Genomic DNA, 44,075 nt, shown 5'->3' on the forward strand with positions numbered 1-44,075 from the left:
TATATGCTCTCCTACTAAGACTTTTGACCATAATTCCAGATCTCTCAAACTCATATCAAAAAACACCATCAATATATAAAGAGCTACATATTGTGTAGGTGATAATTTAAATGATCTTCCTCTTGTGCTCTTTTTCTCAAATGGTTCTCCAATTTCATCAGCCAATTCTATAAGAAATTTTAATATTTTCTTAACATCAAAATCACTAAATTTTTTGTTATATTTCTTCCAATAACCTTCTTTCTTCATTTTCCCATCCCCTTTAATAGTAATCTAATTTGGGTACATTAATTTTTTGATTAATCGACAACCCCCTGAAGACAGAAAAAATTAAAAATTAGAAATATATTGCGAGTATGCCGACAATAATTGAAAAAATTTTTCAAAACCATACAGGAGATAGGGTAGAAGTTGGTGAAACAATATGGCTCGAAATTGACTTAAGAACCGCACGCGACTTTGCTGGGGCAAATGTTGTAAAAAATTTAATTGAAAATTATGGAGGAAATTATGTAAATAATGCTTCAAAAACATTTTTTACATTTGATTGCAATGCCCCAGCAAATACAATTGAATATGCAACAAATCACCAAATATGCAGAAAATTTGCAAGAGAAAATGGAATAAAAATTTATGATGTAGATAGTGGTATAGGAAGTCATGTTGTAATTGAGGAAGGGCTCGCATATCCAGGCGTAACCGCGGTTAGTACAGATAGTCACTTCAATCTTTTAGGGGCAGTGGGGGCATTCGGACAGGGAATGGGAGATGTGGATATTGCCTTTGCTTTTAAAACAGGAAAGATATGGTTTGAGGTTCCGCCAACAATAAAAGTTAATTTTCTTGGTATGCCATCTGACGCATGGAGTGCCAAGGATTTAGCCCTTCTCTGTGTAAAGGAATTGAAAAGGGTTGCACTAGGAAAAGCAATAGAATTTTATGGAGATATAATTGATTCCCTCTCACTCGATGGGAGAATAACTCTCTCTTCAATGGTTACTGAAATGGGGGGAATAGCTGGTTTTATTACTCCAGATAAAAGAATAATAAGTTTCTGTGAAAAAAATTCTGGAAAGAAAATAAAGCCAGTATATGCTGACGACGCAAACTATGAAAAGGAAATAGATATAGATGTAAGCACTCTTGAACCAATGGTTGCTCTTCCTCCTTCCCCAAGTAATGTTAGGAGGGTGAGGGATGTTGGAGATGTAAAGATTGATAGTGTTTTTATCGGCTCATGCACAAATGGAAGAATGGATGACATGCTTTCTGCATGGAAAATAATAAAAGGAAAAAAGATAAGCGAGGATGTAAAAATGAAGATAGTTCCAGCAACCAGGAGAATATGGAAGGAAATGCTTGATAAAGGCTTGATAAAAGATTTTTTTGAGGCGGGGGCTATAGTTAGCCATGCATGCTGCGCCGGATGCGCTTCGGGGCAGATAGGGATGACGGGCATTGATGAAAATCAGGCATCTACTTCAAACAGGAATTTCAAGGGAAAGCAGGGGGCGGGTAATACATATCTTGTGTCGCCAGCAACAGCGGCTGCGAGTGCTTTAAGTGGATATATTACGGGAGGTGATGAGATATGAAAATATGCGGGAGGGTTTGGAAATTAGAGAAGGATGGGAAATTGATTGATGATATAGATACAGATATGATTTATCATAACAAGTATTTACACATAACTGATAAAAAGGAGATGGGAAAATATGCTTTCAGCAATTTACAGGGATGGGAGGATTTCCCTAAAAAAGCAAAGAAGGGAGATATAATTTTTGCTGGAGAAAATTTTGGATGCGGATCATCTCGCCAGCAAGCGGTGGATTGCTTTATTCAGCTAGGTATAAATGCAATTGTTGCAAAATCTTTCGGGGCAATATATAGGAGAAATGCAATAAACAGCGGACTTGTGGTAATTGAATGCAAAGATATAGATAGAGTAGATATAAAAAATGGGGAAGAGATAGAGATAGATTTGATAAAAGGAGAAATAATTAAGAATGGAAAAATTTTAATAAAAGCAACACCAATGAGCGCCATTCAATATGCTATTTATAAAGCAGGAAATCTTTTTGAATACGCAAAGTCAATTCAATGAGTACATTCTATTACTTTATGAATTATTTCCTGCACACCATTTATTAATCTGTTGGACAACTCTATCAGGAGCATTTCCTCAAGGGTTTCTTCCTTTATTATTTCCATTTTAATCCCCTCCCGCGGGTAAAATGTAAAACAAAAAGGTATATAATATATTTTCTAAAAATTTTAATATTTCTTGACTTCTATTTTATCTTCCATATATATTCTCATCCCATCAAAAGCGGATATCGTTGGCACACCTGTTTTTTCAGATAACCAGTTTGCCTGCTCTGTTGCATGAGGTATTGTTTTCAATCCCATATGCGTAAGAACCGCAATTTCTGGTTTAACTCCTTCTATAAGGCCTGCGGCGTCTTCGGTGGATAGGTGAAAAGGTATTTTTCCATTAAGAGGGCGTGTTAGGCAAATTATAAGGATTCTGCTCCCTTTATGCGCTTTTATTAGTTCATCAAAGATTTGAGTGTCGCTTGTATATGATAACTTTCCATTTTCAAGATTTATTTGGAAGCCAACGGTTGTTTTATCAGAATGAATTGCAGGAGTAATAATCATTTCATACAATTCTTTTATTATTATTTTTTTTCCAGGTTTTGCAACCATGACATCTTTCACCAAATTTTTATGATAAAATGATATAGGGCGGTAGTTATTTATTCCTTCAATAACACTCTCACTTCCTATAAGCATTCCTCTCTTAATTTTACCACCCATTGTCATTGCCTCAATCAATATCTCCGCATCATTGTAGTGGTCTGGATGGGCGTGTGAAACAAAAATAACATCTGTTTGAGTTGGATTCAGATTAAGATTATACATTTCCACAAGAGCACCCGGCCCGGGATCAGCATGCATAAGCAAACCTTTTTCCGCTATGTATATACCTCCAGTTTTTCTACGCTGGAAGATAGTTGCAAATCTCCCTCCGCCGGTGCCAATGAATGTTATCTTGCTCATCACCCAGAAATACATTTAATCCTATAACTTTTTTGCAAAGGGAAAAAAATATATAAAAGTTATATATTCAGTGGAAAGATGGTAACAGTTGAGGAAAGTTTATGCAGGATTGAGATACTGAAGGAAGGAAGAGAATTTATTGCAAGGGCCAAAATGCAGGGGGGAACAAAAGAATACAGAAATACAATATTTGAAGACTTACTAAGAGAGCTATTCATCGACCTACAGGAAGAATTTGGAGAAATTTGATGGTTGTAAAAGATAAAGTTGGAAGACAGAGATACATATTATTTACTGCAGAGCATGAAAAAGTAAGATTAATTAAAGAATACAAAAATAAATTGAAATTAATATTTTACGATGGAAAATATGGGTTGGTTAAATGCTCGCATCTTGAAAAAGAAAAAGTTATAAATTTTTTAAATTCAATAGATTGTAAAACTTTATACACTTCTGGAACAATAAAGAAAATAAGAAAAATTCTCAATAATTTTTCGAAAGACGGAGCCAGCTAACGCTTTTTTCCCCACAAATAAGACATTTTTCTTCGCATTTTTCTTCCTCAACAGGAATACCAAGGCTTTTCATTGAAAATTTTTCCTCCGCCTTTTTTCCACACTCCTCTTTCCCACACCATGGAATTTCTAAAATTCCTTCTTCAATTTTCTCCTCTTTTATTCTATGTATATTTTCTTTTAAAAATTTTTCCGCATTTTTATAAAGTCTTTTATCATATTCTTTCAATTCATTTTTTATTCCTTCTATATCATCTCTTCCAATAGTTTTTTTGATTCCATCTCTTGAAACAATTGTAATAACATTTTTTTCAATATCCTTTGGTCCTATTTCAATTCTGATAGGGATACCTTTTAATTCCCAGTCAAAAAATTTACTTCCAGGTGTTTTATCCTCTCTAAAATCAATAAAACTTCTTATGTCATTTTTCTGAAGTTTTTCATTCAAATGATTACATTCCTCAATTATTTTTTCTTTCCATCCCTTGAAAAATATAGGTATGATTACAACCTGTATCGGCGCTATGGATGATGGTAACTTTATCCCTTTCTCATCTCCATGCAGTCCTACGATAGCTCCTAAAACTCTTTCAGACATCCCATATGTTGTCTGATGGCAGTAATAATGCTTCCCATCAAGCCCTTCATATTTTATCTCAAATGGACGGGAAAAATTCTCCTTATATTGATGTATTGAACCAACCTGCAAGCTTTTAGTGGATGGCATAAGCACATCTAGTCCGATTGAGTAATCCGCACCCGCAAACTTATCCCAGTCGGGGCGCCTGCTCGCAATGAAGGGAATGCAGAGGGCAGAAAAAAATGATTTGGCAATTTCCAGATCCTCCTTTATCTGTCTTTCCGCATCTTCAAAATCTTTGTGGCATGTGTGGGCTTCAAAAAAATGAATTTCTCTAACCCTTATAAATGCCTTTGTCATTTTTGTTTCATATCTGAATGTATTTACAATCTGAAATGTTTTTAGAGGCAGGTCAGCGTGTGAGCGAATCCATAGAGAAAAAATGGAATATAAAGCGGTTTCTGAAGTTGGACGCAGAAGCATTTTTTCATCAAGTTCATTATCGCCCGCATGAGTAACCCAGTATACTTCAGATGAAAAACCCTTTATATGCTCTTCTTCTTTTTTAAAAAGACTTTCTGGAATTAGAAGAGGGAAATAAACTTCCTGATGCCCTGTTTTTTCCATCTCTTCTCTTATAATTTTATCTATATTTTGCATTATTTTCCAACCATATGGTTTCCATATATTCATACCCTTTATAGGGTATCTTTTGTCACATAAATCTGCTTTTTCAACTATTTCATTATACCATTCATCAAACTTTTCTTTATCAATCATCCTAACAGAAAATATTTTCATATTAAAATAATTAATGCAAAACACAACAAATTTATAAGCACAAAAATACTTCATGGAAAATGAGTAGCTATAATCCATTTGAGGTTGAGAAAAAATGGCAGGAAAAATGGCAGGAAATGAAAATTTACAGATTTAAACCAGGAAAAAAGCCCGTCTATTCCATAGATAACCCTCCAAGATATGCTTCTGGAGCACTTCATATAGGGCATGCTGTTCATTACACCCATATAGATTTTGTTGCAAGATATAAAAGAATGCGGGGCTATAATGTATTTTTTCCTCTATGCTTTGATGTAAATGGAATACCAATTGAAGAAAGAGTTGAAAGGAAATATGGAATAACAAGAAAAAATATAGAGAGGCATAAATTCATCGAGCTATGTAAAAAGTTTGCTGATGAAAACATAGAAGAGATGATTCGTCAATTTATCATACTGGGACATTCAATGGATGATAGCATTTATTATAGAACAGATGCTGAATATTTTAGAAGGCTTACCCAGATTTCTTTTATAAGACTTTACAAAAAAGGGCTTATTTATAGAGGAAAATTTCCTGTAAATTGGTGCCCTAGATGCATGACCGCAATGGCAGATGCTGAAATAGAGCATGTTGAAAGAAAAACATTGCTAAATACAATAAAGTTTTATCTTGCAGAAAGTTGCAAGGGAAATGGAATAAAAAAAGATGAAAGAGGTAGCTATATTGAGATAGCAACAACCCGCCCCGAAATGCTTTCCACATGCCAGATTGTTGCTTTAAATCCAAATGACGAGAGAAAATTAAATTTGGTTGGAAAAGAAGTTATAGTTCCAGTATATGGAAAAAAAGTAAAGATTTTTGAAGATGAAAGAGTTGATCCAAATTTTGGGACAGGAATAGTAATGATATGCACAATCGGGGATAAAGATGATTTGGAATGGGCAATGAAATATTCCTTGCCAATTGAGATATGCATAAATGAAGATGGAACGATGAATGAACTTGCGGGAAGATATAAAGGGCTAAGAATAGAGGAAGCGAGGAGAAAAATAATAGAAGAGTTAAAGAAAGAAAATTATATCACTAGACAGGAGGAAATTGAGCAGAGCGTCGGCGTGTGCTGGCGGTGCAAAACACCGATAGAATTTATAAATGCGGAGCAGTGGTTTTTGAAAATGTTGCCTATAAAAGAGGAAATAATTGAAGTTGCTAAAAGAATGGAATGGTATCCAGATTATATGTTTAAGAGATTTGAGGAATGGGTGAATTCACTTGAATGGGATTGGGTAATTTCAAGGCAAAGATATTTTGCCACTCCCCTCCCCCTGTGGGAATGCAAAAATTGCAAGGAAGTGGTTCTTGCTGATGAAAAAGATTGCTATGTTGACCCAACAATAGATAAACCCCCTTTTGATAGCTGTCCAAAATGCGGTGGACCTCTGAAAGGATGTGAGGATGTTTTCGATACCTGGATGGATTCTTCTATAACTCCTCTATTCAACACTTTCTGGGAAAGAGATGAAAATCTTTTTAAAGAACTCTATCCAATGTCGCTCCGCCCGCAGGCGCATGATATTATAAGAACATGGGCTTTTTATACAGTTCTGAGATGCTACCTCCTTACAAATGAAAAACCCTTTGAGGAGATAATGATAGATGGGTTTATACTTGCCCCAGATGGAAAGCCGATGCATACTTCTCTTGGAAATGTCGTTGACCCGCTTGAAGTAATAGAAAAGAATGGAAGCGATGCTCTGCGATATTATGCTTCAACTTGCAAACTTGGTGAGGATAATCCATTCCGCCCAAAAGATGTTGTTAGAGGAATAAGATTGATGAACAAGTTATGGAATGTTGAAAATTTTATAGGGAATCTAATTAAAAGTAAGCCAGAAAAATGCGAGCTGAGGATAATTGATAGATGGATTCTTAGCATATACAGCAGGGTAATTAAAAAAGCAACTGAATATATGGATAAATTTGAATTTTCTAATGCAATGAAAGAAATTGAATATTTTCTCTGGCACGAATTTGCAGACCACTATATAGAAATGGTAAAACATAGAATTTATGAGCAAAAGGATGAAGCATCTTTATACACTCTTTATGTTATAGGACTTGGATTGCTCAAGGCATTTTCTCCATTTTTACCATTTATAACAGAGGAAATTTATGATAATTTTTATAAGAAATTTGAAGGCGATGAAAGCGTGCATACCTCAAAATGGCCTGAACCAATTTTAATAGATGAAGAAGCGGAAAGAGAAGGAGAGATAGTTAAAGAAGTAGTATCTGAAATAAGAGGATGGAAAAGCAAAAATGGAATACCATTGAATTCTTCGTTATCAAAAGTCATAATATATGGTAATGTAAAGGAGGAGGACATAATTTCTGGAACTCTCAAAATAAAGGAAATAGTTTATGAAGATAAGTTGAATATTGAGAAAATAGCTTTTCCAATTTATAGCAAAATTGGGCCATATTTCAAGGAAAAAAGCAAAATTGTTATAGAGGAAATTAACAAAAATGGAAAGAAAATTGCGAGGAAGATTGAAGAAGATGGATTTTATTCTTTCAACTTTAAAGGAGAAGAAATAAAGATAGATAAGGAATTTCTGGATATAAAAGAGGAAACAAAGGAAAATCTATTAAAGGCTGGAAATATATTCATCTTAGTAGAAAAATGATGAAAAAAACAATTGCCAAGATAATTGCAATAATTGTAATATTAATTATGATTTTATCAGGATTTATTGCAATTTTTTATAGGTAAGTTTTATTTCCTATAAATGCATTTTAATCATGCTCAAAATAAATTTGCTAAATATGAAAATGAAAAATCCTCTTATGCTTGCTTCTGGCGTACTTGATTTAACCAAGGAGAGCATGGAGAAATTTAAGGATGCTGGAGCGGTTGTTACAAAATCTGTTGGAAAGGAAGAAAGAAAGGGATATAAAAATCCTGTTTTTTTTGAAACAGAATGTGGAATATTAAATGCAATTGGGTTAGCAAATCCTGGAATAGATAATTATTTAAAAGAGATAAAGGACATAAAAATAGATAATCTTATTGGAAGTGTATTTGGAAAGGAAGCAGACGAATTTTTATTTGTAGCAAAAAAATTTTCAAGATATGTCAAGGCAATAGAAATGAACATGAGCTGTCCCCATGCAAAAAAATTGGGGGCGGAATTTCCAGATGAAGAGATAAAGAATGCTGTTGAAATGGTAAAAGAAGTGGGTAAGCCTGTTTTTGTGAAGATTAGCGCAGAAAATTCTTTAAAGAGAGCGGAGCTTGCCATCGAAGGCGGAGCCGATGCAATTGTTGCTATAAATAGCATAAAGGCGATGGCGATAAATATAGAAGTTAAAAAGCCAGTTTTAGGCAATATTTTTGGTGGATATTCAGGAAAAGCAATAAAGCCGATTGGGTTAAGATGTGTTTATGAAATTGCAAAAAATTTTGATTTGCCCGTTATAGGTGTCGGAGGAATATTGAATGCAAGAAATGTTATTGAATATATGATGGCGGGCGCGAGGGCGGTGCAAATTGGCGCAGGGTTATACTATAAAGGAGAAAAAATATTCAAAGAAATTTGCAAAGATTTGGAGAAGTGGTTAGAGAAAAATGGATATGAAAAAATAGAGGATATTGTAGGAATTGCAATTGAAAAATAAGTTTATTAACCGCTTATGTATTTTAAATAGTGGAGAAAGTTGATATTGTAATAGTTGGAGGAGGCATAGCTGGCTTAAGTTTAGGAAAATTTCTTGCAGAAAAAGGTGTGCCATTTGTAATATTTGAAGAGCATGATGAATTTTTTAAAAAAGCATGTGGGGAAGGAATAACTCAGAAAATTGCTGGATATGATTTTTTAGAGTTATATGGAAGTAAAAAAGGGGTGGAAAGGGAAATATGGGAAACAATTATATATACAAAATATGGAAAAATTCCTCTTGAAATGCCAATTCTTATGATAGATAAGAAAAAAGTTGAAGAAGAATTTGCAAAAAAAGCAGAAAAGCAGGGGGAAATAAGAAAGGGTGAAAAAGTTAAAAAAATAGAAGACGGGATTTTAATTCCACAGAATATAAAAGCAAAATTGATTGTTGGAGCAGATGGATTTTTTTCCATAACAAGAAAATATATAAATGTTAAGCCACCAAAAGAAGCTTTTGCAGTTGAAGGATACAAGGAAAATGTTGAAAAAGATGAAAGCAAATGCCATGTTATTTTGGAGGATAAAATGGTGAAACATGGTTATGCATGGTATTTTCCTAAAAAGAAAAGATGGAATATAGGAATTGGCTCTTTCAATAAAAAATATTTTAAAGAAGGATTTGAAAAATTCAAAAAGGAAAATTATTCAGTTGAGTGGAGAGGGGCATATATTCCAATGGGCAAGCCACTTCCTTCTTATGGAAAAAATGCTATTCTGGTGGGAGATGCCTGCGCCCATGTTTTTTCGAATGTGGGGGCGGGGAATATGCCCTCTATAATCTGCTCTTATATAGCTTCTGAATGCATTGAAAAATGGGTGAAAAATGATAGATATGAACTTGAAGAATATGAAAGAAGATGGAGGGATGTGCTTGGCAGGCAACTCAAGTATTCATATTATGCAGGAATTATATTTTTCAAGTTGATAGGAAGTGAATATATGAGGCATAGAATTTTAAAAAGAATTTGCAGTATTGTTTCAAAATTTTATAGAAAGATGTGCTAAAGATATATTATTCCATTTTCAGTTATTATTCCAGTTATATATTTTGAAGGAGTTATATCAAATGCTGGATTTCTTACATTTTTTGGTTTATAGGAATAAATTGAAGTAACTTCTTCTCTACTTCTTTCCTCAATTTTTATTTCCTTTCCATTTTTTGCTTTTTTATCAAAAGTGCTTTCAGGGGCAGCAACATAAAAAGGAATGTCATTTTCATAAGCAACAACCGCTTTTTCATATGTTCCTATCTTATTTACAACATCATAGTTTTTTGCTATCCTATCCGCTCCAACTATAACCATATCTACTTCTCCTTTTTCCATTAAATAGCCAGCGGAATTATCAACTATAACAGCATGCTCTATTCCTTCATTTTCAAGCTCCCAGGAAGTAAGCAAACCCTGCAATCTTGGTCTTGTTTCATCAACCCAGACAAAAATATTCTTATTCTTTGCCATCCTTAATGGGGCGAGAGCTGTTCCATAATCAACTGTTGCAAGCGCTCCCGCATTGCAGTGAGTTAATATTTTCGCATTTTTCTTTATTAATTTTTTTCCTTCCTCTCCTATTCTCCTGCATCTTTCAACAATTTTCCCAGTATATTCCTCCGCAACCATTAACGCATCTTCCCCATTCTCAATTTTTTTAATCACATAATCAATTGCATAAAATAAATCATGGGCGGTTGGTCTGCTTTTTTTAAGCAACCCCGCAGCTTTTTTTGCATTCTCAGCCATAGCAATGCCATAAGCGGCGGCGCAACCGATGGCGGGTGCCCCTCTTACCACCATTTCCCTTATTGCATATGCGACTTCTCTTTCATTTTTTGCTTCAAAAATTTCAAAATGAGAGGGAAGTTTTCTCTGGTCAATAATTCTGAGGCAATTTTTTTCAAACCATAGGCTCCTCATCTGCTTTCCTTTTACAAGCATTTTCCACCTCCTTCAGTGTTTTTCCAGTTATAATTTTTCCAAATCCTTCTATCTCCACTTCTTTTTCATTTCTCAATTTTTTCAATGCTTCCATCGCAACTTCAAATTTTGCCTTACCCTTTCTTCTGAAAATTGCTATTGCATTTATTTCTTCTTTACTGTAAAGCAGGCAGTGAATTGGTGCATCCTCGCACGGTTCTTTAATTCCTATAACCATTGCAACATCATTGGCTGGATTATAATCTACAATTTCAACAAAATCTGAATTTTTTAAATTACTGAAATCTACTTGCGAGGCATTTATTAAAATTCTTTTCCCGTATCTAACGCTTATACTGAATTTATCATCTTTTTTATGGCATATTTTTTTTAATTCCTCCACCAGCGGATTTTTTATCTCTTCATAAGAAAGGAAAAAAGTATTCATTTTAAAGGAATCATGCATAGAAAAATAAAATCCTCATTTCCTTTGTTTTTGAATTGATGCATTTCATTTGGCAAAACAAGGACAAAGTTTCCTGGCTTAAGTTCATGCTCCTTACCCTTTTCATCAATTATTGCTCCTTTTCCTTGCAAAACAAAAACTTCATGTTCCCAGTCATGCCTGTGAAGAGGTGTATGCCCATCTTTACCAACAACAAATCTCCTCATTGCAAAATTTGGGGCAATTTTTTCATCTATAAGCCATTGAATTCTAACATTTTTCGCTCCTTCTTCATTAACCTCTTTCTCATCTATTTCTGCATAATTTTTTACAATCATAAAACAAAAATATTTAAGGAATATAAATAATGCTCGAAATCATCTATGAAAACATGCAAATCTATATCCTTCCAAATCAATTGTAATAAATTTATATCCAAGCTCTTTTAGTCCCTTTATAATTTCCTCTCTTATCTCTTTTTGAAAAATTTTCTCAATTTCTTCCAGTTCTATTCTTGCAATAGGAAAGTGGTCTCTAAGCCTTACAACATTGAAGCCAAATTTTTTCAGCAATTTTTCTCCTTCCTCGATTCTTTTAAGGGAAGCAGTTGTTATGGGCACATCAATTGGAATTCTCGAAGCTAAACAAGCATTGGATGCTTTATTCCATATTGGAATTCCCATTTCCTTTGATATGTATCTTATCTCTTCTTTCCTCAGCCCTGCCTCTTTTAGCGGGCTTCTTACTCCTTCTTCAGCAAGAGCTATTTTCCCGTATCTTATATCTTCCTCATCTTCAGCATTTGTTCCATCTGCAATCCAATTAAAATTTCTTTCTTCAGCAATTTCTTTCAATTTTTTAATAAGAATTTTTTTGCAAAAATAACATCTGTTGAAAGGATTGGATGAAAAATTAATGTTTTCAAGCAATGAGTAGTTAATTACTTCATGGCTAACATCTAAAAGCTTGCAAATTTTTTTTGCATCTTCAATATCCTCTTTGCTTTCTACTTCTGTTTGAGCTGTTACAGCGAGTAAATTTTCTTTTCCAATAACTTTTCTTGAAACAGCAAGAAGAAATGTTGAATCAACTCCTCCAGAATATGCAATTATAAAGCGACCCATATCTTTTAAAATTTTCTCCAATTTTTCCAGCTTATCATTTAACATCATTTTTAAATTGTTTTTAAATATTTAATGATATTACCTCATGCTTTCAATAATAATACTTGCAATAGTTTTCATTCTAATAGCAATAAGGAGAATAGGAAAAATTAATCTCCAGATATGGCAGATAATGCTTTTCGGTGCAATAGCAGTATTGCTTACAGGACAAATTTCCCCTTTAAATGCTTTAAGAGCAATAGATGTTGATGTAATGCTTTTTCTTTTTGGAATGTTTGTTGTTGGCTCAGCTTTAGAAAAAAGTGGCTATCTGATGGAAATTTCAGATAAACTTTTCAGCAGAGTAAAATCTATTGACCAACTTCTATTACTTATATTATTTACAATGGGTTTTCTTTCAGCAATTCTTATGAATGATACAATTGCAATTATAGGCACACCACTGATGCTTATTTTATCAAAAAAATATAAGGTCGAGGCGAAGTTGCTTTTATTAACACTTGCATTCGCTGTAACAATAGGAAGCACTGCAAGCCCTATAGGAAATCCCCAAAACCTTTTAATTGCTGGAAAACTCCATGATCCTTTTTCAACCTTTTTTAAATATCTTTTTATTCCATCAATAATAAACATTTTCATAGCCTATATAATCCTGAAAATTTTCTGGAGAAAAAAATTAAAAATAGAGAAATGCCATCAGGAAGAAAAAATGGAAGGAGATGCAACCCTTTCCAAACTCTGCAAAATTTCTATTTTAATTATTTTAATTATGATATTTATGAGAATAATCGGAATAAACATAAAACTTGTATATATAGCAACATTTGCATGTTTGCCCATACTAATATTCAGCAGGATTAGAATTGAAATAATAAAAAAAGTTGATTGGCAAACCCTAATTTTCTTTGCATCGATGTTCATAGTTACAAAAAGTGCATGGGAAGGCGGTTTCTTCCAGAAAATGATGGGAAGCGCATCAATCGAGACAATTTTTCTTACAAGCACAATTTTCAGCCAGTTCATCTCAAATGTTCCACTTGTCGCTCTCTACCTCCCGATGCTCCCAGCAAGCTCAATAAAGGAGATGATGGCGCTCGCGGGCGGCTCCACGCTCGCTGGCAATCTCTCCATATTGGGGGCGGCGAGCAATGTGATAATAATTCAGAGTGCAGAGAAGAGGGGGACGACAATTACTTTATTTGAGTTTGCGAAGGTTGGAATTCCGCTCACGATTTTGAATGTTCTTGTTTGCTGGCTATTCATACTATTTATCTAATTATCAATGCTTCCGAGTGTAAAATATTTCCTTTTCTCCAAAATATCCTTTATTTTAATAATTTCATCTGATATTTCTTCCCTAAATTCTGGTATTTTTTTATTAATTCCTCTTTCAGTTACAAAAAATGATATAAATTTGTGTGGAGTAAAATCAAAATAAAAATTTCTTATTTTCAAATTTTTTATATTTGTTTTCCATATCTCTTCCCTATTTTCTTCTTTAATTGCGACAAAAGGAAATCTTTTATAAGAGGATGAGAGAACATAAAAAGGTTTTTTATTCATTTTTGCAAAAACAGCAAGTGGATATGTGCCCACTTTATTTACTATTCCGTCATCAAGAATTGCATCCGCCCCAACAATTACAGCATATACATCCTTAATAAAAGAATAAATTGCACAATCAGCAACAAGCGTTACTTTTTTCCCAGAGAGATTTTTTGCAAGAATTCTTCCTTCATATCTTGGCCGAGCTTCAGAGCATATAACTTCTGCTTCTTTTGAGAGAAAAAACTTTTCAACAGTAGAACTTCTGCTGTAAGTTAAAATTTTTGAAAAATTAAGTTTCATTGAATTTTTTAAAACTCCATCATTTGCCTTTTCAATCAATTCAAATTTTTTTATCGCATCCTCACCATAAATGAATGAAAAATTTGCTATATTCCATATCGAACCCATTGAAGGATAGAGAGAAAGGAAGGATAGGCATTCATCAAAAATATTCTTTTTTCCAAGAAATTTTTTTATTCTCCTTATAAATTTATTTTCTATCTCACTTGCCCCAGAAATTCTATCCTGCCTCATGCTATATAAAGTCCGCCATTTACATTTATTGTTTCGCCAGTAATATAATCTGAGAGATTGCTCGCAAGAAAGAGGCATACATTTGCAACATCATCTGGTAATCCAATTCTTTTAAGAGGTATTTCATTCACCCTGCGCCTCCTTTCCTCCTCGCTGTAGTTTGCTATGATATCTGTATCTATTATACCAGGAGCAATTGCATTCACATTTATATCTGGAGCAAGTTCTATTGCCAAGCTTCTCATAAGTCCCAAAAGCGCGGACTTTGAAGCAGCATAGTGCGCTCCATGAGAAGAGCCCCTTAATGCTAGCTGGGAGGAAATGAAGATTATTTTTCCTTTTTTCATATAAGGCAGGCAGCATTTGCACATGTTGAAAGATGATTTAAGATTAAATTTTATTGTTTCATCCCATTCTTCCTCGCTTAAATTATCAAATTTTTTTCTCTTATATATCCCTGCATTGTTTATTAAAATATCAACTCCTCCAAATTTCTTAACAAATTTTTCAACTAATCTTTTTGCTTCCTTAAAATCTGATACATTTCCTTTGAGCAAAATTCCATCTGAAAGTTTTTTTACTTCATTCAAAACCTTCTTTGCTTCTTCTTCACTTTTTAAATAATTTATCCCAACTTTTGCACCATTTTTTGCAAAAAGAATTGCGGTTGCCTTTCCTATCCCGCGGCTTGCTCCAGTTATTATTGCCCTCTTACCTTTCAGCATTTTAGCAATCTGCACATTTTAACTACTGCCTCAACCGCATCTTTTGCCCTGTCTATTCTTTCCTCCGCCTGCAATCTTGTTATTCCGTGTCCCGTTATTGCCAAGCCAACAGGCTTTCCATATTCTACCGATAAATCCATTATTTTCCTGCAGGCATTGTGCATAACAACTTCATCATGCTTTGTTTCTCCATGAATGACTGTTCCAATTGCAACAACACCATCAACATTCTTCATAATGCTTTTAACCCCAAGAGGTATTTCAAAAACACCAGGCACTTTTAATATTTTAACAACCTTTGCTCCAAGAAAATCTGCGTGCTCTTTCGCTCTTTCAAGCATCATCATTGTTATATCATAGTTGAACTCTGACACAACTATTCCTATTTTTATTTCTTCCTTCATTGCTGTTATATCTTTTACTATATTTATGTTTTTTCTGAAAAATATTTAAGTTCATCAAAATTTATTTGCATGGAAAAAATTTACAAAATGCCAAAAAAGTCATTTTATACAAAAAAAATTGCAAAAGGATGCAAGATTTGCCAGAAGGGAGCGAAGCTTGTTTTACTTATAACTGGATTGTGCTCCTCAGCCTGCTTTTATTGCCCCCTTTCAGAAAAGAAAAAGGGAAAGGATGTTATATACGCAAATGAAAAACTTGTTGAAAAAAAAGAGGATATAATTGAGGAAGCAGATCTCATAGATGCGGAAGGAACCGGCATAACGGGTGGCGACCCCCTGCTTGTAATTGATAGAACTGTTGATGCAATAAAAATGCTAAAGGATTATTTTGGCTCAGCCCATCATATTCATCTCTATACTTCAACATTTGATATTGAGAAAATTAAAGAGATTGAAAAAGCGGGCTTAGATGAAATAAGATTTCATCCACATACTGAGCATTGGAAAAATATAGAGGAAATAAATTTTGGGGAATTGATTAAAAATTGTGGAATTGATAAAGGGGTTGAAATTCCTCTCATACCTCATTTAAAAGATGAAACAATTAAACTTCTTGAAGATTTGCAGAAATATGATATTGATTTTGTAAATTTAAATGAGCTTGAATTTTCGGTAACAAATGTTGATGAGCTGAGTAAATATGGATATGTTGCAAAAAATGATATTTCATCGGCTGCAAAGGGAAGTGAGGAAATGGCCTATGAGCTTGTGGAGAGAAATTTTTCAATTCCTATTCATTACTGCTCCTCTTCTTTTAAAGATGCAATTCAGTTAAGGAAGAGAATAGAGAGAAGGGCGAGGAATGTTGCAAAAATTTATGAAATTATAACTGAAGATGGAACACTTCTTAAAGGAGTAATTTTTGCTGAAAAAGATAAGCTTGATGAAATAATTAAAAAATTTGAAATAGACGAAAAATTGATTGTATGGGATGAGAAAAAAAAGAGAATAGAAACATCTCCCTTTATTTTGGAAGAGATAGTTGATTACTTGCCATACAAATGCTGCATTATCGAGGAGTATCCAACCGCTGATAGACTTGAAGTGGAGATAACCCCTCTTAACTAAATTCCCGCCTCTTTGATAAAATTTCTGATAATATCTTTTATTTCTCCTTCCTCATTAAATCTCAATAAATTCATATTTTCTTTAACTATTTCTTCAACCTCTCCTATTTTTAATTTTTTAATTCCATCAGCTTTCATGAAAAGCAATTTTTCTATCAGAGAAAATGCGACTATTTCCCTCAAATTATAGACTTCTTTATTTGTAAAGAATATTATTCCAACTTTATCTTTTGCTCTAAATTTCATATCTGTTGCAACACCATAGAGCCCACCGGTATGCCCTATATAGGTTTCATTTCCTCTTTTCCATATCTGCCATCCCAAACCATATTGAAAATTATATTTTTTGCTTTCATATTGCACTTTATGCATTTCTTCAACACTCTCCTCGCCGAGTATTCTTACTCCTTCATATACTCCCCCATTCATATGTGCTATCAAAAATTTTGATAAACTAATTACATTTGTGCGAAGCCCGCCAGCTGGGTAATCAATTATGCTGTAATGGAGCAATGGATAATATTCACCTTCAAAAACATATGGAACTGCAACATTGCTTACATTTAAATTCCATAAAATGAAACTTGTATTTTCCATACCAATTGGATCAAAAATGTTTTTTCTGCAGTAATCTTCAAAGTTTTGCATAGAAACTATCTCCACAATATATCCAAGCAAGGAATAACCAACATTTGCATAATTCATCTCCTCTCCTGGCGCATAATCAGCCCATACCTGTGGCTTATAATTTATCCCTCCTGGTATCAAATATTCCTCAAGCCATGGATATGGATATCCAGAAAAATTCAGAGTTGCAGGAAAATGGCAATAGAAGGCAGGCGGGTCGCTCGCCAGGCTTGATTGATGGGCGAGTAGCATTCTTATTGTAATTGGTTTATCTGGATAATTTGGATTTCTTAAATTGAAGGGAAGATAATTATTAACATCATCATCCAAGCCCAATAAACCTTTTTCATATAATTGCATTATAGCGGTTGCTGTTATTGTTTTTGATATCGACGCAACTAAGTATATTACATTTTCATTCGCTTTTTTATTATTTTCTCTATCATAAATTCCATATCCCTTACTCCATACAACTTCATCGCCTTTAACTATGCATGCTGAAAGAGATGAAAAATGAGCGATTTCCATTATTTTTTCAATTTTATTATCGAAATCATTTGAATAAATTTTTGAATTTTTCAATATTTTCCCACTTGAAAATGTTATTAAAAGCAAAATTACCATGCAAAATACTGCTATTTTTTTCATAAAAATAATTTCATTGCGGGTATAAATATTTTGATTTTATTTGACTATTTCTTCCTTTTTTAAATCTTCCTCTATTATGGTTCTAAATGTTTCAAAGCCAACAGAGCGAGATATTATCTTTTTTGCTCCCGCTTCTATTAACTTTCTTGCTTTTTCTGTTCCATAAAAAGCAGTAAAACCGTAAATTTTTGCAGATGGATCAATGTTTAAAATTTCTTTAGTTGCCTCAATTCCATTTTTGAATGGTAACCCTATATCAACTATAACAATATCTGGCTTTTTTCCTTTTTCAATCAGATATTTATATTTTTCAATTCCTTCCTCACCATCATAAGCAGAAACTATTTCAACATTCAAGCTTGCTAAATATCTTTTTATCAGATCCTGTATCAACTCATCATCCTCTATTACGAGTATTAATCTCCTGTTTCCTAATTTTGATAGCATATTGCTAACAAAATAATTTCGGGTATTTAAACATTTCTATTATAAAATTTTAACATATTCCATTCCATCACTTGCATTATTTCTGGAGTAATCATATGCAAAAACTTCAAAATAAGATTTTTTAAATAATGAATGAGGCAGATTAAATGATAATGGCTCAATATATTGCTCTCCTAAAATTTTTCCATCTATCCTGTATTCAACAAGAAGTAAAGCATCTTCCTCTAACTCAATTTTTGCTTCAATTTTCCCTATAATAACCGTATTTTTTGATGGCATCAACTTTTTTCCAAAAGCATAAATAAAGCCTTTTTCAGGATAAATTATTTTTACAACCGGCTTCTCAAAGTCTTCTACATATTTTTTACCAGCTCCTATAATAAGCAATGGCTTCAATCCTTCAAAATTCAATTTTTCCCCTATCATAAAATTATGAATTGCATTTGCTGAAAGATTCAAAGAGGTTGCTTCAAGCAATAAATTCTGCCAGATTGCGCCCGCCTCATAAAACCATGCCCATGAGCTACCCGCCTTGCTTTCATTAAGATAAACAAAAATCAAATCAGCATTTCTCGCCCAAGATGGCTCGACCTCACTTCTCACATCTCCTTCAATTATTGTTTCAAGAGAATGATTTGCCGGCATATAATGGAAAAATCCAGATGAATTTGCAAAAAATATTTCAAGAGGATAAGTAGCATGCGAGCTCGGCACAGTGCGGTGGCGCCAACCCTGCGAGGCGTCGAAAAAGTAGGAGTAGCCATAGGAAGCCCATAGCAACTGAGATATTTCTCTTTCGTTAAGCCCTCCATATAAAAATGCTTCTATATTTTCTTCGGTCATTGCATCGACCAAACTTTTTCTGCCTCTTTCTGGAAATGGAAGGGAAGTGTTATAGGGAGAATAGGAAAAATTGTATGGTTTTAACGGATAGCCAACGGGCATAATTATAAGTGGCTTCTCATCAATTGGCAAGCCAATATAATAAAGTTCATATGCCTTTCCAGCTGTTGTTACGGTTCCCAGGCCAAGAGAATTTGAAATAAAATATATGTTCTGCCCGATGCTCCCCATTTGAAATGCTGAAAAATTCTCATTTTTTCCACGGCTTTTATTCCATGTCAGTCCTATTTTTATATAAGCAGAATCATAATCCCCTACCCATCTGAAATCTCCTTTTCTGAAAATTTTTAAGGAATGATTTAAAGGAATATATTTATACACCCCTTCTTTCATTATCACATAAATATTTACCGCATCCCTCCCATCTATGCTTGATATTTTTGAGGTTGCCCATAAAAGAGAGGAAATGTTTTCCATGGATATTTCTTTTTCAGAAAATTCTCTTATTGAAACTCTTCTTGAAATGGCATCTTCAAGAACAATTTCTGGTAGATATGGAGGTGGTAAAAAGATATAATCGCCGGATGAGGAAAATAAAAGCAAAATTGTTAGAAAAATTATTTTTTTCATTTTATCTCATTCATCTGAAAAGCTCTCCCAAAATATATTTCATGAGGAAGAATTATAGGAATTAAAAAACTTGTTACTGGAATTGGAGCAACATAAGATATGTTTCCATTGTAATAAACATCCGCCTTTACAAATCCACATGGAACTTCTTTTAAATTAACACTTGCCCCTAAGAAAGATATTCCCAAAACAAAAATGCTCGTCATAAATGCATAAATTTTTTTCATGTTTTTATATGTATAAAAATATATAAATTTATTGGATTTAAATGCATGCAAATCTGCGAAATAAAAGAAATTGTGGAAAACTCACCATACCATAAAACATTTTTCTTTTCATGTGATAAATTGAAAAAAGCCTTGCCAGGCCAGTTCATAATGCTATGGCTGCCAGGAATAGATGAAATACCAATGTCATTAAGCTATATAGGAAGCAGGCAGGCAATAACAGTGGAAAGAGTTGGAGAAGCAACAGAAAAACTTCATCGCATGAAAGAAGGAGATAAAGTTGGAATAAGGGGAGCATATGGAAATGGCTTCCGCGCAATCGGCAAAAAAGCCCTTTTTGTGGCTGGCGGCACGGGCGTTGCGCCGCTGATGCCACTAATAAGAAAATATAAAGGAGAGAAGCATGTTATTCTTGGTGCAAGGAATAAGGAATTGCTTCTTTTTTTGGATGAACTTGAGGAGATTGCTGAAATTTATATCTCAACAGATGATGGGAGTATTGGCTTCAAAGGATTTGCAAGCGATGTTGCAGAAAAGATTATGGAGGAGGAAAATTTTGATGTTGTATATACCTGCGGGCCAGAAATAATGATGAAGAAAATTCTTGATTTGTGCAAAAAAAATAAGATAAGAATGCAAGCGAGTTTGGAAAGATATATGAAATGCGGGGTTGGGATATGCGATTCATGCGCAATAGATGGATATCATGTTTGTAAGGATGGCCCTGTTTTCGACGATAAAATTTTAGAGAAAATTAAAGATTTTGGAAAATTCAAGAGAAATGAGGCGGGTAAAAGAATAAAGATATAGTTATTTCCATGTTTCAATAAATTTTTCAAAGCTTCTATCATAAGTTTTCTCAATTTCTGGAGGGAAAAAACAAGCTGGCATCTCTTTATTTCTTAAATGATATCTGAGGCATTCACAGCATATTCCCTTCCTGCTACATGGCTCATAGGTGCAAGGACATTCCTTTAAATTTCTCTCCTTTTTACATTCCATATTTCATCACCTCTTCTATTATTTTTTTATGATCAAAAGCAAGTTCTGGCAAATTATCTAAATCAAAAAATCTTGCATCAACCGCATCATCTCCAGCTTTTGGCTCATCCTCAGATTCAACTAAAAATACTATTGATATTACATGCCCTCTTGGATCTCTATCTGGATCGGAATAAACTCCAAATAATTTTTTAATTCTTACATTCATTCCAGTTTCTTCCTTTAATTCCCTGATTATTGCTTCCTCCACTCTTTCACCATACTCAACAAAGCCACCTGGTAAAGCCCATTTTTCCTTGAATGGCTCATTTTTCCTCTTTACCAAAAGAACCTTTCTATTTTTTATTAAAACCCCATCAACTGCTAAACTCGGCTTCATATTATCAACGAAAAAACATTTACTCTTTCCTCTGCAGCATTTCCAACTTCATCATATGCAACAATTTTTATTTCATGAAATCCAAATGCTGGCTCTTTCCATGTCCATGAAAATGGCCTTTCATAAGAAATATTTTTTATTTTTCCATCTATATAGAATTCAACCCACGATGCATCCGCATCCACTTCTATTTTTATCCTTCCGATTACTACAGCAAATTTTGCATTTATTTCAAATATTTCCTTTCCAAAAATGTATAGCTTTCCCTCTTTTGGTTTAATAACATTTATTGAAGGAGGAGAAAAATCAAAAATGCAGAAAGCATCTGAAATTGCTGGCTTATTCTCAGTATAATTTTCCCTTCTTAATATGCTATAAAACTCATAGTAACCTTCTTCCTCTGACATGAAATCGATTTCATATTTATTTTCCATAGTGCAGTAAATTTTCCATTTCCCTCCAAGCCCAATTTTTTTCCTGTAATATAAATCAATTGTTGAATTTTCTTCCGCTTCAACCCAAACTTTTATTGAGTTATTCGATTTTTCATCGCTTACATAAGCCCTTGAAGTTAGTGGCATAGTTAGAATTTCAATTGTGGGGTCACCAAGCAAATTATATTCATATAGGGTTAGATAATCATATTCATTTTTAAATGTAAGTGTAGTTATATAGTCTATTTTTGACCTCGAAAATATTTCGCCAACACTTTTGCATCCATCATAATACGCCCTGAAAAATGCCCTGTCAAGATAGCCCGCCAGCCCCGATTTTATTGCATTTCCCAGATATACATACGCCACCCTACTGCTGCCAGAATATGCAATTGCCCCGTAATTGCTCAAAACAAATTTTTCTCCAAAGCAATCGGTTGTGTCAAATTCATTTGTTGAGCATGCCATTGCAAAAACAACTGGGAAATATCTATTTCTAAGCAAGTTTAAATCATCAACCCAGAAGCCGCCACTCTCCCAACCCATACCATATGGATTTCCATGAGAAGCAAAATTCAAGAGTAATGCTCCTTCATTTATAAATTTTGCAATATTAAATGCATTTGCATCCCCGTTCTTTTTATAGTCATTAGTCTCATATAGTCTAATTACATCAAGGTTTATGTTCTTGTTTATTTCTTCCTTCAAATATTCTCCCTCCCTTTCAATTGTATCCCAGAAAAGCTCAACTCCAACTGCTATTGCCCTCATAGGAGGGGAGGAATAATTTATTATCTTTTCAACCACAATATTTAATTCATTTTCATCGCTAACAGGAAGGCGAGATAAATATACATCAGGAGCTAAATCTGGCTTATCTTCAATTCTCTCGCCATATTTTTTATCCCTATCATTATCCCATGAGGAAAAAGATCCATTTGCATAGTATATGTCTGCGTAATAAAGATCACAGGGAGCTTCATTTGGATCTTCTATAGCAAGGGAAGCATACCTAACAGGAAATATATCCGCATCCCCTACAAGCATAACATATTTTATTCCCCATTCCTCAATTGCATTTTTTATGAAATACTTCACTTTTTCAGCATCATCCCTGCCATTTCTCGCTACATTACTACTATAAATTTCATTAAGTCCTACTACTATTGTCTTTATTCCTTTGCTTTCCTTATGCTGTTTTAATGTTTCAAGCTCATTAAGCCATGCATCTGGTGAAATTATTAAGAAATCATATAGCGAGGCGCTTTCGGTTTTTTCTGGCAAAACATAATCAATTTTTACATCAAATTCTGCATGCAAAACTTCATTTCTCAAAGCATTATATCTGAAAGGATAAAGATATAAGGAAAGGAAAATTACTCTTTCGCCATTATTTATTCCTGCATGAATTTCATATTCATACCAACTTGAAGGATAAAACTCATCCCTGCTATATATCTCGCTTTCTTTTATTTCAAATTTTTTTGGATATGGAGCGGGAGCTGGCTTTATTTTTTCCTTTAATTTTATCTTTTCAACATTTTTCTCCTTTACTTTTACTTCCTTTATTTCAGTTCCAGATGGAAATACATATGTTTCATATTCATATGGCAAAACTGGATAGCCTTCTTTATAGATAAAATTTGTATAGCCAGAAAAGATATTTTCATTGCCTTCATAATTTACCGCTGGATAAAATGGCATTTGAAAAAGGAAAATAATTAATGCTATAATTAATTTCTTCATGCTTTGAATATTATTCTAGTTTAAAAATTTATCATTGATAATTTTTTAACAGATTGACCGCAATTGCTCCCTATTTCTATCTCCTCCTTTGTACCTATACTTAATATTACATCAAATCCCTCCTCAATAAGTTCATCAAAAATTTTTGGTTTTTCTGTTTTTTCATAAGAAATTAAAGTATGGAACCCGTGCTTTATGACATTTTCTGTTGGATTTAAAGGAGTAATTTTTATCAAAAATTTATCTGGATTGAAATATTTAGATATAATTTTAGCATCTACAGGAAATTCTTTTGCCATCGCAAAATTAAGATTTATTTTTCTATCTCCTTTTTTCCAGTAAATTTCTCCAAAATCTGCAATTTCTTCAAAGCTCATTTTTGGAATAGGCATAATTTCATCTCTTATTTTTTCATCAGTAGTATTTATCGAAAATTGCATCTGAAATTTCCCATTTTTATAAAATTCATCTTTAATATCTGCAATTTTGTAAAGAGTTTTCTTGCTTGATTTTGGTGCAACTGTTGCAATGCATGGAATCAGAGAATTGTCTTTTATCTCCTCTCTGAGTAAGACCAATGCATCTAAAACATTTGGATTTAAAAGTGGCTCCCCCATTCTTGCAAAATGGACTTTCAATTTTTCTGTTTTTAAATAATTTCTTGAGTTTAAAACAAATCTTATTTGCGAGAGAATTTCATTCGATGTAAGATTCCCCAAGAACTTCCCACCAGCATCACAAATCTTGCAATTTACAGGACATCCAAACTGAGTTGAAACTATGATGCACCATTTTTTCTCTCTATGAGTGCCGGGTTCTACAGCATCAACGAATTCAACAAGATGATTTTCTCTTAACATAGCGGTATATATAAAAGCATTTTCTTCATTACCTATTCTTGATACTATTTTCATTTTTCACCCCTTAAATATTTTATCACGCCCTGCGCCGCCATAATTCCTGTTGCTAATGCAATTGGTATATATCTTGTTTCTGGCATTGCAAAATCACCCGCAATAAATAATCCAGGATAAACTTCGGTTGAATTTTTCCTCACTCTAATATTTTTTGGAAGAATTGATTTATCCCTCCTTTTCCCATAACATATTAGTATTTTATCCACCTCAATTATCTTATCATTTGGTAAAATTTTAATTAATATTTTATCATTTTTCTTTATTATCTTAGCATTATTGCATTCAAAAATCTCAACATTCTTCATTTTCTTGACTTTTTTAACAATATCTTCAATTGCTTTTATCTTTCTCCCTATAAGATATATTCTCGATGCTGATGAAAATCTTAAAGCAGCATCAAAAGCAGCGTCCCCCAATCCAAGAATTGCAATAACTTTTTTATCATAATCATTCAAATCTCTTGCTCTTGTATAGATATTTTTGCTCTTTTTTCCTACATTTACTAATCCTATAGCCACAATTAAACTTCTTGATTTATATCTTTTTTCCTTACATATTACATTGAAGTTTTCTTCTCCAATTTTAATTTTTAGAACCTCATCGAAAATAAATTTTACCCCATTTTGCAATAAATGCTCTTCAAATTTTTTAGCAAGGATACAACCCCTTATTCCATCAGGAAAACCTGGAATATTTTCTATTATGTTTGCATCAATTAGTGAGCCACCTATTTTCTCCTTTTCAATCACCAGCACATCAAAACCACTTCTTTTAAGATGAATTGCTGCCGCGCATCCCGCTGGCCCGCCGCCCACAACTATGCAATCAAAAAGATTTTTCATTTTGCACTTCCTCAGTCGTAACAATTTTTGCGAAACCGTGCGAAAGATTCAGCAATGTTGCAAAATGATATTCCTCTTTATATGTGGCTGTTGCATCACAGATAAAATAAACATCGTAGTTATGGCAGAATGCATCTCTTGCTGTGCTCTCGCAACATAAATTTGTTAGAAGGCCTGAAATATAAACTCTTTCAATATTCCATTTTTTTAGGATATCATTTAAATTTGTATTCCAGAAAGCTGAATATCTGCTCTTTTCAACTATAATTCCTTCCCTAGTTATTCTCGGGTCTATTTCCGCAAAACTCTTATCTATCAATTTCCCCCACCACTTAAGCATGCAGTTATTCCTCTCTCTTGAATCAATATGCTTTGTTTTAACTATATTTTTACCGAATAAATCAGTCAAATTTATAACATTTTCAATAATTTCCTCGCCCGCCGGCACATATGCATGTGATTTTACATCCAAAAAATAGTTTTGCATATCTATTATAAGCAAAGCGGCTTTTTCTATATCAATATTTACATTCTTTCTTCCCCTTGTATTCCTTAATTTTTCAAGCCATGTTTTTTTATTTCCCATATATCTTTCTTTCATGGATAAGCTCTCCCCAAAAGGCGTGGAAATGGTGTTGCATCCCTTATATGCTCTAGCTTTGCAATCCAGCATAAAAGGCGCTCCAAACCCAAGCCAAACCCTGAATGGGGAACTGAGCCATATCTCCTCAAATCAAAATACCATTCATAATTTTCAATTTTTGCCCCATCTTTCTTTAGCCTTTCAATCATGCTTTCTATATTCTCCTCTCTTTCAGAGCCACCTATAATTTCCCCATATCCTTCAGGAGCAAGCATGTCGGAGCATTCAACTGTTTTTTTGTCTGGGGATACCTTCATATAAAATGCTTTTCCTTCTATTGGAAAATGGGTTACAAAAATTGGTTTTTCTTCGCCTTCAACAATTGCTCTTTCATGAACTGCTCCAAAATCATCCCCCCATTTTATATCAAAATCTTTATCTTGCAAAATTTTAATTGCATTTTCATATTTTATCCTTTTAAAAGGTGGTTCAATTTTTTTCAAATCTTCACTGTTTCTACCTAAAATTTCCAGCTCATTTTTACATTCCTTAGCAACTCTCTGACAAACATAGCTTATTAAATCTTCCTGCAATTTCATATTTCCCTCATTGTCTGTCCATGCCTCTTCCGCTTCAAGGTGCCAGAATTCTATCAAATGCTTTCTTGTCTTAGATTTTTCGGCTCTGAATGAAGGAGTTAAACTCCATACCCTTTCAAGTGAAAAAATCAATGCTTCAAGATACATCTGGGCGGTCTGGCTTAAATAAGCCTGCTCCCCAAAATAATCAAAAGAAAATACCGTTGCTCCCCCTTCGGCGGCGTTCATTGTTATTACGCTGGGAGTTACTTCATAAAAATCATTTTCATCAAACCACTGGCGAATGAATTTTAAAATTTTTGCCTTCAATTTCATAACTTCGGTGAGTTTTCTTGATCTCACCCATAGATGCCTTTTATCCATTAAAAATTCAACACTCTGATATTCTGTTATTGGAAATTCTTCAGCAAATCCTATTATTTTAACTTTTGTTGCATGGATTTCCTTTCCACCAATAGCTCGCTCATCAACATGAACAACTCCTTCAATTTCCAGAGATGATTCTATAAGCGATTTTTCCACTTTTTTAAATTCTTCTTCTCCTATTTTTTCCTTCTCAACAATTACTTGGATAATTCCGCTTGCATCTCTTAGAATAAGGAATACAATTTTTCCACTGCTTCTTTTGCGATATATCCATCCCCTTATGCATGCTTTTTCTCCCTCACTTTTTTCAAGCACTTCTTTTATTTTATCAAATTTCATTGCTTTAATACAATTTGAGAATAAAAAATTTTTTTGGTAAAAAAGATATAATATTTTGCTATTAGTTTCATGCAATTGAGAATAGCAACAAAACAGATGGAAGATAAAATAAAAAAGATTGCAAAGGAAATAAAAGAAAATCCTTCTAAGCTAATTCCTGAATGCAGAGGAAATTGCTCAAAATGCTATTTTAAAAAAATTGAGAAAAAAATTAAAAAAATCAGCGATGAGAAATTTTTAAGGAGAATGAGTAAAAAGAGGGGATTTGTTTCAGCAGTTGCCTTAACAATAATGCTTAATGAACAAAAAATACCCTATGTTGCGTTTATAAAAGCGGGAGATGAAAACATATACTATGCAAAAAGAGGAAAAGTTAAAGATGAGTTTCTTGCTGGCTTACAAAACTGGGATAAGCCCAATATAAGATTGCTTGCCTATGAAGAAATTGCAAGAAAGAATAAGATTTTTCTTTTTTCTCTTCCAGATAAATTGATTTGCTCAAAGGATATTCCAAGCGAATTTATTGATTTTATTTCAAAAAAATTTGGTTGCGAAGAAGGAATTTCAATTAAATGGAAAGAGAAGGAAATTAAGGTTTGCAATGATTTTAATTCTTTAAAGAAAATAAAAGAATATTTTTATTATCCTCCTTTTGAAAATGAAGTGGAAATAAAAATGGAGAATAAATTCATCAATTGTAAAAATAAATGCAAGGAATGCTATATAAAAGATATTAAAATAGATGATGGTAAATATAGAGAAGGGATTATTAGCGATAGAGAACTTATAGAAAATTCAAAAAGAGAAATTTTAAAAAGAATTGAGGAGAAGAAAATTTTTATGATAGGAGACGATTGCTATGGGGATAATGCAGATGCTTTTATTAACAAAATTAATCCAAAAGAATGGGAAAAAGAAGAGATAGAAAAAATTTTGAAAGAGGAAAAGAAAGCAACAATTATTTCCTCTCCTTCTTCGGCAAAATTGCTTGAAAAATATGGAATATCAACGCAAAAATTAAAGGAGGAATATGAAAAAGAGGAAAAAGAAAAAATAATTAAAAGTTTGCCAGAAATTGAAGAAAAAGAAATAGCAAATTTTATAGATAGTATTGCAAGAGCTTATAAATTGTATGGAAAAGAAGGATTGCTTAAAGAAATAAGAGCGAGGAAAATGAATGTAAAAGAAAAAGCAATTTCTTATGCATTTATTTTTTCTCTTGAGATAAAAAGTGAGGAATGGAAATACGGCAAGATGGAAAAAGATTTTGGAATTCATCTCTCCAAATATGCTAAAAGTTTAATGAATGCGGAAGGGGAAAATTATAAAAAAATTCTGGAGGAATTTGTAAGGGAGGTTGGTTGAATGGCTTTCGAGCTTTCTTGTGGGGGAATAATATTCAAGGATAAAAAATTTCTATTGCTGAAATATGGATGGGGGCACTGGGGCTTTGTAAAAGGAAAAATTGAGAAAGGAGAAAAATTAGAAGAAACATTTTTTAGAGAGGCAGAGGAGGAAGCGGGCTTAAAAAGGGAAAATTTGCAAATATTGGAAGGATTTAAGGAAAAGATAAATTATTTTTACAAAAAAGATGGAGAAACAATTTATAAAGAAGTAATTTATCTAATTGCTGAAAGCAATACATTTGATGTTAAACTTTCTTATGAGCATACTGATTTTGCATGGCTTGAATATGAAGATGCAATTGAGAGAATAACCTATGAAAACGATAGGAGAGTTCTTAAGAAAGCATATGAATTTCTTTGCCAAAATTTAAATAGTAAATGAGCTATGAATGAATATGAAGATTAAAAATATAGGTATAAAGGCAATAGAGGCGAGAAGATTTATTAAGGATTTTTCTCATCCAGTTAATGTAAGGATAGACCACAACAGCAATATAACCCTTTTTTCTGTTATACAAAAAAATGAAGCGCAGATTGAATTTGAATATGTTGCAAGTTATGGAGGAATAGGAGTAATAAGATTCGAAGGAGAGCTTTTATACGAAGGAGAGGATGTTGAAGAAATAGCTGATAGATGGAGCAGTAAAAAAAATATGCCAGATGAAATAGCTTCTCAAATTCACACCGCAATAATGCATTATTGCGTGCCGGAGGCGGTGGCGATTGCGCGGGAACTTCGCCTTCCTCCCCCGATACCCCTGCCGCAAATAAGATTTGATAGCAAGACCAAGAGGGCGAGCGGGCCTGAAGTGGCATAAAAAAATATTTTAATTGCTCTTTTATTTCCTCTGAGAATGAATTACCCAAAAATGGAAGAAGAAATACTAAAATACTGGAAAGAAAATGAGATATTTAGGAGAAGCATTGAAAAAAGAAAAGGGGCAAAAAAATTCGTTTTTCTTGAGGGACCGCCAACAGCAAATGGATTGCCCCATCCTGGACATGTTTTAACAAGAGCTGTTAAAGATGCAATTTTGAGATACAAAACAATGAAGGGCTATTATGTTGCTAGAAAAGCAGGGTGGGATACGCATGGCTTGCCTGTTGAAATAGAAGTTGAAAAAATATTGGGGCTAAAAAACAAGCAGGAAATAGAAAAATTTGGTATCGAAAAATTCAATCAGGAGTGCAAAAAAAATGTTTTTAAATATGAAGAAGCATGGAAAAAAATGACAGAAAGAGTTGGATTCTGGATAGATATGGAAAATCCCTACATAACTCTTGATAATTCTTATATAGAATCTGTCTGGTGGTCACTTAAGGAAGCATGGAAGAAGGGATTGCTATATCGTGGCTACAGGGTTACACCTTATTGTCCGAGATGCGGAACAACCCTATCTTCACATGAAGTTGCCCAAGGTTATAGAGAAGTGGAAGATATTTCAATTTTTGTTAAATTTAAGATAAAAGGGAGGGATGAATTTTTGCTTGCATGGACAACAACACCTTGGACTTTAATTTCAAATGTCGCCCTTGCAGTTCATCCAGATGAATTATATGTAAAAATAGAATATAATGGGGAAAAAATCATTATGGCTGAAGAAAGAGCTAAATCTTTATTAAAAGAATATAGGGTTATAGATGTATTTAAGGGAAAAGAATTATATGGAATAGAATATGAACCTCTCTATAAATTCATTGAACCAGATAAAAAATGCTGGTATGTTGTAACTGCTGATTTTGTTACAATGGATGAAGGAACAGGCATTGTGCATATTGCCCCAGCTTTTGGGGAAGAAGATTATGAAGTGGGAGTAAAACATGATTTGCCATTGATACAGCTTGTTGATGGAGAGGGAAAATTTAAGAAGGAAGTGGGATGGCTTTCTGGAAAATTTGTTAAAGATGCAGATGCTGAAATTATAGAAGATTTGAAAAAAAGGAAATTGCTTGAAGGAGAGCAAAGGTATTTGCATCAATATCCGTTTTGCTGGCGATGCGACTCACCACTGATATATTATGCAATTGAGTCATGGTTTATAGGGATGTCAAAGTTGAGGGAAAATCTTCTAAAAAATAATGAGGAAATAAACTGGTATCCCGAGAATTTGAAATATGGTAGATTTTACGATTTTATAAAAGAGGTAAGAGATTGGGCTTTATCAAGAAAAAGATACTGGGGAACACCTCTTCCAGTGTGGATATGCGAGAAATGTAAAAAAGAGATATGCATTGGAAGCATTGAAGAACTGAGGGATTTGGCGGGGAAGGCGCCGCCCGACCTGCATCGCCCATTCATAGATGAAATAACAATAAAATGCGAGTGCGGAGGGGAAATGAGAAGAAGTGAGGAAGTAATAGATGCATGGTATGATTCTGGATGCGCATTTTTTGCTCAGTGGCATTATCCATTTGAAAATGAAGAAGAATTTTTAGATAATTTTCCAGCGGATTTCATTTGCGAAGCTTTAGACCAGACAAGGGGATGGTTTTATTCTTTGCTTGCTGTTTCAACTTTCTTATTTGATAAACCATGCTATAAAAATGTTCTAACTCTTGGGTTAATACTTGATGAAGAAGGACAGAAAATGTCAAAAAAAGCAAGAAATTATATTGAACCAGATGAAATTTTTTCTAAATATGGAGCGGATGCGCTAAGATGGTATTTGCTTTCTTCTTCTCCCCCCTGGCAGCCCAAAAGATTTTATGAGAAGCCAATAAAAGATGCACTGAGTCAGTTTTTATTAACCCTCCTGAATGTTTATCATTTTTATAAAACATATTCAAGCTTGGATAGGTTTGATTATGAGAAAAATTCTGTGAAAGAAAGGAAGATAATTGATAGATGGATTATTTCAAGATTGCAAAAGGTTATAGTTGAAGTCGATGAAAAAATGGAGAAATTCGAGATACATAAGGTATGCAGAGCTATAGAAGATTTTGTTGTCGATGATTTAAGTAACTGGTACATAAGGCTTTGCAGAAAGAGGTTCTGGAGCGAGGAACAAACATTTGATAAATTATCTGGCTATTCTACACTATATGAAATTATTTCAACACTTGCCAAAATAATTGCCCCATTTGTTCCATTTATAGCAGAAAAGATATATTCAGAAATGAAAAATGAGAGTGTGCATCTGTGCAATTTTCCAATAGTTGATAAAAATTTAATAGATGAAGAGATAGAAAGGAAAATGATTTTGGCAAGAGAAATAACTGAAATTGTTAGGAGTTTAAGGGCAAAGAAAAATTTGAAGACAAGATATCCATTAAAAGAGGTAATTATAAGTTTAAATGAAAGCATAGATGAACTTTTTGAGCTTATTAAGGAAGAGACAAATGTTAAAAATATAATTTTTACAGATGATATCGAGCAATATATGGAAAAAAAGATTAAGGCAAATTTTTCATCTCTTGGAAAAAAGTATAAGAAAGAGACTGGCGTGGTTGCAAAATTGATAGAAAATTCTTCATTGGAAGATTTAAAGAAAGGAAAAATAATTTTTGATGGAAAGGAGTATGAGATAAGCGAAGAAGACTATAAAATTGAAATAAAGGAAAAGGAAGGATATGTTTTTGGTGAAAAGGATGGAATAAAAGTTTTACTGAATATAACAAAAACAGATGAACTAATTAGGGAAGGATTTGCAAGAGAAATAGTAAGAAGAATTCAACAGATGAGGAAGGAAATGAACCTGGAAATGGAAGAAAAAATAATTGTTGAAATAAATATAGGCAAGGATAGAATAGAGGGATGGGAAAACTATGTTAAAAATGAGACAAGAAGCGTTGAAATAAAATATTGCACGCCATCGCAGGGATATATTAAAGAATGGGATATAGATGATGAAAAAATAGTTATAGGAATAAATAAAATATAATGGCTTTTAATTACTTTTTGTGATTGCAAGAAAATCGGCACTGATTGTATTAATGCAACTTACAAACGCTTTTCTTGGTTATGTTGCTCTTAAATTCATTGCAATATATATGCAGCCATGGGAGTATGGAGTTATTGGCTTTGCATATGGTTTTATTTCAATTTTCTCAATTTTTGGAGATGCTGGCTTCAATTCAGCACATATAAAAAGAGTTTCTGAAGGAAAAGACACTGAGAAATGCCTTTCTACTTTTGCATTAACAAAATTATTTCTTGCTTTTTCAATGACATTTTTAGTTTTTTTAACCATCGAACTATGGAAACTTTCTGGAAGAGGATTTGAAAGCGATGCCCATGAAAAAGCTCTTTACATTATTCTCTCTTCCTTTATCTTAAGCATTTTAGCCCAGATATTTACAACAACATTTAATGCAAAAAAAGAAATTGCAAAACAGCAATTGCCAAATTTTGCTTCAACTCTTGCAAGATGCATAGCAACAATATTTATTGCTTATTACAATCTTGGAGTTTTGCTTCTTTCCTATACCTATCTCATTGGCTCAATATTTGAATTCTTTACTGCAATAATCTTATTTAATTATAAATTTGGAAAACCTTCTTTTAATTATTTTAAATCTTATTATTCCTTTGCAATTCCAGTCGCAATAGGAAGTGCATCATCGTTGATAGTAACAAATTTTGATAGAGTTGCAATTCAAATTTTTTATGGAGCGGAAGAAGTTGGGCAATATTTTGCTGTTTCAAATCTTTCTCGATTTCTCGTTCTTTTTATTTCAGCAGTTACAAGTCTTTTATTTCCAATTGTATCGGAGCTATATGCAAAAAATGATTTAGAAGAAATAAGGAGGGTTACAAAAATTTCTGAGAGATACCTAAGCATGATTGTTTTTCCAATAGTAGCCACAATGATTTCTCTTTCATATGCAGTAATTCATATTCTTATCAGCGATAAATATTTGCCAGCCATCTCAGTTTTGCAAATTTTCCCTATTTTTTTAATACTGGAAGCATTGAGCTCACCCTATTCAACAATGCTATCTGGAATGAATAGGCCAAAATATGAGAGGAATAGACTTGCAATAATAGCATTTTCAAATGTAATATTAAATCTAATTTTGCTCCCGAAAATTGGGCTGGCGGGAGGGGCAATGGCAATAGTTTTTTCTTATCTGGCAGGGCTGATTTACATAAGGATTGTTTCATTCAGGATTGCAAAAACTGGATTGAATTATAGGGTGGCGATGCATGCAATTTCTGCGATTATTTCATATTTTGCTATAATTTATGCAACTAAATTTTTTACAATAGCAAGATGGTATCATCTTATTGCATTTTCCGTGCTTTGCTTTTTAATCTATTTCTTTGTTCTATTTATTTTGGGAGAATTTAAGAAAGAAGATTTTGTTTTCTTTGCAGATGCATTAAATCCTTTTAAGATGATTGGATATGTAATGAATGAGATAAAGAATAAATAAATGTTAAAGATAACAATTGCAATGAAAAAGGTAACAGTTATAATACCAACGATGAACTGCGAGAAAGATTTAGAAGAATGCATGATTGCTCTTAAAAATCAAAAATTCAGAGATTTTGAAATTCTTGTTGTGGATGGGCACTCAAAGGATAATACGGTAAGCATAGCTAAAAAATACGGAGCAAAAGTTATTTTTGATGAAGGAGATACGAGGGCAAGCGCCTGCAATAGAGCCTTGGAAAATGTATCCACTCCATACATAGCTTTTACAGATGCAGATTGCCTGCCACCGCCAAACTGGCTTGAAAGGATAGTTGAGGATTTTGAGAGAAATGATGTTGCAAGTGTAGGAGGAGCAAATTTTTCGCCAGATAGCGATAATGACTTTGCTAAATGCGTTGATATTGTTTATTCATCGAGATTTGTTACTGGCACAGCAAGATATGGAAAAGTTTATAATGAAATTACTGAAATTGAGCACAATCCTGGATGCAATTCTGCATATAATATGAAATTTATTAAAGGAATAAAATTTGATGAAAGCTTGCCAACTGCTGAAGATGTTGTATTTGATTATGAAATAAGGAAAAGAGGAGGAAAAATTATTTTTGACCCAGATATTGGCATGCCTCATAAGAGGAGAAACAACTTAAAAGGATTTTGGAAGCAGATATATAGATATGGCTTAGGGAGGGCAATTGCAAATAAAAAATATAAAGAGCTTGCAAGCATTTTCCATTTTTTACCATCTATTGCAATAATTTTATTGCCAATTTATATAATTTTTTCAATAATTTTCTGGATTTTCTCTTCTCCAATATTCCTTTATTTACTCTTCGCCTTCATTCTGTGCTATTTCCTACTTTGCTTATATGGAACAGCAACTTCCTATTCAAAATATAAAAATGCAAAAAGAATAATAAAATCGGCTTTTCTTATCCCAATTGCCCATATTGCCTGGGGAATTGGATATATTAAGGGAATGAGAAAATGAAGGTTGGAAATAGTAATAGAGATACTAAATCCCCATCTGTTATTCTTATTAGAGGAAGATCTTTAGCAATAGACCCCACTCTATTAAAGGTTGCTGATGCACTTTCAGAAGGAGAATATGATGTAAATATGCTTGTATGGGATAGACTAAATTCAATGGAGGAAAAAGAATATAACAAGAATTCAAAGTATAAAATAACTATATTCCATTTTAGGGCACCTACTGATAAACCGACCGCAGTGTTTTTTCATCCCATCTGGTGGCTTTATATATTCGGATATCTTCTGAAAAAAAATTACGATATTATTCATGCGAATGATTGGGACACTCTCCCTCCTTGCGTCCTAATTAAATTCATAAAAAAGAAGCCACTGATTTATACAGTGTATGATTTTTATGCTCATAATTTACCAGATGGAAGATTTAACTTTTTAAGAAAAATTGTGAGAAAGTTTTTTTCATTAGCAGAAAAATTTGGAATAGGGTTTACGGATGCTTTATTTCTGGTAGATGAAAGTAGATATGAAGAGGTTGCAGGTGCTAAAATAAAAAAATTAGATTATATTTATAATTCCCCACCTGATTACTCACATATATATCCTCCCCAAAAGGATAAAAAAGAAATGATAGTATTTTATGCTGGGTTAATTACAAAATTTCGAGGAATTCAACATATGATAGATGCTATATCACAGATAGATGATGTTAAATTAATACTTGCTGGAAAAGTTAGTGATACAGAAATTTTAGAATATGCTTCAAAATTTCCAGATAAAGTAGAATATGTTGGTATTCTCCCTACCTATAAAGAAATTATAAAGAAAACATTTGATGCGGATGTTCTTTTCAGATTTAGTGATCCTACCTTACCAAAGACCAAGTATGAAAGCTCTAACAAGCTGTTTGAAGCAATGATGGCTGGTAAACCTATTATTGTCTCAGAAGGTAGCTCGATGGCTAAAATAGTGAAAGAAGAAAATTGTGGTATAGTTATCCCTTATGGAGACATTCAATCAATAAAAGATGCCTTAACTTTACTTAAAAATGATGCAAATCTACGGCTCAAAATGGGCAAAAATGGAAGAAAGGCATACGAAAATAAATACAGTTGGGAGATAATGAAAAGAAGGATTTTGAGAATGTATAAAGAGGCAATAGAATTTAGAAAAGATTAGATCTGTTTCTCTTCTATAATTTTGCTATTTGATTTTATGATATTTGCTTAAAAATATTTCAATTCGGATTTTCCGTTTGTTTAATAAAATAATTTATAACTCTAACTTCTTCTCCACTTCCATACAAATCATATGCAAAATAGTGATATGCGTCTCCTGTATAATTGGGGTTAGCTCCGAATTCACGAATATTGTTTTGTTTGCGTATGCCTTTAGCTTGCCACCGCTCTTGCCTGTGAGGGCTATGGTGTGTGCTCCTTTCTTGTTTGCTTCAATGATTGCTCTTACCACATTTTCAGAAGAGCCAGAAGTGCTTATCCCAAAAACAATATCGCCCTTATCTGCTAATGCTTCAATTTGGCGAGCAAAAGTATGTTCATATCCATAGTCATTTGCTATTGCAGTTAATATTGAAGTATTTGTATTGAGGGATATTGCTCTGTATGGCTTTCTCGTAAGCATAAACTTGCCAACAAGCTCTGCAACAAAGTGCTGGGCATCAGATGCTGAGCCACCATTACCAAAGGCAATAATTTTCTTCCCATCTCTTAATGCATCTGCCATTATCTTTGCTATTTCTTCTATCTCACTTACGCTTATGCTCTTTCTTGCCTTTATTCCTTCTTCAATGTATTCTTTTAGATTCATCCAATCCCCACACTTCAAGTCCATTTTTAACAAATTCAATATTCCTCACTTCATATCCAGCAAGAGATTTTATCAACTTATGCCTATGCTCCTCATCAGTAAATAGCAAAGCATATCCACCTCCACCAGCGCCGAGCAATTTATAGCCAAGTGCTCCATTTTTTTCACATTTTTCAAAAAAGGTATCTATTTGGGGATTTGATATTCCCTCACTCAACTGCTTTTTATGCCCCCATTCTTCTTTTAGCAAATCCCCAAAATCTTCAAAGCTTCCTTTATATATTCTATTTTTTATCTCAACAGCAAGCCTTTTAATTTCTTCATAATGCTCAAGCACTTCTGGGTCATGCATCGTCTTCTGCATCTGCTTATGAATTATACCAGAAAAGCGAGGAGTATGGAGATTTACTAATATAAGACGGAATTGCAATTCATTTATAACATCATTTTTTATTTTCATTCTATTAACTATCACATCATCCTTTTTGAACTCAATGAAGTTGAAGCCACCAAATGTGCTGGCATATTGATCTTGCATTCCTCCAGCAATGCCTAAATCTTCCCTTTCTATTTTATATGCCAATTCTGCTATTTCATATTCATTTAAGTTTATATTCAGCCATTTTTTAAATACTCCAACCAATGAAACCATCATTGCAGAAGAAGAGCCCAAGCCAGAGCCATATTCAGTGTCGAGATGGGATATAAGATAAAAACCCTTTTCTGGATTAAAATGCTTTATTATTGCATCAAAAAAAGAAGATTTTTCTCCCTTAATGTTTCCATTTTCCAAATTTATGCTATAATCAATGTTGAATGCTGGCTCTTTTATTATAACTAACTTATCATCCCTTAATTCAAGGCTACTATATGCATATACTCCAATTGTTGCTGAAATAACATTACCACCATACTTTTCAAAATAGGGTTTTATATCTGTTCCACCACCAGCAAATGAAATGCGCAATGGAGCGCGAGAGCGAAATTTATAACCCATGACTATAAATTCCGATAATTTTAAAACATTTTCCAAATTAATTTACAATGACCCCCGCCCTCTTCATAGACCGAGACGGCACAATAAACGCAAACGAGCCAGAATATCCTCACAAACCAGAGCATCTAAAAATATACGAAGATGCAGTTGAGCTAATGAGAGAGTATCAAAGCAAAGGCTATCTAATCATAATAATAACCAACCAATCGGGCATAGGCAGAGGCTACTTCACTCTCGAACAAATGCATCAGTTCAACAATCTCCTAATCAGCGAGCTTGCCAAAAGAGGAGTAAAGATAGACGCCATCTACTTCTGCCCCCACAAACCCGATGATGCCTGCAGCTGCCGCAAGCCCAACCTTGGCCTAATAGAGCAGGCAATGAAAGACTTCAGCATAGATTTAAAAAATTCAATAATTATTGGAGACAGAGAAGATATAGAGGGAGAAATGGCAAAAAAGTTAGGTATAAGATTTATAAAGATGAAAAGATGAATCTAGCTAAAATAATTGGAATGCAGTGAAATAAAAGATTGTAAAAATAATTTATTTCTTAATTTTCTCCTTAAACCAATTAATAGTTATTTTTAAACCTTCTTCTAAAGTAGTTTTCGGTTCCCATTTTAATATTTTTCTTGCTTTTGAGATATCTGGGCATCTTCTTCTACAATCTCCTTTTTTCTCTTTTTCATAAATTGGTTTTATCTTTATATCACATAAGTTTGCTATTAACTCGCTTAGCTCATTTATAGTTATTTCTTTGTCCATTCCTATATTTAAAACTTCTCCTACTGTCTTTTTGTTCTCCGCCGCCACTATCGTGGCATTTACTGTGTCGTCTATATAGGTAAAAGATCTTGTTTGATTTCCATCTCCATAAATTATTGGATTTTTTCCAGACAAAATTCTATTTATAAATATTGACACAACCTGTCCATAAGAAGTGCCTATAAGGCGTGGGCCGTAAGTATTAAAATATCTCAAAATAGTGATTGGCAAGCCATAATTCTTATAGTATGAGAGACAAATTAATTCTCCTATAAATTTGCTTCCTGAATAGGAATGACGGAAAGTTTCAACGGGATTATCAAGGTGGCAGACAGCATTTTCTGGCGTAGGAATTTCTTTGGCTTCCCCATATATCTCAGATGATGAAGCGAATACAACTCTTTTTATATCTCCATTCAGAGCACTCTCTAGAATATTTTCAGTTCCATAGATGTTTGTTTTCATAACAAGCAAAGGTTGTTCATAAAAATATTTTGTTCCATTTATGGCTGCCAGATGATATATTATGTCTGTATCCTCTAACAAGCTTCTTAAAATCTTTTTGTCATTTATATCTCCTTTAACTAATTTGAAGTTTTTATTACCTAATAAGTGTTTTATATTTTCTTTTTTACCTCTCCAAAAGTTGTCAAGACATATTACTTCTTGGTGCTTTTCTAAAAGAGCCTCACAAAGATGGCTGCCAATAAATCCAGCTCCGCCAGTTACTAAAGCTCTCATTCTCTACCCTCTATTAACTTGAAATATTTACTCGGTCTGCCAATTCCCTCATAAATAAAACCATTCTTTATTGCTTTATGTGGATCTATAACATGTCTTCCATCTACAATGCAGCGATTACGCATTATCTTTTTTAATTTTAGCAAATCAATATCATAAAAGAGTTTATGGTCTGTCATTATTACAATACAATCGGATTTTTCACACGCCTCATACATATCTTTTCTAAAATCTATTTCTCCCAAATTTTTACTCACATCCTCTGGCTTTACAAAAGGATCAAAACAAACTATTTCAAATCCTTCGTTTCTTAGATTTTCTATTACTATTTTTGCAGGAGTATTCCTAATATCATTTGTATCTGATTTAAATGCTAACCCCAAGATTGTTATTTTGGGATTTTCAATTTTCTTTTCTGAAATTACCTTATGGATAAGCATCATTATTCTATTTGGCATACTGCTATTTATCAATCTAGCAATCTTTACTAAACTCAATTCTTCACCATATTTTTCAGCGGTAGATGCAAGTATAAATGGATCTTTTGGAAGACACGAGCCGCCGACGCCCGCTCCTGGTTTCAGGATATTATTTCTGCTATAATCTTTATTTGCTGCATTTATCGCCTCAATTACATCTATACCCAACGCATAACACACATTTGCAAATTGATTAGCTAGAGCAATATTTACATCTCTATAAGTGTTATCCATTAACTTAACCATTTCTGCAACTCGTGGTGAAGACACCTTTATAACTTTTTCATTTAGGATGCTAAAGATGCCAGCAACAACATCAGTGGTATGCTTATCTATTCCTCCAACAACTTTTGGAAGTGTAAAAAATTCTTCCATTGCCCTTCCTTCAACCGTCCTTTCTGGGCAAAATGCAACCCCGAAATCTTTTCCACATTTCATGTTTGAATATTTTTCAAGCAATGGAATGACAATATTTTCTGTGGTCAGCGGAGGGACTGTGCTTTTTAGAACGATAATGCTATTTTTGTTCATGTTTCTTCCAATCTTTTCACAAGCAGATTTTACATAATCCATTTTTGGAGTATAGAATTCATCAATAGGTGTCCCAACAGTAATTATTATGAAACGAGAGGAAGCAATGACTTCCTCATCGTTGGATGCAACAAATGCTCCGTTCTCAACACACCTCTTTAAAGCATCATTTAACCCTGGTTCGTAAATTGGAGATATGCCTCTATTTATCATATCTACAACTTTAGTATTTATTTCGTATCCAATTACTTTGACATTTTTAGAAGCAAATGCAACTGCCAGAGGAATTCCTACATAACCCAAACCTACAACACATATTTTTTCCTTTCCTTTTGATATATTTTCAATAATTTTTTCTGGGTTTGTTCCATACATTTCAATCACCTCCTTCAGGCGGAATAATACCTTTTCTTTCAAGCACCACCTGATTTGCAAGAAGATAAGAATTTATGCTACCAATATCAAACCAATATGGAGGATTGACAACATACCCATATAATAGATTTTCAGCAGCTATTTTTGGAAGAATTGACTTCTCTATAGATACTTTCCCATATGGAATTAAATCTAAGATTTCTGGCTCCATTATAACATATCCAGCATGAGCTAGATTGGATGGAGCTTTATCAAGAGATGGCTTGTAAATGAATTCTTTAATTAAACTTGTTTTGTTATCGAAATCTGCTATTCCAAATCTATTAATGTCGTCTTCGGGAACTGGAAAGAGAATGATAGTGGCTAGTCCCTTATGAGATTTGTGGAATGAATATGCATCTGTTAAGTTTATTTCTGTCACATTATCGCCGTTGCATGCAAGAAAAGTGTCTGCTATTTGTGCCTCCGCCCCCAATATTTTCAGATCGCCGCCAGTTTCCCAACATAAAGTATTTACTATTTTGATTGGGATGTTAAATTCTCTATTCCTAAAATAACTTTCTATCACCTCTCGCATATAGTTTACTCCGATATATATCTCCTTTACTTCTTTTAGCTTCAAAACATTATCAATTACATACTCTATGCAAGGTTTTCCAGCTACTGGAAGAAGAGGCTTTGGAATTGCATTTGTTAAGGGTTTTAACCTTTCCCCTCTTCCAGCTGCTAATATTAGAGCTTTCATAAGTTGGTTAATAAAAAAATCTTTAAATAATTTTATCTATTTTATCGCAATGAATATTACTATTCTGGCTTGTGAAGGAAAAGAAACAACGGGCTTGGTAACATATTCAAGAAATGTAACAAAAGAATTATTAAAAATGAATGATAGAATAAAAATGATTCCTATCTCCTCTCTTGAATTTAAGGTAGGGGAAAGATTGGTTGGAGGATATATATTTTCTGGTTTAAAATTTGCAAAAATATTTGCAAAAAAAATAGATGGAGACATTGTTCATTCATTGGATTTGCAAGTAATTCATCCAAAAACAAATATTGTTACACTACATGATTTAACAGCTCTTTATAGAAGTAAACTAGAAAAGTATCTTTATAAGTTTCTTTTAACAAGATTGGGACACATGAAAAAAATAATCACTCCAACAAATTATATCGCAGATAATGTTGCCAAGATAACAGGTGTTAATAGAGAAAAATTTATTACTGTATACTATGGATTAAATCATAAAATGTTTTATCCATCTAATAAAACTCCAGAAGAAATAGCACAGGATAAGTATAACTTGGTTCATGTTGGAGAAGTAAGAGAAAGAAAAAATATTCATTTAATATTAGAGGCAATTACAGCGTTGGGAGAAGGATATAGATTTATTCACATTGGACCAGATAGAGAATTAAATTATAAAGAAAAATGTCTTGAAATAGCGAGGAAAAATGATATTGATTTTATTAATATTGGGTATCTCTCACAAGAAAAAATAAAGGATTATTATACCCATGCAGATTTATTTGTCTTTCCTTCAAAGGATGAAGGATTTGGATTGCCTCCTCTTGAAGCAATGGCATGTGGAACAACAAGTGTGGTTTCAAATATTCCAGTTTTTAGAGAGATATATAAAAACAGTGTTTATTATTCCGAATTAAATCCGAACGAGTTGGCTGATAAAATAGAATACGCAGTGAAGCATAAAAAACCAAAAAATGAATTAATTTCATATGCAAAAAAATTTACTTGGGAAAAAGCTGCTGAAAATTTACTTAAAATTTATGAAGAAGCTTCAGAAAAGTGATTTATTTGCATTTTAATTGCAAATAATATTTAAATATTGATTTGCAACCTATTACATAAGGAAAATAAAATCCGAGGTTGGCATAAAAATTTTTAACTTCTCTCTTTTTTCTTCCATGCTTTACATCATAATAGTTACTCCAAGATGCAATAAGAAATGCGTTTATCCCAGAAAAATTTTAAACTTCTAAAAGCCATTTCCATAATGGAATGCATTTTATCTTCTTCTTTTCCCTATCTATTTCATCTTCATAATCCCATGTAATTATCAATAAATTTTTGCATTTTAATTCATCGCTTGCTTTAACCAGCGATTTTATTTCTCTTTTTTCTATTTCATCTTTTCCAGAAGCATATGTAACTTGAATAAGTTGCTCAATGTTTATTCCTTCCTTGACCAAAAAATCAACTTCATTTTGCTGAGGTGTTTGATAAAAGTATATTTTCTTTCTTCTTCTTAAAAGATCTAACACAACGATATTTTCCATAGCTTTTCCTATATTTTTTAAAGAGCCAGGATAAAGTGCTTCAACAACACCTGTATCTATAGCATATATTTTTTTAGGTTGCATAAATTGATATTTCACCTTTCTGGAAAATGGAAAAAGCTGAATTATTAGATAAGCATCTTCCATGTAGGAGAGGTAGTTCTTTATTGTATGAACACTCTTAATATTAGATATATTCTTAATTTTGTTATAAGATATTCTTGATGAAAAATTTGAGATAAGATAAAAAGCAATTTCCTTTAAGTCCCTTACAAATTTTACCTTATATCTTTCAACAATATCTCTTGATATAATCATTTCATATAATTCCTTAAGATAATTTTTCCTATTAGAAACTTTGTAGCTCTCCGGAAAACCGCCCAGATTGATATAATTTAATAAATTATGTTTAAGATTTCCAATCTCCCGGGTTGTAGGTAGCTCACCAATATTTATCTTAAAATATTTTATATATTCCCTGAAGCTAAATGGATATATCTCAAAACTCATGCATCTTCCAGTTAAGTGGGTTGCAAGCTCTTTACTTAAAAGTTTTGAGTTGCTTCCAGTTATTATTACATTATATTCTTGTCTCAATAATCTATTGGCAAAAAGCTCCCATCCTTCTATATTCTGTATTTCATCCAAAAGAAGAAATCTAAAATTTCCATAGGTTTCATGAAGGAGATGGAGGATCGTATTTAGATCTTTTGCCTCCACACCTACTATCCTTTCATCATCGAAGTTTATATAGGCATAATCTCTATCTCTTAAAGATAAAAAAGAAAACACCGATTTACCGCATCTTCTAACACCAGTTATTACCTTTATCAATTTATCATCTAAAGAAAACCTAAATGATTCTAAAAATTCTCTATCTATTATATCCTTATCACTAAGTATCCTGTTTATTTCATCTTTCTGATCTATCAGAGCATTTTTGATGATAAATCTATTGATGTTAAGTATAATGCAAAATTATTTAAAAAATTTTGCAGTGGAATTAAAATTTTTAAAAACAAATAAAAAATTTATTCTCCTTATTTTTACATATGCTTTACATAATAATAGTTACTCCTATTTGCAACATGAACTGCATATATTGCGGGGGAAGCTTGCATAACATGCCAGATGAAATAAGTTATGGAAATGATGAAATTTTTGATTTCATAAGCAA

The 44,075-nt window shown here is 33.0% G+C and carries 47 protein-coding genes; 20 read left to right on the top strand and 27 right to left on the bottom strand.

From position 1 onward, the window contains the following. Positions 1–249 (bottom strand): hypothetical protein (locus H5T45_01900; protein ID MBC7128470.1); only part of this gene is annotated, 249 nt, incomplete at its 3' end. A gap of 107 nt (positions 250–356) precedes the next feature. Between H5T45_01900 and H5T45_01905 the strand changes: the two genes are divergently transcribed. Both H5T45_01905 and H5T45_01910 read left to right on the top strand, forming a co-directional pair. Beyond that, complete coding sequence (locus H5T45_01905; GenBank protein MBC7128471.1) at positions 357–1,595, top strand: 3-isopropylmalate dehydratase large subunit; 1,239 nt, start codon at positions 357–359, stop codon at positions 1,593–1,595. Continuing rightward, the gene (locus H5T45_01910; GenBank protein ID MBC7128472.1) at positions 1,592–2,104 is read left to right on the top strand and encodes a 3-isopropylmalate dehydratase; all 513 of its coding nucleotides are present in this window, start codon (positions 1,592–1,594) and stop codon (positions 2,102–2,104) included. Before H5T45_01905 ends, H5T45_01910 begins: the two co-directional genes overlap by 4 nt. Positions 2,105–2,274: 170 nt before the next feature. Here the strand turns inward: H5T45_01910 and H5T45_01915 are convergent, their stop codons facing one another. After that, a complete protein-coding gene (locus H5T45_01915; GenBank protein ID MBC7128473.1) occupies positions 2,275–3,063 on the bottom strand; it encodes an MBL fold metallo-hydrolase in 789 nt (262 codons plus the stop codon). A 78-nt stretch (positions 3,064–3,141) separates the two neighbouring features. Between H5T45_01915 and H5T45_01920 the strand changes: the two genes are divergently transcribed. Both H5T45_01920 and H5T45_01925 read left to right on the top strand, forming a co-directional pair. Then, the gene (locus H5T45_01920) at positions 3,142–3,312 is read left to right on the top strand and encodes a hypothetical protein (protein MBC7128474.1); all 171 of its coding nucleotides are present in this window, start codon (positions 3,142–3,144) and stop codon (positions 3,310–3,312) included. Next, the gene (locus H5T45_01925; protein ID MBC7128475.1) at positions 3,312–3,578 is read left to right on the top strand and encodes a hypothetical protein; all 267 of its coding nucleotides are present in this window, start codon (positions 3,312–3,314) and stop codon (positions 3,576–3,578) included. Before H5T45_01920 ends, H5T45_01925 begins: the two co-directional genes overlap by 1 nt. On the opposite strand, the gene H5T45_01930 is transcribed toward H5T45_01925, so the two are convergent. Then, positions 3,547–4,938, bottom strand: a complete 1,392-nt coding sequence (locus H5T45_01930; GenBank protein ID MBC7128476.1) for a proline--tRNA ligase — start codon at positions 4,936–4,938, stop codon at positions 3,547–3,549. The genes H5T45_01925 and H5T45_01930 overlap by 32 nt on opposite strands. Positions 4,939–5,018: 80 nt before the next feature. Here H5T45_01930 and H5T45_01935 point away from each other — a divergent pair, with 80 nt between their 5' ends. From H5T45_01935 to H5T45_01945, 3 genes are all read left to right on the top strand, one after another. Continuing rightward, on the top strand, positions 5,019–7,628 hold the full coding sequence (locus H5T45_01935; GenBank protein ID MBC7128477.1) for a valine--tRNA ligase: 2,610 nt from the start codon (positions 5,019–5,021) through the stop codon (positions 7,626–7,628). A gap of 115 nt (positions 7,629–7,743) precedes the next feature. Next, the gene (locus tag H5T45_01940) at positions 7,744–8,619 is read left to right on the top strand and encodes a dihydroorotate dehydrogenase (GenBank protein ID MBC7128478.1); all 876 of its coding nucleotides are present in this window, start codon (positions 7,744–7,746) and stop codon (positions 8,617–8,619) included. Positions 8,620–8,648: 29 nt separating this feature from the next. After that, positions 8,649–9,668: an NAD(P)/FAD-dependent oxidoreductase gene (locus H5T45_01945; protein ID MBC7128479.1), complete on the top strand. Its 1,020-nt coding sequence runs from the start codon at positions 8,649–8,651 to the stop codon at positions 9,666–9,668. Here H5T45_01945 and mtnA read toward each other — a convergent pair. From mtnA to larE, 4 genes are read right to left on the bottom strand one after another with little or no spacing between them, the layout of a single operon-like run. After that, positions 9,665–10,597, bottom strand: coding sequence for an S-methyl-5-thioribose-1-phosphate isomerase (gene mtnA / locus H5T45_01950; protein ID MBC7128480.1), 933 nt, complete (start codon positions 10,595–10,597; stop codon positions 9,665–9,667). The two genes, H5T45_01945 and mtnA, sit on opposite strands and share 4 nt — an antisense overlap. After that, positions 10,557–11,024, bottom strand: coding sequence for a class II aldolase/adducin family protein (locus tag H5T45_01955; GenBank protein ID MBC7128481.1), 468 nt, complete (start codon positions 11,022–11,024; stop codon positions 10,557–10,559). The genes mtnA and H5T45_01955 overlap by 41 nt, the downstream gene beginning before the upstream one ends. Continuing rightward, positions 11,021–11,359: a cupin domain-containing protein gene (locus H5T45_01960; protein MBC7128482.1), complete on the bottom strand. Its 339-nt coding sequence runs from the start codon at positions 11,357–11,359 to the stop codon at positions 11,021–11,023. The genes H5T45_01955 and H5T45_01960 overlap by 4 nt, the downstream gene beginning before the upstream one ends. 39 nt (positions 11,360–11,398) lie before the next feature. Beyond that, positions 11,399–12,190, bottom strand: a complete 792-nt coding sequence (larE, locus tag H5T45_01965; GenBank protein ID MBC7128483.1) for an ATP-dependent sacrificial sulfur transferase LarE — start codon at positions 12,188–12,190, stop codon at positions 11,399–11,401. Between the two features lie 40 nt (positions 12,191–12,230). Here larE and H5T45_01970 point away from each other — a divergent pair, with 40 nt between their 5' ends. Beyond that, complete coding sequence (locus H5T45_01970; GenBank protein ID MBC7128484.1) at positions 12,231–13,421, top strand: anion transporter; 1,191 nt, start codon at positions 12,231–12,233, stop codon at positions 13,419–13,421. On the opposite strand, the gene H5T45_01975 is transcribed toward H5T45_01970, so the two are convergent. Genes H5T45_01975 through H5T45_01985 form a run of 3 tightly spaced genes read right to left on the bottom strand, consistent with a single transcriptional unit; the run spans position 13,418 to position 15,356 of the window. Continuing rightward, positions 13,418–14,227, bottom strand: coding sequence for a hypothetical protein (locus tag H5T45_01975; protein MBC7128485.1), 810 nt, complete (start codon positions 14,225–14,227; stop codon positions 13,418–13,420). The two genes, H5T45_01970 and H5T45_01975, sit on opposite strands and share 4 nt — an antisense overlap. After that, a complete protein-coding gene (locus H5T45_01980) occupies positions 14,224–14,952 on the bottom strand; it encodes an SDR family oxidoreductase (protein MBC7128486.1) in 729 nt (242 codons plus the stop codon). Before H5T45_01980 ends, H5T45_01975 begins: the two co-directional genes overlap by 4 nt. Continuing rightward, a complete protein-coding gene (locus H5T45_01985; GenBank protein ID MBC7128487.1) occupies positions 14,946–15,356 on the bottom strand; it encodes a 6,7-dimethyl-8-ribityllumazine synthase in 411 nt (136 codons plus the stop codon). Before H5T45_01985 ends, H5T45_01980 begins: the two co-directional genes overlap by 7 nt. 87 nt (positions 15,357–15,443) lie before the next feature. Here H5T45_01985 and H5T45_01990 point away from each other — a divergent pair, with 87 nt between their 5' ends. Beyond that, positions 15,444–16,484 (top strand): radical SAM protein, encoded by a 1,041-nt coding sequence (locus H5T45_01990; protein ID MBC7128488.1) that lies wholly within the window; start codon positions 15,444–15,446, stop codon positions 16,482–16,484. Here H5T45_01990 and H5T45_01995 read toward each other — a convergent pair. Genes H5T45_01995 through H5T45_02010 form a run of 4 tightly spaced genes read right to left on the bottom strand, consistent with a single transcriptional unit; the run spans position 16,481 to position 19,905 of the window. Further along, positions 16,481–17,758 carry a beta-lactamase family protein gene (locus tag H5T45_01995; GenBank protein ID MBC7128489.1) on the bottom strand — a complete coding sequence of 426 codons (1,278 nt, stop codon included), beginning with the start codon at positions 17,756–17,758 and terminating at the stop codon, positions 16,481–16,483. The genes H5T45_01990 and H5T45_01995 overlap by 4 nt on opposite strands. Positions 17,759–17,794: 36 nt before the next feature. Continuing rightward, positions 17,795–18,205, bottom strand: coding sequence for a response regulator (locus H5T45_02000; protein ID MBC7128490.1), 411 nt, complete (start codon positions 18,203–18,205; stop codon positions 17,795–17,797). 39 nt (positions 18,206–18,244) lie between these two features. Continuing rightward, entirely contained in the window at positions 18,245–19,678 is a 1,434-nt protein-coding gene (locus H5T45_02005; GenBank protein ID MBC7128491.1) for a nitroreductase family protein, read from the bottom strand. Beyond that, on the bottom strand, positions 19,675–19,905 hold the full coding sequence (locus H5T45_02010) for a hypothetical protein (protein MBC7128492.1): 231 nt from the start codon (positions 19,903–19,905) through the stop codon (positions 19,675–19,677). The genes H5T45_02005 and H5T45_02010 overlap by 4 nt, the downstream gene beginning before the upstream one ends. A 45-nt stretch (positions 19,906–19,950) precedes the next feature. On the opposite strand from H5T45_02010, the gene H5T45_02015 reads away from it, so the two are divergent. Beyond that, the gene (locus H5T45_02015) at positions 19,951–20,715 is read left to right on the top strand and encodes a dihydroorotate dehydrogenase electron transfer subunit (protein MBC7128493.1); all 765 of its coding nucleotides are present in this window, start codon (positions 19,951–19,953) and stop codon (positions 20,713–20,715) included. On the opposite strand, the gene H5T45_02020 is transcribed toward H5T45_02015, so the two are convergent. The 7 genes from H5T45_02020 to asnS are packed head-to-tail and all read right to left on the bottom strand — an operon-like array spanning position 20,716 to position 27,112. Then, complete coding sequence (locus H5T45_02020; protein ID MBC7128494.1) at positions 20,716–20,907, bottom strand: hypothetical protein; 192 nt, start codon at positions 20,905–20,907, stop codon at positions 20,716–20,718. Further along, positions 20,897–21,286, bottom strand: a complete 390-nt coding sequence (locus H5T45_02025; GenBank protein ID MBC7128495.1) for an NUDIX hydrolase — start codon at positions 21,284–21,286, stop codon at positions 20,897–20,899. The genes H5T45_02020 and H5T45_02025 overlap by 11 nt, the downstream gene beginning before the upstream one ends. Continuing rightward, positions 21,283–23,466 (bottom strand): hypothetical protein, encoded by a 2,184-nt coding sequence (locus tag H5T45_02030; protein ID MBC7128496.1) that lies wholly within the window; start codon positions 23,464–23,466, stop codon positions 21,283–21,285. The genes H5T45_02025 and H5T45_02030 overlap by 4 nt, the downstream gene beginning before the upstream one ends. 20 nt (positions 23,467–23,486) lie before the next feature. Next, positions 23,487–24,380 carry a radical SAM protein gene (locus H5T45_02035; protein ID MBC7128497.1) on the bottom strand — a complete coding sequence of 298 codons (894 nt, stop codon included), beginning with the start codon at positions 24,378–24,380 and terminating at the stop codon, positions 23,487–23,489. Next, a complete protein-coding gene (locus tag H5T45_02040; protein ID MBC7128498.1) occupies positions 24,377–25,225 on the bottom strand; it encodes an NAD(P)/FAD-dependent oxidoreductase in 849 nt (282 codons plus the stop codon). The genes H5T45_02035 and H5T45_02040 overlap by 4 nt, the downstream gene beginning before the upstream one ends. Next, positions 25,209–25,826, bottom strand: coding sequence for an isochorismatase family protein (locus H5T45_02045; protein MBC7128499.1), 618 nt, complete (start codon positions 25,824–25,826; stop codon positions 25,209–25,211). The genes H5T45_02040 and H5T45_02045 overlap by 17 nt, the downstream gene beginning before the upstream one ends. After that, positions 25,823–27,112 (bottom strand): asparagine--tRNA ligase, encoded by a 1,290-nt coding sequence (gene asnS / locus H5T45_02050; GenBank protein MBC7128500.1) that lies wholly within the window; start codon positions 27,110–27,112, stop codon positions 25,823–25,825. The genes H5T45_02045 and asnS overlap by 4 nt, the downstream gene beginning before the upstream one ends. A gap of 69 nt (positions 27,113–27,181) precedes the next feature. Between asnS and H5T45_02055 the strand changes: the two genes are divergently transcribed. The 7 genes from H5T45_02055 to H5T45_02085 are packed head-to-tail and all read left to right on the top strand — an operon-like array spanning position 27,182 to position 36,062. Then, the gene (locus tag H5T45_02055) at positions 27,182–28,477 is read left to right on the top strand and encodes a hypothetical protein (GenBank protein ID MBC7128501.1); all 1,296 of its coding nucleotides are present in this window, start codon (positions 27,182–27,184) and stop codon (positions 28,475–28,477) included. Next, the gene (locus tag H5T45_02060) at positions 28,478–28,900 is read left to right on the top strand and encodes an NUDIX domain-containing protein (protein ID MBC7128502.1); all 423 of its coding nucleotides are present in this window, start codon (positions 28,478–28,480) and stop codon (positions 28,898–28,900) included. Positions 28,901–28,913: 13 nt separating this feature from the next. Continuing rightward, positions 28,914–29,336, top strand: coding sequence for a hypothetical protein (locus H5T45_02065; protein MBC7128503.1), 423 nt, complete (start codon positions 28,914–28,916; stop codon positions 29,334–29,336). A 36-nt stretch (positions 29,337–29,372) separates the two neighbouring features. Next, positions 29,373–32,399, top strand: a complete 3,027-nt coding sequence (locus H5T45_02070; protein ID MBC7128504.1) for an isoleucine--tRNA ligase — start codon at positions 29,373–29,375, stop codon at positions 32,397–32,399. Between the two features lie 19 nt (positions 32,400–32,418). After that, on the top strand, positions 32,419–33,894 hold the full coding sequence (locus H5T45_02075) for a flippase (GenBank protein ID MBC7128505.1): 1,476 nt from the start codon (positions 32,419–32,421) through the stop codon (positions 33,892–33,894). Positions 33,895–33,915: 21 nt separating this feature from the next. Next, entirely contained in the window at positions 33,916–34,887 is a 972-nt protein-coding gene (locus H5T45_02080; protein MBC7128506.1) for a glycosyltransferase, read from the top strand. Next, positions 34,884–36,062 carry a glycosyltransferase family 4 protein gene (locus H5T45_02085; GenBank protein ID MBC7128507.1) on the top strand — a complete coding sequence of 393 codons (1,179 nt, stop codon included), beginning with the start codon at positions 34,884–34,886 and terminating at the stop codon, positions 36,060–36,062. The genes H5T45_02080 and H5T45_02085 overlap by 4 nt, the downstream gene beginning before the upstream one ends. Positions 36,063–36,155: 93 nt before the next feature. Here the strand turns inward: H5T45_02085 and H5T45_02090 are convergent, their stop codons facing one another. Beyond that, positions 36,156–36,710 (bottom strand): SIS domain-containing protein, encoded by a 555-nt coding sequence (locus H5T45_02090; protein MBC7128508.1) that lies wholly within the window; start codon positions 36,708–36,710, stop codon positions 36,156–36,158. Then, positions 36,688–37,707 (bottom strand): GHMP kinase, encoded by a 1,020-nt coding sequence (locus H5T45_02095; protein MBC7128509.1) that lies wholly within the window; start codon positions 37,705–37,707, stop codon positions 36,688–36,690. Before H5T45_02095 ends, H5T45_02090 begins: the two co-directional genes overlap by 23 nt. Before the next feature lie 47 nt (positions 37,708–37,754). Between H5T45_02095 and H5T45_02100 the strand changes: the two genes are divergently transcribed. Then, the gene (locus tag H5T45_02100; GenBank protein ID MBC7128510.1) at positions 37,755–38,201 is read left to right on the top strand and encodes an HAD family hydrolase; all 447 of its coding nucleotides are present in this window, start codon (positions 37,755–37,757) and stop codon (positions 38,199–38,201) included. Positions 38,202–38,252: 51 nt separating this feature from the next. Here the strand turns inward: H5T45_02100 and H5T45_02105 are convergent, their stop codons facing one another. Genes H5T45_02105 through H5T45_02115 form a run of 3 tightly spaced genes read right to left on the bottom strand, consistent with a single transcriptional unit; the run spans position 38,253 to position 41,345 of the window. Further along, positions 38,253–39,215 (bottom strand): GDP-mannose 4,6-dehydratase, encoded by a 963-nt coding sequence (locus H5T45_02105; GenBank protein ID MBC7128511.1) that lies wholly within the window; start codon positions 39,213–39,215, stop codon positions 38,253–38,255. After that, positions 39,212–40,642 (bottom strand): nucleotide sugar dehydrogenase, encoded by a 1,431-nt coding sequence (locus H5T45_02110; GenBank protein MBC7128512.1) that lies wholly within the window; start codon positions 40,640–40,642, stop codon positions 39,212–39,214. Before H5T45_02110 ends, H5T45_02105 begins: the two co-directional genes overlap by 4 nt. Then, the gene (locus tag H5T45_02115; protein MBC7128513.1) at positions 40,602–41,345 is read right to left on the bottom strand and encodes an NDP-sugar synthase; all 744 of its coding nucleotides are present in this window, start codon (positions 41,343–41,345) and stop codon (positions 40,602–40,604) included. Before H5T45_02115 ends, H5T45_02110 begins: the two co-directional genes overlap by 41 nt. Before the next feature lie 49 nt (positions 41,346–41,394). Between H5T45_02115 and H5T45_02120 the strand changes: the two genes are divergently transcribed. After that, positions 41,395–42,411 (top strand): glycosyltransferase family 4 protein, encoded by a 1,017-nt coding sequence (locus H5T45_02120; protein ID MBC7128514.1) that lies wholly within the window; start codon positions 41,395–41,397, stop codon positions 42,409–42,411. Positions 42,412–42,589: 178 nt separating this feature from the next. On the opposite strand, the gene H5T45_02125 is transcribed toward H5T45_02120, so the two are convergent. Beyond that, complete coding sequence (locus tag H5T45_02125) at positions 42,590–43,858, bottom strand: ATP-binding protein (protein ID MBC7128515.1); 1,269 nt, start codon at positions 43,856–43,858, stop codon at positions 42,590–42,592. A gap of 92 nt (positions 43,859–43,950) precedes the next feature. On the opposite strand from H5T45_02125, the gene H5T45_02130 reads away from it, so the two are divergent. Next, positions 43,951–44,075: putative peptide-modifying radical SAM/SPASM domain-containing protein (locus tag H5T45_02130; GenBank protein ID MBC7128516.1), on the top strand; the 125-nt coding region annotated here is incomplete at its 3' end.

Source organism: Thermoplasmatales archaeon, assembly GCA_014361245.1.
Classification (GTDB): domain Archaea; phylum Thermoplasmatota; class E2; order UBA202; family JdFR-43; genus JACIWB01.

Bases quoted from the DNA above. Each gene is read 5' to 3' on its own strand.
- H5T45_01905 (MBC7128471.1), top strand. From the start codon at position 357: ATGCCGACAATAATTGAAAAAATTTTTCAAAACCATACAGGAGATAGG.
- H5T45_01995 (MBC7128489.1), bottom strand. From the start codon at position 17,758: ATGAAAAAAATAGCAGTATTTTGCATGGTAATTTTGCTTTTAATAACA.
- H5T45_02005 (MBC7128491.1), bottom strand. From the start codon at position 19,678: ATGAAAAAAATAATTTTTCTAACAATTTTGCTTTTATTTTCCTCATCC.
- H5T45_02045 (MBC7128499.1), bottom strand. From the start codon at position 25,826: ATGAAAGAAAGATATATGGGAAATAAAAAAACATGGCTTGAAAAATTA.
- H5T45_02055 (MBC7128501.1), top strand. From the start codon at position 27,182: ATGCAATTGAGAATAGCAACAAAACAGATGGAAGATAAAATAAAAAAG.
- H5T45_02115 (MBC7128513.1), bottom strand. From the start codon at position 41,345: ATGAAAGCTCTAATATTAGCAGCTGGAAGAGGGGAAAGGTTAAAACCC.
- H5T45_02040 (MBC7128498.1), bottom strand. From the start codon at position 25,225: ATGAAAAATCTTTTTGATTGCATAGTTGTGGGCGGCGGGCCAGCGGGA.
- H5T45_01960 (MBC7128482.1), bottom strand. From the start codon at position 11,359: ATGATTGTAAAAAATTATGCAGAAATAGATGAGAAAGAGGTTAATGAA.
- H5T45_01930 (MBC7128476.1), bottom strand. From the start codon at position 4,938: ATGATTGATAAAGAAAAGTTTGATGAATGGTATAATGAAATAGTTGAA.
- H5T45_01975 (MBC7128485.1), bottom strand. From the start codon at position 14,227: ATGAGGCAGGATAGAATTTCTGGGGCAAGTGAGATAGAAAATAAATTT.
- H5T45_02095 (MBC7128509.1), bottom strand. From the start codon at position 37,707: ATGGGTTATAAATTTCGCTCTCGCGCTCCATTGCGCATTTCATTTGCT.
- H5T45_01985 (MBC7128487.1), bottom strand. From the start codon at position 15,356: ATGAAGGAAGAAATAAAAATAGGAATAGTTGTGTCAGAGTTCAACTAT.
- H5T45_02010 (MBC7128492.1), bottom strand. From the start codon at position 19,905: ATGAAAAAAATTTATGCATTTATGACGAGCATTTTTGTTTTGGGAATA.
- mtnA (MBC7128480.1), bottom strand. From the start codon at position 10,597: ATGCTTGTAAAAGGAAAGCAGATGAGGAGCCTATGGTTTGAAAAAAAT.
- H5T45_01925 (MBC7128475.1), top strand. From the start codon at position 3,312: ATGGTTGTAAAAGATAAAGTTGGAAGACAGAGATACATATTATTTACT.
- H5T45_02000 (MBC7128490.1), bottom strand. From the start codon at position 18,205: ATGCTATCAAAATTAGGAAACAGGAGATTAATACTCGTAATAGAGGAT.
- H5T45_02060 (MBC7128502.1), top strand. From the start codon at position 28,478: ATGGCTTTCGAGCTTTCTTGTGGGGGAATAATATTCAAGGATAAAAAA.
- H5T45_02020 (MBC7128494.1), bottom strand. From the start codon at position 20,907: ATGGAATGTAAAAAGGAGAGAAATTTAAAGGAATGTCCTTGCACCTAT.
- H5T45_02065 (MBC7128503.1), top strand. From the start codon at position 28,914: ATGAAGATTAAAAATATAGGTATAAAGGCAATAGAGGCGAGAAGATTT.
- H5T45_02025 (MBC7128495.1), bottom strand. From the start codon at position 21,286: ATGAAGCCGAGTTTAGCAGTTGATGGGGTTTTAATAAAAAATAGAAAG.
- H5T45_02080 (MBC7128506.1), top strand. From the start codon at position 33,916: ATGAAAAAGGTAACAGTTATAATACCAACGATGAACTGCGAGAAAGAT.
- H5T45_02100 (MBC7128510.1), top strand. From the start codon at position 37,755: ATGACCCCCGCCCTCTTCATAGACCGAGACGGCACAATAAACGCAAAC.
- H5T45_02090 (MBC7128508.1), bottom strand. From the start codon at position 36,710: ATGAATCTAAAAGAATACATTGAAGAAGGAATAAAGGCAAGAAAGAGC.
- H5T45_01940 (MBC7128478.1), top strand. From the start codon at position 7,744: ATGCTCAAAATAAATTTGCTAAATATGAAAATGAAAAATCCTCTTATG.
- H5T45_02085 (MBC7128507.1), top strand. From the start codon at position 34,884: ATGAAGGTTGGAAATAGTAATAGAGATACTAAATCCCCATCTGTTATT.
- H5T45_01955 (MBC7128481.1), bottom strand. From the start codon at position 11,024: ATGAATACTTTTTTCCTTTCTTATGAAGAGATAAAAAATCCGCTGGTG.
- larE (MBC7128483.1), bottom strand. From the start codon at position 12,190: ATGTTAAATGATAAGCTGGAAAAATTGGAGAAAATTTTAAAAGATATG.
- H5T45_02015 (MBC7128493.1), top strand. From the start codon at position 19,951: ATGCAAATCTGCGAAATAAAAGAAATTGTGGAAAACTCACCATACCAT.
- H5T45_02105 (MBC7128511.1), bottom strand. From the start codon at position 39,215: ATGAGAGCTTTAGTAACTGGCGGAGCTGGATTTATTGGCAGCCATCTT.
- H5T45_02030 (MBC7128496.1), bottom strand. From the start codon at position 23,466: ATGAAGAAATTAATTATAGCATTAATTATTTTCCTTTTTCAAATGCCA.
- H5T45_01980 (MBC7128486.1), bottom strand. From the start codon at position 14,952: ATGCTGAAAGGTAAGAGGGCAATAATAACTGGAGCAAGCCGCGGGATA.
- H5T45_01915 (MBC7128473.1), bottom strand. From the start codon at position 3,063: ATGAGCAAGATAACATTCATTGGCACCGGCGGAGGGAGATTTGCAACT.
- H5T45_01935 (MBC7128477.1), top strand. From the start codon at position 5,019: ATGAGTAGCTATAATCCATTTGAGGTTGAGAAAAAATGGCAGGAAAAA.
- asnS (MBC7128500.1), bottom strand. From the start codon at position 27,112: ATGAAATTTGATAAAATAAAAGAAGTGCTTGAAAAAAGTGAGGGAGAA.
- H5T45_02120 (MBC7128514.1), top strand. From the start codon at position 41,395: ATGAATATTACTATTCTGGCTTGTGAAGGAAAAGAAACAACGGGCTTG.
- H5T45_01920 (MBC7128474.1), top strand. From the start codon at position 3,142: ATGGTAACAGTTGAGGAAAGTTTATGCAGGATTGAGATACTGAAGGAA.
- H5T45_02035 (MBC7128497.1), bottom strand. From the start codon at position 24,380: ATGAAAATAGTATCAAGAATAGGTAATGAAGAAAATGCTTTTATATAT.
- H5T45_01970 (MBC7128484.1), top strand. From the start codon at position 12,231: ATGCTTTCAATAATAATACTTGCAATAGTTTTCATTCTAATAGCAATA.
- H5T45_01990 (MBC7128488.1), top strand. From the start codon at position 15,444: ATGCCAAAAAAGTCATTTTATACAAAAAAAATTGCAAAAGGATGCAAG.
- H5T45_01910 (MBC7128472.1), top strand. From the start codon at position 1,592: ATGAAAATATGCGGGAGGGTTTGGAAATTAGAGAAGGATGGGAAATTG.
- H5T45_02070 (MBC7128504.1), top strand. From the start codon at position 29,373: ATGAATTACCCAAAAATGGAAGAAGAAATACTAAAATACTGGAAAGAA.